Annotated in this window: 47 protein-coding genes (2 of these 47 running past the window's edge); 26 read left to right on the forward strand and 21 right to left on the reverse strand. The window is 66.7% G+C overall.

Annotation, left to right across the window (positions count from 1 at the left end; all coding sequences use genetic code 11):
* The 3 genes from IB255_RS14315 to IB255_RS14325 all read right to left on the reverse strand — a co-directional run.
* A protein-coding gene (locus IB255_RS14315; RefSeq protein ID WP_192210509.1) for a hypothetical protein crosses the window boundary here: on the reverse strand, positions 1–1,460 show its 5' portion. 4 nt of this gene lie to the left of the window's left edge; the window shows 1,460 of its 1,464 coding nt (coding positions 1–1,460); its start codon is at positions 1,458–1,460; its stop codon lies beyond the left edge, outside the window.
* 165 nt (positions 1,461–1,625) lie between these two features.
* The gene (locus IB255_RS14320; protein WP_024766695.1) at positions 1,626–2,732 is read right to left on the reverse strand and encodes a GlxA family transcriptional regulator; all 1,107 of its coding nucleotides are present in this window, start codon (positions 2,730–2,732) and stop codon (positions 1,626–1,628) included.
* Positions 2,733–3,114: 382 nt separating this feature from the next.
* The gene (locus tag IB255_RS14325; RefSeq protein WP_192210510.1) at positions 3,115–4,491 is read right to left on the reverse strand and encodes an L-serine ammonia-lyase; all 1,377 of its coding nucleotides are present in this window, start codon (positions 4,489–4,491) and stop codon (positions 3,115–3,117) included.
* Between the two features lie 335 nt (positions 4,492–4,826).
* Between IB255_RS14325 and IB255_RS14330 the strand changes: the two genes are divergently transcribed.
* The 4 genes from IB255_RS14330 (at position 4,827) to choV (ending at position 9,026) form a co-directional block, all read left to right on the forward strand.
* Positions 4,827–5,765: a choline ABC transporter substrate-binding protein gene (locus IB255_RS14330; RefSeq protein ID WP_192210511.1), complete on the forward strand. Its 939-nt coding sequence runs from the start codon at positions 4,827–4,829 to the stop codon at positions 5,763–5,765.
* A gap of 241 nt (positions 5,766–6,006) precedes the next feature.
* On the forward strand, positions 6,007–6,948 hold the full coding sequence (locus tag IB255_RS14335; protein WP_045213872.1) for a choline ABC transporter substrate-binding protein: 942 nt from the start codon (positions 6,007–6,009) through the stop codon (positions 6,946–6,948).
* A gap of 54 nt (positions 6,949–7,002) precedes the next feature.
* Positions 7,003–7,842: a choline ABC transporter permease subunit gene (gene choW, locus IB255_RS14340; protein WP_081519043.1), complete on the forward strand. Its 840-nt coding sequence runs from the start codon at positions 7,003–7,005 to the stop codon at positions 7,840–7,842.
* A gap of 5 nt (positions 7,843–7,847) precedes the next feature.
* Positions 7,848–9,026, forward strand: a complete 1,179-nt coding sequence (choV, locus tag IB255_RS14345) for a choline ABC transporter ATP-binding protein (protein ID WP_192210512.1) — start codon at positions 7,848–7,850, stop codon at positions 9,024–9,026.
* Positions 9,027–9,278: 252 nt separating this feature from the next.
* Here choV and IB255_RS14350 read toward each other — a convergent pair whose 3' ends face one another.
* The 4 genes from IB255_RS14350 to IB255_RS14365 form a co-directional block, all read right to left on the reverse strand.
* Positions 9,279–10,289, reverse strand: coding sequence for an alpha/beta fold hydrolase (locus IB255_RS14350; RefSeq protein WP_192210513.1), 1,011 nt, complete (start codon positions 10,287–10,289; stop codon positions 9,279–9,281).
* A gap of 134 nt (positions 10,290–10,423) precedes the next feature.
* Complete coding sequence (locus IB255_RS14355) at positions 10,424–11,293, reverse strand: helix-turn-helix transcriptional regulator (RefSeq protein ID WP_192210514.1); 870 nt, start codon at positions 11,291–11,293, stop codon at positions 10,424–10,426.
* Between the two features lie 53 nt (positions 11,294–11,346).
* Entirely contained in the window at positions 11,347–12,765 is a 1,419-nt protein-coding gene (locus IB255_RS14360; protein WP_081519046.1) for an aminotransferase, read from the reverse strand.
* Between the two features lie 92 nt (positions 12,766–12,857).
* Positions 12,858–13,961: a polyamine ABC transporter substrate-binding protein gene (locus IB255_RS14365; RefSeq protein ID WP_081519047.1), complete on the reverse strand. Its 1,104-nt coding sequence runs from the start codon at positions 13,959–13,961 to the stop codon at positions 12,858–12,860.
* Between the two features lie 371 nt (positions 13,962–14,332).
* On the opposite strand from IB255_RS14365, the gene IB255_RS14370 reads away from it, so the two are divergent.
* From IB255_RS14370 to IB255_RS14440, 15 genes are all read left to right on the forward strand, one after another.
* Positions 14,333–14,980, forward strand: a complete 648-nt coding sequence (locus IB255_RS14370; protein WP_081519048.1) for a TetR family transcriptional regulator C-terminal domain-containing protein — start codon at positions 14,333–14,335, stop codon at positions 14,978–14,980.
* Positions 14,981–15,090: 110 nt separating this feature from the next.
* Positions 15,091–15,837, forward strand: coding sequence for a response regulator (locus tag IB255_RS14375; RefSeq protein ID WP_139791607.1), 747 nt, complete (start codon positions 15,091–15,093; stop codon positions 15,835–15,837).
* A gap of 3 nt (positions 15,838–15,840) precedes the next feature.
* Positions 15,841–16,626 carry a substrate-binding periplasmic protein gene (locus IB255_RS14380; protein WP_081519050.1) on the forward strand — a complete coding sequence of 262 codons (786 nt, stop codon included), beginning with the start codon at positions 15,841–15,843 and terminating at the stop codon, positions 16,624–16,626.
* Positions 16,623–18,866: an ATP-binding protein gene (locus IB255_RS14385; protein ID WP_192210515.1), complete on the forward strand. Its 2,244-nt coding sequence runs from the start codon at positions 16,623–16,625 to the stop codon at positions 18,864–18,866. The genes IB255_RS14380 and IB255_RS14385 overlap by 4 nt, the downstream gene beginning before the upstream one ends.
* A 519-nt stretch (positions 18,867–19,385) precedes the next feature.
* Positions 19,386–20,813 (forward strand): amino acid permease, encoded by a 1,428-nt coding sequence (locus IB255_RS14390; RefSeq protein ID WP_192210516.1) that lies wholly within the window; start codon positions 19,386–19,388, stop codon positions 20,811–20,813.
* A 445-nt stretch (positions 20,814–21,258) separates the two neighbouring features.
* Positions 21,259–22,047, forward strand: a complete 789-nt coding sequence (locus IB255_RS14395; protein ID WP_192210517.1) for an enoyl-CoA hydratase/isomerase family protein — start codon at positions 21,259–21,261, stop codon at positions 22,045–22,047.
* 17 nt (positions 22,048–22,064) lie between these two features.
* Positions 22,065–23,225 carry an acyl-CoA dehydrogenase family protein gene (locus IB255_RS14400; protein ID WP_081519054.1) on the forward strand — a complete coding sequence of 387 codons (1,161 nt, stop codon included), beginning with the start codon at positions 22,065–22,067 and terminating at the stop codon, positions 23,223–23,225.
* Between the two features lie 10 nt (positions 23,226–23,235).
* Positions 23,236–25,323 carry an acetate--CoA ligase family protein gene (locus tag IB255_RS14405; RefSeq protein ID WP_192210518.1) on the forward strand — a complete coding sequence of 696 codons (2,088 nt, stop codon included), beginning with the start codon at positions 23,236–23,238 and terminating at the stop codon, positions 25,321–25,323.
* 159 nt (positions 25,324–25,482) lie between these two features.
* Positions 25,483–27,093, forward strand: a complete 1,611-nt coding sequence (locus IB255_RS14410) for a 5-guanidino-2-oxopentanoate decarboxylase (protein ID WP_081519056.1) — start codon at positions 25,483–25,485, stop codon at positions 27,091–27,093.
* Between the two features lie 55 nt (positions 27,094–27,148).
* Complete coding sequence (locus IB255_RS14415) at positions 27,149–28,339, forward strand: pyridoxal phosphate-dependent aminotransferase (RefSeq protein WP_081519057.1); 1,191 nt, start codon at positions 27,149–27,151, stop codon at positions 28,337–28,339.
* On the forward strand, positions 28,332–29,750 hold the full coding sequence (locus tag IB255_RS14420; protein ID WP_081519058.1) for an aldehyde dehydrogenase family protein: 1,419 nt from the start codon (positions 28,332–28,334) through the stop codon (positions 29,748–29,750). Before IB255_RS14415 ends, IB255_RS14420 begins: the two co-directional genes overlap by 8 nt.
* A 72-nt stretch (positions 29,751–29,822) precedes the next feature.
* A complete protein-coding gene (locus IB255_RS14425) occupies positions 29,823–30,527 on the forward strand; it encodes an NAD(P)H-dependent oxidoreductase (protein WP_081519059.1) in 705 nt (234 codons plus the stop codon).
* 357 nt (positions 30,528–30,884) lie between these two features.
* Positions 30,885–31,820 carry a LysR family transcriptional regulator gene (locus IB255_RS14430; protein ID WP_081519060.1) on the forward strand — a complete coding sequence of 312 codons (936 nt, stop codon included), beginning with the start codon at positions 30,885–30,887 and terminating at the stop codon, positions 31,818–31,820.
* A gap of 181 nt (positions 31,821–32,001) precedes the next feature.
* Entirely contained in the window at positions 32,002–32,196 is a 195-nt protein-coding gene (locus tag IB255_RS14435) for a hypothetical protein (protein WP_045213909.1), read from the forward strand.
* Between the two features lie 382 nt (positions 32,197–32,578).
* Positions 32,579–33,580: a hypothetical protein gene (locus IB255_RS14440; protein ID WP_081519061.1), complete on the forward strand. Its 1,002-nt coding sequence runs from the start codon at positions 32,579–32,581 to the stop codon at positions 33,578–33,580.
* Here IB255_RS14440 and IB255_RS14445 read toward each other — a convergent pair.
* Entirely contained in the window at positions 33,562–34,896 is a 1,335-nt protein-coding gene (locus tag IB255_RS14445; protein WP_081519062.1) for a sigma-54-dependent transcriptional regulator, read from the reverse strand. The two genes, IB255_RS14440 and IB255_RS14445, sit on opposite strands and share 19 nt — an antisense overlap.
* Positions 34,893–36,656, reverse strand: a complete 1,764-nt coding sequence (locus IB255_RS14450) for a sensor histidine kinase (RefSeq protein WP_081519063.1) — start codon at positions 36,654–36,656, stop codon at positions 34,893–34,895. Before IB255_RS14450 ends, IB255_RS14445 begins: the two co-directional genes overlap by 4 nt.
* 103 nt (positions 36,657–36,759) lie before the next feature.
* Between IB255_RS14450 and IB255_RS14455 the strand changes: the two genes are divergently transcribed.
* Positions 36,760–37,638: an alpha/beta fold hydrolase gene (locus IB255_RS14455; RefSeq protein WP_081519064.1), complete on the forward strand. Its 879-nt coding sequence runs from the start codon at positions 36,760–36,762 to the stop codon at positions 37,636–37,638.
* Positions 37,635–38,024: a hypothetical protein gene (locus tag IB255_RS14460; protein ID WP_081519065.1), complete on the forward strand. Its 390-nt coding sequence runs from the start codon at positions 37,635–37,637 to the stop codon at positions 38,022–38,024. The genes IB255_RS14455 and IB255_RS14460 overlap by 4 nt, the downstream gene beginning before the upstream one ends.
* Positions 38,025–38,030: 6 nt before the next feature.
* On the opposite strand, the gene IB255_RS14465 is transcribed toward IB255_RS14460, so the two are convergent.
* Positions 38,031–38,522 (reverse strand): DUF3301 domain-containing protein, encoded by a 492-nt coding sequence (locus tag IB255_RS14465; RefSeq protein ID WP_081519066.1) that lies wholly within the window; start codon positions 38,520–38,522, stop codon positions 38,031–38,033.
* Between the two features lie 120 nt (positions 38,523–38,642).
* Between IB255_RS14465 and pdxY the strand changes: the two genes are divergently transcribed.
* Positions 38,643–39,512: a pyridoxal kinase PdxY gene (gene pdxY, locus IB255_RS14470; protein ID WP_081519067.1), complete on the forward strand. Its 870-nt coding sequence runs from the start codon at positions 38,643–38,645 to the stop codon at positions 39,510–39,512.
* Between the two features lie 220 nt (positions 39,513–39,732).
* Here pdxY and IB255_RS14475 read toward each other — a convergent pair whose 3' ends face one another.
* From IB255_RS14475 to IB255_RS14500, 6 genes are all read right to left on the reverse strand, one after another.
* The gene (locus tag IB255_RS14475) at positions 39,733–40,317 is read right to left on the reverse strand and encodes a YqaA family protein (RefSeq protein ID WP_024766834.1); all 585 of its coding nucleotides are present in this window, start codon (positions 40,315–40,317) and stop codon (positions 39,733–39,735) included.
* Between the two features lie 4 nt (positions 40,318–40,321).
* Entirely contained in the window at positions 40,322–42,025 is a 1,704-nt protein-coding gene (ybaL, locus tag IB255_RS14480) for a YbaL family putative K(+) efflux transporter (RefSeq protein ID WP_081519068.1), read from the reverse strand.
* Positions 42,026–42,234: 209 nt separating this feature from the next.
* Entirely contained in the window at positions 42,235–42,714 is a 480-nt protein-coding gene (locus IB255_RS14485) for an acyl-CoA thioesterase (RefSeq protein ID WP_081519069.1), read from the reverse strand.
* 202 nt (positions 42,715–42,916) lie between these two features.
* Positions 42,917–43,675: an SDR family NAD(P)-dependent oxidoreductase gene (locus IB255_RS14490; protein WP_045213936.1), complete on the reverse strand. Its 759-nt coding sequence runs from the start codon at positions 43,673–43,675 to the stop codon at positions 42,917–42,919.
* A gap of 350 nt (positions 43,676–44,025) precedes the next feature.
* Positions 44,026–45,393: a glutamine synthetase family protein gene (locus tag IB255_RS14495; RefSeq protein ID WP_081519070.1), complete on the reverse strand. Its 1,368-nt coding sequence runs from the start codon at positions 45,391–45,393 to the stop codon at positions 44,026–44,028.
* Positions 45,394–45,473: 80 nt separating this feature from the next.
* The gene (locus IB255_RS14500; protein WP_081519071.1) at positions 45,474–46,868 is read right to left on the reverse strand and encodes an aspartate aminotransferase family protein; all 1,395 of its coding nucleotides are present in this window, start codon (positions 46,866–46,868) and stop codon (positions 45,474–45,476) included.
* Positions 46,869–46,995: 127 nt separating this feature from the next.
* Between IB255_RS14500 and IB255_RS14505 the strand changes: the two genes are divergently transcribed.
* Both IB255_RS14505 and IB255_RS14510 read left to right on the forward strand, forming a co-directional pair.
* A complete protein-coding gene (locus IB255_RS14505) occupies positions 46,996–47,784 on the forward strand; it encodes an SDR family NAD(P)-dependent oxidoreductase (RefSeq protein ID WP_081519072.1) in 789 nt (262 codons plus the stop codon).
* 74 nt (positions 47,785–47,858) lie between these two features.
* Entirely contained in the window at positions 47,859–48,524 is a 666-nt protein-coding gene (locus tag IB255_RS14510) for a GntR family transcriptional regulator (RefSeq protein ID WP_081519073.1), read from the forward strand.
* A gap of 8 nt (positions 48,525–48,532) precedes the next feature.
* Here IB255_RS14510 and IB255_RS14515 read toward each other — a convergent pair whose 3' ends face one another.
* The 3 genes from IB255_RS14515 to IB255_RS14525 form a co-directional block, all read right to left on the reverse strand.
* A complete protein-coding gene (locus IB255_RS14515) occupies positions 48,533–48,745 on the reverse strand; it encodes a YgdI/YgdR family lipoprotein (RefSeq protein ID WP_017521498.1) in 213 nt (70 codons plus the stop codon).
* 103 nt (positions 48,746–48,848) lie between these two features.
* Positions 48,849–49,250, reverse strand: a complete 402-nt coding sequence (locus IB255_RS14520) for an SMI1/KNR4 family protein (RefSeq protein ID WP_081519074.1) — start codon at positions 49,248–49,250, stop codon at positions 48,849–48,851.
* A gap of 194 nt (positions 49,251–49,444) precedes the next feature.
* Positions 49,445–50,329, reverse strand: a complete 885-nt coding sequence (locus IB255_RS14525) for a Tim44 domain-containing protein (RefSeq protein WP_138213587.1) — start codon at positions 50,327–50,329, stop codon at positions 49,445–49,447.
* Between the two features lie 259 nt (positions 50,330–50,588).
* Here IB255_RS14525 and IB255_RS14530 point away from each other — a divergent pair, with 259 nt between their 5' ends.
* The gene (locus IB255_RS14530) at positions 50,589–52,349 is read left to right on the forward strand and encodes a cation:proton antiporter (RefSeq protein WP_081519076.1); all 1,761 of its coding nucleotides are present in this window, start codon (positions 50,589–50,591) and stop codon (positions 52,347–52,349) included.
* 75 nt (positions 52,350–52,424) lie between these two features.
* On the opposite strand, the gene uvrD is transcribed toward IB255_RS14530, so the two are convergent.
* Positions 52,425–54,605 (reverse strand): DNA helicase II, encoded by a 2,181-nt coding sequence (gene uvrD, locus IB255_RS14535; protein ID WP_081519077.1) that lies wholly within the window; start codon positions 54,603–54,605, stop codon positions 52,425–52,427.
* A 176-nt stretch (positions 54,606–54,781) separates the two neighbouring features.
* On the opposite strand from uvrD, the gene IB255_RS14540 reads away from it, so the two are divergent.
* Positions 54,782–57,631 (forward strand): EAL domain-containing protein, encoded by a 2,850-nt coding sequence (locus tag IB255_RS14540; RefSeq protein WP_081519078.1) that lies wholly within the window; start codon positions 54,782–54,784, stop codon positions 57,629–57,631.
* On the opposite strand, the gene IB255_RS14545 is transcribed toward IB255_RS14540, so the two are convergent.
* Positions 57,625–57,671, reverse strand: partial view of a nitrous oxide reductase accessory protein NosL gene (locus IB255_RS14545; RefSeq protein ID WP_081519079.1) — the 3' portion only. The gene runs 475 nt beyond the window's last position; only the last 47 of its 522 coding nucleotides appear in the window; its start codon lies beyond the right edge, outside the window — the gene reads right to left on this strand; the stop codon is at positions 57,625–57,627. The two genes, IB255_RS14540 and IB255_RS14545, sit on opposite strands and share 7 nt — an antisense overlap.

Consider the following 57,671-nt stretch of genomic DNA (forward strand, 5'->3'; position numbering starts at 1 on the left):
GGCGGGTCGGCGGCCACTTCCAGTGGGGTGAGCGGGAAGGTGTTGCCGGCCGGTTCTCCCAGCAAGGCCATGTAGTGTCGGCCCTGATCTTCCACCGTGACCTTTCGGCCCGCCTCCAGCGGGAGTGTCGGGCAGAGCACGCGGAGTGGGTTCGTGTCGGGTAGCAGCAGGGCGTGGTGGGGAGCGCTTTCCTGGAATTTGCTGCGCAGGCTGAGGCGGCAGGGGCGTGGTTGTGCGGACAGCCACGCGCCGCGCAGTTCATAGCGGTCGCCGCCGAGCAGGCGGAGGCTTTCCACCTGGGCCAGTTGCCAGGCGCCGCCGGGAGTCAGGAGGAGGCCCAGCAGTTCGCCAACGGCCGGTGGCGGCGAGTCTTCCCAGTGCCCACTGAAGTGTTGCCCGCTCGTGTGGGACTGGTCCAGCGGTAGGGTGGGCGGAAGGCTGGGGACGGGCGTGGGGGGGCTGAACTCGATGTCGCCCTGGTGCGCGACCAGCTCGTCCAGCCCGCCGCGGCCGCTGGCGTGGTGGGACCAGACGTCGCTCTGGTGTTGCTGGCGCTGGAAGTGGCGGGCATCGAGGCTGCTGTCCTCGGTGACGCCGAGGTGGGCGAGCAGGGCCGGGATGCTGCGGCAGACCTGCCAGGGACCCGGGGCCGCGTCTGCCGTGCCCCAGCAGGCGAGCAGATGGGCGTTGAGATCGAAACCCGCGTCGCCGTTGCTGGCCGCAACGAAGCGCTTGAGCATGTCCAGCAGTTCGTCGAGCTTCAGGGCGAGGCCGCTGCTGCTGCTCGCGGCATCCGGATCGCGGAAGGGACGGTCGCTCTCGCGATCAAGCCGCCAGGCGTTGCCCGGCTGTTCCGGCTGGATGTGGACGATGGAGGCGAAGACCTGGGTGGATTCGATCAGCGCCGGCAAGCTCTCTGCGGGGATTTCCAGCGGCCGGGAGCCGGCGATGAGCAGGCAATGCAGGTAGCCCCCCGCGATGGTCTGGCTGCGCGGTTCGAAGGCTTCGCCGTCGCTGATGGGCAGGTGCTGGACTTCCAGCCGCAGGGCGCGCCCGTACAGCTGGTGCAGCAGGTGCCACAGGCCGGGGGGTGCCGGGTGCTGGTTCTGCAGGCAGTTGCAGTGGACTTCCTGGAGGCTGCGCACCATGCGTTGCATCAGCAGGGCGGCGGTCTTGCGCTCGGCGCGGCGGGTCCGTAGCAGGTGCCAGTAGCCACTGAGCAGCCGGCGGTGAAGGGCGAGAATGAGCTTTTGCGCCTTGTCGGCCCGGGCCTGGGCGAGCGCGTCGGTCTGTTCGCCGAGTAGGTCGGCGAGCTGGCGGCTGACGTCGAAGATTTCCGGGCGCAGGCGTTCGAGTTGGCGCAGCAGCTGGATGCCGGTCAGCGTCGATTGGTTCAGTTCGATGGCCGTGCGATACAGCTCCCGCGTACGCCGCGCCAGGTATTCGAGGGCGGTATCCATGTGTCTCGTGGCTCCAAAGCTTGCCGGCTGGGGCCGACCGTTCGGAGACTGCGAGATTCTCGGCGCTTTGCGATTCAGACGAATCTGAATGATGGGGAGCAATGCGTCACAGGAATGAAAAAGGGGAGGCCGGTGGCCTCCCCTTCGTGTTGCTCCAGGGTGTCGTCAGAGCACGCGCACGCTGGCGAAGGTGGATTCGCCCTGGGCCTGGCTGAGCGCGGAGATGGCCGAGGAGTTGGGCATGAGGGCGAGGTCCTGCGGGATGGGCATGACCATGACCGGCTGGCCGATGGGCTGGCCCTGGCGCTCGTCGCGCGGCGGGATGCCGAAGTATTCGCGGTAGCACTTGGAGAAGTGCGGGGTGGAGACGAAGCCGCACACCGAGGCGACTTCGATGATCGACATCGAGGTCTGCTTGAGCAGCTGGCGCGCGCGGATCAGGCGCAGCTTGAGGTAGTAGCGCGACGGCGAGCAGTGCAGGTACTTCTGGAACAGGCGTTCGAGCTGGCGGCGCGAGACGTTGACGTAGACGGCCAGTTCGTCGAGGTCGATGGGCTCCTCGAGGTTGGCTTCCATCAGCGCGACGATTTCCTGCAGCTTGGGCTGGTTGGTGCCGAGCATGTGCTTGAGCGGTACGCGCTGGTGGTCCTGTTCGTTGCGGATGCGCTCGTAGATGAACATTTCGGAGATCGCCGCCGAGAGTTCGCGGCCGTGCTCGCGGCCGATCAGGTGCAGCATCATGTCCATCGGCGCGGTGCCGCCGGAGGAGGTGAAGCGGTTGCGGTCGATGGAGAACAGCCGGGTGCTCATGGCCACGCGGGGGAAGGCTTCCTGCATGGCGGCCAGGCATTCCCAGTGCACCGAGCAGTCGTAGCCGTCGAGCAGGCCGGCGCGGGCCAGTGCCCAGCTGCCGGTGCACACGGCGCCGAGCTTGCGACCCAGGCGCGCCTGGGCCTGGAGGAAGGTGGTGTGTTCGCGGGTGACGCTGCGCTGGATGCCGACGCCGCCGACCACGATCAGCGTGTCCATCTGCGGGGCGCTGTCGCAGGCTGCGTCGGGGGTGATCTGCAGGCCGTCGCTGGCCCAGACCTGGCGGCCGTCGAGGCTCAGGGTGTGCCAGCGGTAGAGTTCGCGTCCGGAGAGCTGGTTGGCCATGCGCAGCGGTTCCACCGCCGAGGCCAGGGAGATCAGGGTGAAGTTGTCCAGCAGCAGGAAGCCGATGGACTGCGGAGCTCGGTTTTGCGGGGGAACTCCGGGGTTGAACGCGTTCATTCAGTCACCTCACGCTAGTCACAGTCGCCTCACGGGAGGCGTTTCTTATGCTTGTTGTTCTGTTCGGGAGTCGGCCTCGGGGTTGGCCCGGGCGGTTCCTCTTTTCTCGCTGCCTATGACAAGGCAAATGCCGTGCCTAGGTTGAATGGGCGTTCAACTAAAAAAGAAAACGGCATGGGAATGCCGTTTTTGCAGGTCCGGAATGCGACGCCTCGAAGGTCGCAAATACGCATGGATCGTGGCCTGGGGTTTTTGGTAGCACTCACCGGTCACGGCGCCGGTGGTGCTGTGCCCGGAACGGTAACGCCCGCTGTCTGGTCGGGACGGGCGTACCGCTTGCGCCATCAGGGGGCGCGCCGGCTCTGGCGTGGTCGATTGAGGGTCAGCACTCGATGATGCTGACGGCCAATCCGCCGCGCGAGGTTTCCTTGTACTTGTCGTGCATGTCGGCGCCGGTGTTGCGCATGGTGCGGATCACCTGGTCGAGGCTGATGAAGTGCTGGCCGTCGCCGCGCAGGGCCATCTGCGCGGCGTTGATGGCCTTCACCGCGGCGATGGCGTTGCGTTCGATGCAGGGCACCTGGACGAGGCCGCCGACCGGGTCGCAGGTGAGGCCCAGGTTGTGTTCCAGGCCGATCTCGGCGGCGTTCTCTACCTGTTCGGGGGAGGCGCCGAGCACTTCGGCAAGGCCCGCCGCTGCCATGGCGCAGGCGGAGCCGACTTCGCCCTGGCAGCCGACTTCGGCGCCGGAGATGGAGGCGTTCTTCTTGCACAGGATGCCGACGGCGGCGGCGGCCAGCAGGTAGTTGGTGACGTCGTCGTCGCTGGCGTCGGGGTTGAAGCGCATGTAGTAGTGCAGCACCGCCGGGATGATGCCGGCCGCGCCGTTGGTGGGCGCGGTGACCATGCGCCCGCCGGCGGCGTTTTCCTCGTTCACGGCGAGGGCGAAGAGGTTGACCCATTCCATGGCGGAGAGGGTCGAGCCGATGACGTTGGGCTTGCCGATTTCCTGCAGGTTGCGGTGCAGGCGCGCGGCGCGGCGCTGCACGTTGAGGCCGCCGGGGAGGATGCCTTCGTGGCGCAGGCCGTTTTCCACGCAGTCGCGCATGGCCTGCCAGATGCTCCTGAGGCCTTCGCGGATGTCGGTTTCGCTGCGCCACATGCGCTCGTTGGCCATCATCAGCTCGGACACGCGCAGGTTGTGGCGGCGGCAGAGCATGAGCAGTTCGGCGGCGCTGGCGAAGTCGTAGGGCAGCACGGTGTTGTCGGTGTCGAGGCTGCCGGAGGCGGCCTGTTCCTCGTCGACCACGAAGCCGCCGCCGATGGAGTAGTAGGTGTCGCTGTGCAGCACGTGGTCGCCTTCGATGGCGGTCAGGCGCATGGCGTTGGGATGGTAGGGCAGGTTTTCTTCGAGCAGGCGCATGTCGCGGACCCAGTCGAAGGGGATCGCCCGGCTGCCGGCCAGCAGCAGTTCGCCGCTGCTGCGCAGCCGCGCCATGCGCGGCTCGATCTGGCTGGGGTCGATGCGGTCCGGCCATTCGTCCATCAGGCCCATGATGACGGCGCGGTCGGTGCCGTGGCCGACGCCGGTGGCGGACAGCGAGCCGTACAGGCGCACCTCCACGCGGCTGGTGCGTTCGAGCATCTGCCGTTCGCGCAGGGCGCCGACGAACAGCGCGGCGGCGCGCATGGGGCCGACCGTGTGCGAACTGGAAGGGCCGATACCGATCTTGAACAGGTCGAACACACTGATTGCCATGCCGGACTCCGGGCGAGCTGCACGTCCATGAGAGAGGGGGGATAGGCACGTCCCTGTGCCCGCGATGCCCGGCCATCATCGACCCAAGTCCGGCGCCGGCTGCGTCCATCGGCGACGCGGCCGTATCCAATAACGCCGCCTGCGCACCCCGTCGGTGCGGGGCGCGAAGCCACCTGTTCCGGGGCCGACGAAAGCTTGCCTCTTTACGACGCGAGCGCCGCGAACCACGACCGGTCGATAGGCGTGGGCGGCTTCGCTGTTCCATGATCCGCCACCGACGAACGGCCGCGTTCGCCCGTATCCACCCCCATTCTCCGCAGTCAGAGGCTGGTCTCATGAAGAGTCTTGTGTCGTCGCTGTTGGCGTTATCCGTGGTACTTCCGGGCGTCGTGCGCGCCGCCGAACCCGAATCCTGCGCCGTGGTGCGCTTCGCCGATGTCGGCTGGACCGACATCACCGTGACCACCGCGGTGACCCGCCTGGTGCTCAGCCACCAGGGCTACCGCACGCAGGTGGTGCGGCTGTCGGTGCCGGACACCTACAAGGCGATGTCGGAGAAGAAGATCGACGTGTTCCTCGGCAACTGGATGCCGAGCATGGCGAACGACATCAAGCCTTTCGCCGACAAGGGCCTGGTGGAAACCGTGGGCGCCAACCTCGAAGGCGCCAAGTACACCCTCGCGGTGCCGCGCTATGCCTATGAGGCGGGCCTGAAGACTTTTGCCGATATCGCAAAATTCAAGGAGCAGCTGGGCGGGCGCATCTACGGTATCGAGCCGGGCAACGACGGCAACCAGCTGATCCAGAAGATGATCAAGGAGAAAGCCTTCGGCCTGGGCGACTTCAAGCTGGTGGAGTCCAGCGAGGCCGACATGCTGGCCTACGTCAAGCGAGCCGGGGCCTTGAAGCAACCCATCGTGTTCCTGGGCTGGGAGCCGCACCCGATGAATACCCGAATCCAAATGAACTATCTGGAGGGAGGGGATTCCTACTTCGGTCCCAACTATGGCGGTGCGACGGTCTTCACCAACGTCAGAGCAGGCTATCTTCAGGAGTGCCCCAATGTCGCGCGGCTGCTGAAGAACCTGAAATTCGACCTGGCGATGGAGAACCAGCTGATGGATGCGGTGCTCAACGAGCGACGCAATCCCCGCCAGGCCGCCAAGAGTTGGCTGAAGGCCAACCCGCAGGTACTCGACGGCTGGCTGCAGGGTGTCGCTCCGAGCGCATCGGGTGCGGCGCCAGGGGGCCAGAAAACCGCCGCCATGGAATGATCCGGGCCTCTGCAAGTCGCTGGAACCGGGCCTTTCCACTGGATGCGACATGGCTGGTGCTGAATACGACTTCGCCTGCACTGGATGCGACCCACCCGGTAGGCGACGAAATTTTCCTGCTCCATGATCGTTTACGAAATGACAACAAAAGGACCTGTACCTGAGGTCCCACCAATAATTTTCAGACCGCCGCGCCCCATGCGCGCAGCGCCGTCGCCCCACCCCGCAGAGGAGTACGCTCATGAAAGGTTGCAAGTCTTTGCTGCTGGCTGCTGTGTCCGTTTGCGCACCGCTGGCGGTTCAGGCCGCTGAACCTGAGTCGTGCGGCACGGTTCGATTCTCCGACGTCGGCTGGACCGATATCACCGTGACCACCGCTACTACCCGTCAGGTGCTCGAGTCGCTTGGCTACACCACCAAGGTGACCATGTTGTCCGTGCCGGTGACCTACAAGTCGCTGGCGAACAAGGATCTCGACGTCTTCCTCGGCAACTGGATGCCGAGCATGGCCAACGACATCAAGCCCTACGCCGACAATGGCTCGGTGGAGACGGTGAAAGCCAACCTCGAGGGCGCCAAGTACACCCTGGCCGTGACCCAGGCCGCTTACGACGGCGGGCTGAAATCCTTCGCGGATATCAGCAAGTACGCCGACAAGCTGGGCAACAAGATCTACGGCATCGAGCCGGGCAACGACGGCAACCGCCTGGTCCAGGGCATGCTGGACAAGAACCAGTTCGACCTGGGCAAGTTCAAGCTGGTGGAGTCCAGCGAGGCGGGCATGCTCTCGCAGGTCGGGCGCGCCGACCGCCGCAACCAGTGGATCGTGTTCCTGGGCTGGGAACCGCATCCGATGAACACCCGCTTCAAGATGAAGTACCTCGAAGGCGGGGACGATGTGTTCGGCCCCAACTACGGCGGCGCGACCATCTACACCAACGTCCGCAAGGGCTACGTCCAGGAATGTTCCAACGTCGGCAAGCTGCTGACCAACCTGACCTTCACCCTGGAAATGGAAAACAAACTCATGGACGCCGTGCTCAACGGGGGCAAGAAGCCCGAAGAGGCGGCAAAAGCCTGGTTGAAGGACCATCCGGAACTGCTCGACGCCTGGCTCGCCGGCGTGACCACCCGTGACGGCAAACCGGCCTTGGCGGCAGCCAAGGTGGCATTCGCTAAGTAAGTGCCGAAAGCATTGCCGTTGGCCGATTCCTCAAGCTTCTGATGGGCCCGCATTATGTTTCTGACTGACCACAAGTTACCGCTGGGCGAGCATATCGCCGCCTTCGTCGACTGGCTCACGCAACATGGCGCGTCGGTGTTCGACAAGATTTCCGACACCCTCGAGTTCCTCATCCACGGCGTCACCAACAGCCTGCTCTGGTTCAACCCGCTGGCGCTGATCGCGCTGCTGGTCTTCCTGGTGTTCTACATCCAGCGCAGCTGGGGGCTTGCCGTATTTGCCCTGGCCTCGCTGCTGCTGATCCTCAACCTGGGGTACTGGCAGGAAACCATGGAGACCCTGGCGCAGGTGATCTTCGCCACGGTGGTGTGCATTGCCGTCGGGGTGCCGCTGGGCATCCTGGCGGCGCACAAGCCCTGGTTCTACACCGGGCTGAGGCCGCTGCTGGATTTGATGCAGACGGTGCCCACCTTCGTCTACCTGATCCCCACCCTGACCCTGTTCGGCCTGGGTGTGGTTCCGGGTCTGATCTCCACGGTGATCTTCGCCATCGCCGCGCCCATCCGCCTCACCTGCCTGGGTATCCAGGATGTGCCGGCGGAGCTGTTGGACGCCGGCAAGGCCTTCGGCTGCTCGCGCTGGCAACTGCTGACGCGCATCGAGCTGCCGCACGCCATGCCAAGCATCGGCGCGGGGATCACCCAATGCATCATGTTGTCGCTGTCGATGGTGGTTATCGCCGCGCTGGTGGGTGCTGATGGCCTCGGCAAGCCGGTGGTCAACGCGCTCAACACGGCGGACATTTCCCTCGGCTTCGAGGCCGGTCTGGCCATCGTCCTGCTCGCCATCCTGCTCGACCGGGTGTGCAAGCAACGTTCGCTGCGGGGGAGGTAAGTACTATGTCGGCGATTCGATTCGAACATGTGGATGTGATTTTCGGCACCCACACCAAGGAAGCGCTCAAGCTGCTGGATCAGGGCCTGGGCCGCGAGGAAATCCTCAAGCGCACCGGCCAGGTGCTGGGTGTCGAGGATGCCTGCCTGGATGTCGAACGCGGCGAAATCTGCGTGATGATGGGCCTGTCGGGCTCGGGCAAGTCCAGCCTGCTGCGTTGCATCAACGGCCTTAACCGGGTCAGCCGCGGCAAGCTGCTGATCGAGCACGAAGGCCAGCAGGTGGATATCGCCAACTGCTCGCCGGCGGTGCTCAAGACCATGCGCACCAAGCGCATCGCCATGGTGTTCCAGAAGTTCGCGCTGATGCCCTGGCTGACCGTGGCCGAGAACATCGGCTTCGGCCTGGAGATGCAGGGCCGCCCGGCCAACGAGCGGAAGAAGGTGATCGACGAGAAGCTCGAACTGGTCGGCCTGTCGCAATGGCGCGACAAGCGCCCGGATTCGCTCTCCGGCGGCATGCAGCAGCGCGTCGGCCTGGCCCGCGCGCTGGCGATGGATGGCGACATCCTGCTGATGGACGAACCCTTCTCCGCGCTGGACCCGCTGATCCGCCAGCAGCTGCAGGATGAACTGCTGGTGCTGCAACGCCAGCTGCACAAGACCATCGTCTTCGTCAGCCACGACCTGGACGAGGCGCTGAAGATCGGTACGCGCATCGCGATCATGAAGGACGGCCGCATCATCCAGCACGGCAAGCCCGAGGAAATCGTGCTCAGCCCGGCGGACGACTATGTGCGCACCTTCGTGGCCCACACCAACCCGCTCAACGTGCTGTGCGGCTCCAGCCTGATGCGTGGCCTGGACCAGTGCCGCCGCCAGGCCGACGAGGTGTGCTTCGACCAGGGCCGCGACTGCTGGCTGGGCCTGACCGAGTCGAACCAGATCAAGACCGCTCGCCAGGGCAGCAACATCATCGACCTGCAGCAATGGCGCCCGGGTGACCCGGTGGAGAAGCTCAAGCACGAGCCGACCCTGGTGGACGTCAACATCCGCATGCGCGACGCGCTGCAGATCCGCTACCAGACCGGCCACAAGCTGGTGCTGCAGGAGCAGAGCCGCGTCGTCGGCGTGCTCGGCGACAGCGAGCTGTACCACGCGCTGCTGGGCAAGAACCTGGGCTGATTGCCCGCCTGAATGAAAAACGCCGGCTCCCTGGGAAGGGAGCCGGCGTTTTTGTTGGGGCTGGCGACGGTGTTCACCTGTAGGAGCGCCCCATGGGCGCGATCGCGGGCATGGCCCGCTCCTACAAGTCCGCGCGGGAGCGCTTTTGTAGGATGGGTGGAGCGCAGCGATACCCATGCTGATGGCGGGGCGAATCGATGGGTATCGCTTCGCTCCACGCCATCCTACGGTTCAACCAACCCGGCACATCGATCAGTGCTTGAGGTCCGCCAATCCCTTGAGCAGCGCCTCGTGGAAGCGCTTCGGGTCCTGGATCTGCGGGGCGTGGCCCATGTCGTCGAATTCCACCAGGGTGGCGTTGGGGATGGCCTTGGCGGTGGCCTTGCCCAGTTCGGCGTAGTTGCCCAGCTTGGGTTTCAGCTCGGCCGGGGCCAGGTCCTTGCCGATGGCGGTGTTGTCCCTGGTGCCGATCAGCAGCAGGGTCGGCATCTTCAGCTGGCCGAACTCGTAGACCACCGGCTGGGTGAAGATCATGTCGTAGAGCAGCGCGGAGTTCCACGCCACGCGCTCGTGGCCGGCGCCGTTGAACAGGCCGGCGAGCATGTTCACCCACTTGTCGTACTCGGGTTTCCACTGGCCGGCGTAGTAGGTCGCCTGCTCGTACTGGCGGATGCCTTCGGCGCTGGTCTTCAGCTCGCGCTCGTACCACTGGTCCGGGGTGCGGTAGGGCACGCCCAGGGCTTTCCAGTCTTCCAGGCCGATGGGGTTGACCATGGCCAGCTGCTCGACCTGCTGCGGATACATCAGCGCGTAGCGGGTGGCGAGCATGCCGCCGGTGGAGTGGCCGAGCAGGGTGATCTTGCCGACCTTCAGGTGCTCGAGCAGGGCGTGGGTGTTGGTCGCCAGTTGCTGGAAGCTGTACTGGTAGCGCTCGGGCTTGGTGGACTTGCAGAAGCCGATCTGGTCCGGTGCCACCACGCGGTAGCCGGCGTCGCTCAAGGCGGCGATGGTGGTTTCCCAGGTGCCGGCGCAGAAGTTCTTGCCGTGCAGCAGCACCACGGTGCGGCCGTTGGGCTGCTTCTTGGGCTTCACGTCGATGTAGGCCATGTGCATGTGGTGGCCCTGGGACGCGAAGCTGTAGTGACCGACCGGGTAGGAGTAGTTGAAGCGCTCCAGTTCCGGGCCGTAGGTGGGTTTGGATTCGGCGGCGTGCAGCGGCAGGGCGGCGGCCAACAGCAAGGCGGGTAGCCAGCGGCGGGGCATCGGGAAGCTCTCCTGGTGGTGGGGCACGGGTCAGACAGCGGGAAAGGCCATAGGTTGGCAGATTTCCGGGCGCGCCGCCGCATCGGTTGGTATCGAAATCCGTACGGTCGTGAGCTTGGCGGGAGTCGCAGGTGTCAGGCCGCGCTCACGCCGCCGGTGAGCCAGTCGATGAACAGCGAGAACAGCTCCGCCTGGGAGTTGATCGCCAGCTTGGTGTAGAGGTGCTTGCGGTGCATGCGCACGGTTTCCGGCGAGATATCCAGCACCCGCGCGCTGGATTTCACCGAGTGGCCGCGCAACAGCAGGTGGGCGATTTCCCGTTCGCGCTCGGTAAGCAGGTCGGCGCCGAAGTTCATGAAGGCCGCGCGGATGTGCCGGTTCAGTGGCGCCTGGTCGTCCGGCGCACTGACTTTCACGCCGCGCCCGGCCAGCAGCAGGTCCAGCCCGCCATTGCGCTCGAACTGGCGGAACAGCTCGCGCACCAGCGGCAGGGCGGTGGCCAGCAGGTCCAGCTGGGTTTCGCTGAAGCGTGCGCCGCTCTCGCCCTGGTACAGGCACAGCGAAACCTTGCGCGTCTCGCCCAGGTCGATGATGAAGTGACAGTCCTCGGTGCAGCCGAACTTGAGGTAGTAGGTCTTGTAGTACTCGCTGGCGAAGAAGTCGTCCGGGGCGATGTCGGCCAGCGGGTAGAAGCCTTCGGTGAGGCCGTCTTCCATGGCCAGGCAGAAGGGGTCGAGCAGGTAGCCGCGGGCGTAGTAGCGGTCGACCAGGGCCTCGTGGTGGTCCGGGTGGACGCCGCGCTGGTACAGCGGTTGCGGCGGCTGGCCGCGCTGTTCCAGGCCGAGCATCACCGACTCCACCGGCACCAGGCAGCCCAGGGCGTCGGCCAGGCGTTCGACGAAGACGACTTCGCCGACGCTGGCCAGGGCGCGCGCCAGCCCCGCATGCCAGGCATGCAGGGCCGGTGCGTCGGAGGTTTCGCTCAGCGCCTGGGATTCGCTCATGTCCGGCAGTCTAAAGGGCTGCCGGGGTGTAGGCAAAATCCTCGGATCGATCATCAGTGCCCCGCGTAATCACCGCTGCGCTTGAGGTCTTCGGCGGCCTCGAGGATCGACTCGCGCAGGGTGTCGACGATCTCGTCGACCTGCTCGCGGGTGATGGTCAGCGGCGGCGACATCACGTTCAGGTGCACGATCGGCCGCACCAGCAGCCCCTTGGCCTGGGCGCGCAGGTGGATCTTCTCGCCGATGTTCAGCTCCTCGGGGAAGAGCACCTTGCTGCGCTTGTCGGCGACGAACTCGACGCAGGCCATCAGCTTCTGGCAACGCACGCTGCCCACCAGCGGCAGCTCGGCCAGTTCCTGCAGACGCTGCTCCAGGTAGCCACCGACGTCCTTCACGTGCTCCAGCAGATTCTCGCGCTCGATGATCTCGATGTTCTTCAGTGCCGAGACGCAGCTCACCGGGTGCCCGCTGTAGGTGAAACCGTGGGCGAAGCAGCGGCCCTTGTCGGCCTCGCCGATCACCTTCCAGATGCGGTCGGAGAAGATGCACGCGCCCAGCGGCAGGTAGCCGGAGGTCAGGCCCTTGGCGGTGGTGATGATGTCCGGCTGCATGCCGAACACGTCCTCGGAGGCGAAGAAGGCGCCGAGGCGGCCGAAGGAAGTCACCACCTCGTCGGCGACGTAGAGCACGTCGTACTTCTGGCAGACCTGCCACATGCGCTGGTGGTAGCCCTTGGGCGGGATGATCACGCCGCCCGAGCCCATGATCGGCTCGGCGAAGAAGGCGGCGACCTTGTCCTGGCCCAGCTCGAGGATCTTGTCTTCGAATTCCTTCACCAGGAATTCGAGGAAGTCGCCCTCGGTCATCCCTTCCGGCGCGCGGTAGGGGTTGGGGCAGGAGATGTGGTGGATGACGTCCTTGAGGAAGTCGAATTCGGCCGGGTGGTCGGCGACCTTGCCGCCCAGCGACATGGTGAGGAAGGTCGAGCCGTGGTAGGCGTTGACGCGGCTGATGATGTGCTTCTTCTCATGCTTGCCGCGGCAGTTCTGGTAGTACTGGATCAGGCGGTAGGCGGTGTCCACGGCGGTGGAGCCGCCAGTGGTGAGGAACACGTGGTCGAGGTCGCCCGGCGCCAGTTCGGCGAGTTTCTCGCAGAGCTGGATGGCGGTGACGTTGGCCATGTCGCAGAAGGGGTTGGAGTAGGCCAGCTTGCGTACCTGCTCGGCGATGGCGTCGGCCATTTCCGCGCGGCCCAGGCCGATGTTCGTGCACCACATGCCGCCCACGGCGTCCAGATAGCGATTGCCCTTGGTGTCGTAGATGTAGGCGCCCTCGCCGGCGGCGATGTTCAGCGCACCGTTGACCCGGTGATCGTCGAACACGTGATAGCCGTGCATGTAGTGGGCTTTGTCGGCGGCGACCAGCTGCTCGTCGTTGAACTGGGCGAAGAAGGCTGGGGTTGGGGTGGTCATCTGCTTTACCTCGGTATTCCGGTTATTCGTCCTGGGGAGAGCCTTCTCCCCGTGCCCCGGCGCTCAGGCCGGGGCGTGTGGTTGGCGATCCATCAGGTCCCGGTCTTCACCGCGTTCCAGGTACGGGTGATCAGGCGGGTCGCCTTGGGGGTCTGCACTTTCTGGGTGAACAGGCGGGCGCGGGTCTCGGCGTCGGGGTAGATCGCCGGGTCGTTGCGCACTTCGGCGGCCAGCAGCGGGGTGGCGGCGGCGTTGCTGGAGGCGTAGCGGATGTAGTCGGCGACGCCGGCGGCCACCTTGGGCTGCAGCATGTATTCGATGAACTTGTGGGCGTTTGCCACGTGTGGCGCGTCGGCCGGGATGTAGAAGTCGTCGAACCAGATCAGCGAGCCTTCCTTGGGCACGAAGTAGCCCAGCTTGACCTTGGCGCCGGCTTCGTCGGCGCGGGCCTGGGCGGTGGCGTAGTCGCCGGACCAGGTCATCGCCATGCACTGGTCGCCGTTGGCCAGGCCGTTCAGGTAGCTGGTGGAGTCGAACTTGCGGATGTACGGGCGGATCGATTGCAGCAGGTCCTGGGCGGCCTTGAGGTCCTCGGGCAGCGCGCTGTTGGGGTCACGCTTGAGGTAGGCCAGGGCCAGCGGGATCACGTCGGTGGGGGAGTCGATGATGGTCACCCCGCAATCGGCGAATTTCGACACGATCTTCGGATCGAACAGCATCGCCAGCGAGCCGATGGGGGCGTCGGGCATGCGCTGCTTGATCTTGTCGATGTTGTAGGTGATGCCGTTGCTGCCCCAGGTGTAGGGCGCCGAGTACTGCACGCCCGGATCGTAGTGGTCCAGGTGCTTGAGCACGTCCGCATCAAGGTTGTTCCAGCTGGGCAGCTTGGACTTGTCCAGCGGCTGGAAGACGCCCGCCTTGAGCAGCGGCGGCACCAGGGCGGCGTTGAGCACCACCAGGTCGTAGCCCGAGCGGCCGGGCAGCAGTTTGCCCTGCACGGTCTCGTAGGAATCGAAGGTGTCGTAGACCACCTTGATCCCGGTTTCCTTCTCGAAATCGGCGATGGTGTGTTCGCCGATGTAGTCGGTCCAGTTATACAGCCGCAGCGTCTTCGCGCCTTCGGCATCCTCCCCGTGACCCAGTGCCGGCAAGGTCGCCAGCGCCGCGCTGAGTACTGCTGCGAGCGTTTTCTGCATGTCAGTCCCACCTTTGATTTTGTTATGGATTGGAGATATCGCGGATGAAGCCACTCTCGACCAGGGCCGGTTCCCCGGCCATTCCCCGAACGGGTAGGTAAGGGTCTGTTGGCGTTTCGACGCGAGCCGCGTTGCCGCGAAAAATCACGCCATGCGTCGTTGCGGGACTAGGCAAGGGAATGACCATTGCTGGCGTCCCGCGTCTAGCCTGGCGTGATTTTTCGCGCAACCCGAAGGGACGACTAACGGCTCGCATCGACCTTTGTGAGCGCGCATCGTCGCGGCCGTGGCAAAACGTCAACAGCGCCCTGGCGCTGGCGTCCAATCGAACAATCGTTCAGATTGGCCACCTGAAACCTTAGGAGCCAGGCATGAACGAGGAAGTCCGCTTTACCCGACTGGAGCCGGAGCAGCGCAAGGCGCTGCTGATCGAGGCCACCCTCGCGTGCCTGAAACGCCATGGCTTCCAGGGAGCATCCATACGCAAGATCTGCGCCGAGGCCGGGGTCTCGGTGGGGCTGATCAACCACCACTATTCGGGCAAGGACGAGTTGGTGGCCGAGGCCTACCTGACCGTTACCGGGCGGGTCATGCAGCTGCTGCGCGAGGCCATTGCCGAGGCGGCGCCGGATGCCCGCGCACGGCTGTCGGCGTTCTTTCGCGCGTCGTTTTCCGCCGAGCTGCTCGACCCGCAACTGCTGGATGCCTGGCTGGCGTTCTGGGGCGCGGTGAAGACGGCCGAGGAAATCAACAAGGCGCACGATCATTCCTACGGCGAGTACCGCGCGCTGCTGACGCAGGCGCTGAACGAACTGGCAAAGGAGCAGGAGTGGGCTGATTTCGACGCGGAACTGGCCGCGATTGCCCTCAGCGCCTTGCTCGACGGGTTGTGGCTGGAGTCCGGTCTGAACCCCAATACCTTCACCCCGGAACAGGGCGTGCAGATCTGCGAAGCCTGGGTGGATGGCCTCCAGTACGGTGGCCGGCAGCGCTTCTGTCGGGCGTCGGGAGTCTGTTGATCGATTGTTCAGCGGGCGGTAACCTGCCGCCATCTGCAGGACAGTTCCTACAGCTCTACCTCCACGCATAACAAGAACGGCCCCGTCACGAGCGGCGGCCTCAGCAGGGTATTGCGATGACTTCCCGTGTACTGATCGTCGACGACGATCCGGTGATTCGCGAGCTCCTCCAGGCCTACCTCGGCGAGGAAGGCTATGACGTGCTTTGCGCCGGCGCCGCCGAACAGGCCGAGGCGTACCTGGCCGAAGCCGAGCAGGCCGGCCAGCCCATCGACCTGGTGATGCTCGACATCCGCCTGCCGGGCAAGGACGGTCTGACCCTGACCCGCGAGCTGCGCGTGCGTTCGGAGGTCGGCATCATCCTGATCACCGGGCGCAACGATGACATCGACCGCATCGTTGGCCTGGAATGCGGCGCCGATGACTACGTGATCAAGCCGCTGAACCCCCGCGAGCTGGTGTCCCGCGCAAAGAACCTGATCCGCCGCGTGCGCCACGCCCGCCAGCCCGCCGCCATTTCGGTGTCCGCCAGCCGGCAGAACCACAAGCGCTTCGCCCACTGGACACTGGACCCGGACCGCCGCCGCCTGATGGACCGCGACGGCAGCGAAACCCCGCTGACCCACGGCGAGTTCCAGCTGCTCTGCGTGTTCCTGCGCAACACCGGTCACACCCTGAGCCGCGACCAGCTGATGGACCAGATCCGCAACCGCGAATGGCTGCCCAACGACCGCTCCATCGACGTGCTGGTCGGTCGCCTGCGCCGCAAGCTGCGCGATGATCCGGCCGAGCCCGAACTGATCATCACCATCCACGGCGCCGGCTACCTGTTCACCGCCACGCCTGCCGACGCCTGAGTCATGCGCTGGCTGGCCCTACTGTGCCTGGCGCTTCCCTTGCTGATGGTGGGTGGCGTTGCCCACGCCGCCCAACCCCTCCGCTACTGCGACTACCCCGTCTACCCACCCATTTCCTGGACTGATGGCCATGAAGTTCGCGGGCTGGCGCCGCAGACCGTGCGCAGTGTGCTTGGCGGCTTGGGCTACGAGGTGAAGACCGTGGTGCTGGGCAACTGGAAGCGTTGCCTGCTGGACGCCGCCGAAGGCCGCGTCGACGTGGTGCTCGCCTACCAGACGCCACAACGCGACGACGGCCTGCTGTTCTCCCGCGTGCCGGTGCTGCGCGAGGAGGTGGCGATCTTCTACAACCGCCGCAAACCGGTACGATTCGACCAGCTCGGCGACCTCGCCAGTTACCGTGGCGGGCTGCTGTTCGGCGAAAGCTACGGGCCGGAGTTCGACCGTTTCGTCGCCGAGCACGGCAATGTCGAATGGGTCTCCGACAGCCGGCAGAACTTCGGCAAGCTGATCCGCCAGCGCATCGACTTCATCGCCCACGAGCGGCGCACCGGCACGCTGTTCGTCGAGCAGTTGGCCGGCGGCCAGGACATTGCCGCGCTGCCCCGGCCGCTGACCGTGGATTACCTGCGCATCGCCGTCTCCCGCCATTCGCCGCTGGCGGCGCGGATGGACGAGATCGACGCGCTGCTGAAGCAGCGCGTGGACGACGGCAGCGTCGCCCGCTGGCTGCAGCAGAGCGAGCACGACTACCGCGCCATGCTCGCCGGCGACGGGGTGCCGCGATGAAGCTGCCCGGCGGCCTGGCCCGGCGCCTGCTGCTGCGGGTGCTGCTGTTCAGCCTGTGCTTCACCGTGCTGGCCAGCGCGGTGCAGCTGTACTTCGAATACCGCCGCGAGATGCGCGACATCGACACCCGGCTGGAGCTGATCCGCGTCGGCTATCTGGCCAGCTTCGAACGCAGCCTTTGGGACCTCAACCAGGAGCAGCTCAACGTGCAGCTGCACGGCCTGGCCGACTTCCCCGACATCGCCCAGGTGCGCTTGCGCAGCGCCGACTTCAACCTGGTGCAGGACGCCGACGAGAAACGCGGGCCGTTTCGCGTCGAGCACTACGCGCTGGCCTTCCAGCCGCCGGATGGCGAGCGCCGCGCCTTGGGCGAGCTGGAAATCAGCATCGACCTCGGCGCCGTCTACCTGCGCCTGCTCCACGGCGGGCTGACCAGCCTGCTGTGGATGGGCGTGTTCCTCTGCGGCCTGGCGGTGGCGCTGAGCTGGCTGTTCCACAGCCTGGTCACTCGCCACCTGCGCGCCATGGCCGACTTCGTCCGTGGGCTCACCGGCGGCGACCTGGGCACCGAGTTGGCGCTGGCCAAGAAACGCTCAGGTGAAGAGGACGAGATCGACACCGTCGCCGATGCCCTCGATGGTTTGCGTCGTGCCCTGCGTGCCGAACTGCGCCGGCGCGAGGCCGACCGCGAGGCGCTGCAGAGCAAGCGCGACGAGCTGCAGCGCCGGGTCGAGCGGCGCACCGCCAGCCTGCGCCGCGCCAAGGAGGAGGCCGAGGCCGCCAACCGCGCCAAGAGTCGCTTCCTCGCCACCATGAGCCACGAGATCCGCACGCCGCTCAACGGCATCCTCGGCATGGCCGAGCTGCTGCGCGCCGCGCCTTTGGGCGAGCAGGACCGGCGCCGCCTGCAGGCGCTGTCCACCGCTGGCGAAGGGCTGCTGGCGATCCTCAACGAGGTGCTGCACTTCGCCAAGCTGGAAGACGGCGCCAGCCAGCCCGAGCCGGTGGACTTCTCCCTGCGCCGCCTGCTCGATGACGTGGTGACCCTGCTGGAGCCGCGCGCCGAGGACAACGGCAGCTGCCTGCGCCTGCGCATCGAACCCCAGGTGCAGGACGGCTGCCGCGGCGCCGAGCAGTTCCTGCGTCAGGTGCTGAGCAACCTGCTGGCCAACGCGGTGAAGTTCACCGAAGAGGGCGAGGTATTGCTGGAGGTGGCCGTGCTCGAAGGCGGAGACGCCGGGCAGCGCCTGCGCTTCAGCGTGACCGACGACGGCATCGGCATCTCCGCCGAGCAGCAGGAGAAAATCTTCCAGCGTTTCACCCAGGCCAGCGACGAGGTGGCGCGGCGCTATGGCGGCACCGGGCTGGGGTTGGCGATCAGCAAGCGGCTGGTGGAAGCCATGGGCGGCGAGATCGGCGTGGAGAGCCTGGAAGGCGAGGGCAGCACCTTCTGGTTCGAGATCATGCTGGCGCCGGGCGTGGTGCCGCGCTCCGACGTGGCCATCGAGCAGGCGCCGGTCCTGGATGTGCTGGTGGTGGAAGACGTCGCTCTCAACCGCGAAGTCGCCCAGGCTTTGCTGGAGCGTGATGGCCACCGCGTGCTGCTCGCAGATGACGCCGAGCCCGCGCTGGCGCTCACCGCCGCGCGGCGCTTCGACCTGATCCTGCTGGACATGCACCTGCCGGGGATGACCGGCCTCGACCTGTGCCGGGCGATCCGCGCGCAGTCCGGTGGGCTCAACGCAACCACGCCGATCCATGCTTTCACCGCCAGCGTGCAGCCGGGCATGGTCCGCCGCTATTTCGAGGCCGGCATGCAGGGCGTGCTGGGCAAGCCGCTGCGCCTGGACGACCTGCGCCGCGCGCTGTCCGGCGTGGCCTGGGAGCTGCTGCCCGCGGCTGTGGATAACGGCCCGCTGGACCTCCAGGTTCTGGATACCCACCGTCGCCTGCTGGGCGAGCACAAGCTGAACGAACTGCTCGCCAGCCTGTGGAAGCTGCTCGATGAGCAATGGCCGCTGCTGCTGGATGCCTTGCGGCAGGACGATGCGGTGGAGGCAGCCAGCCTTGCGCACCGGTTGGCGGGCAGTTGCCGGTCCATGGGCTTGCGCGGGTTGGGGAATTGCCTGGCTGAGCTGGAAGCTGCGGCGCTGGTGGGGTCGCTTTCTGGCGATTGGGTGGTGCGCTTGGAGCAGGAGAGGGCGGTTGCCGCTGAACTCCTGAAGAGCTGGCCGACGTAGGGCGCATGACCTGGAACAGGTTATCCGCCGTTGGCTGCGGCGGATAACGCTGGCGCGTTATGCGCCCTGCGGAACTCAAGAGCGTCAGGTTCAGCTCTGGCGTGGCAGGCCGGCCCTCACCCCAACCCTCTCCCAGGGGGAGAGGGGGCCGTTCGGCGTAGGGGGATGTCACGAATTCTGCCGGCGAGCGCCGTTATTTAAGCTCGCTCGGACAGTCCCCTCTCCCTTCGGAGCGGGGCGCGCAGCCAGGGTTAGGGTGAGGGAGATCCTGGGCACCGAAGTCGCCGGGAGCGCCAAACCCTGTAGGAACGCTCATGAGGCCCCGCCCCACGCGGCCTGCACAAAATCCTTACATCTTTCTACAACTTCGATCCAGGCGAACAACCCCGTCTTACATCGCCTTCCAATAATCCGGTGGCATCCGTGCCCGAGCCACGGCCTCTGATTGATTGGAGATAACAATAATGATCCAACGTAGAGTTCCGCTCAGCCGCGCCCGCCGTTATCTGGAGGTGCGCCATGTCTGAGACCCATCACGCCGGTAGCGGCGAGAAGATCCATCTCACCCGCGCGCTGAAGAGCCGCCATATCTTCATGCTGTCCCTGGGCGGCGTCATCGGCACCGGCCTGTTCATGGGCTCGGGCGTCACCATCAGTTCCGGCGGCCCGATGGGCGCCATCCTCGCCTACCTGGTCGCGGGCCTGCTGATGTACCTGGTGATGGTCTGCCTGGGCGAGCTGTCGGTGCAGATGCCCGTCTCCGGCTCCTTCCAGGCCCACGCCACACGCTTCATCGGCCCGGCCACCGGGTTCATGATCGGCTGGGTCTACTGGATGAGCTGGGCCTCCACCGTCGGCCTGGAATTCACCGCCGCCGGCATGCTGATGACCCGCTGGTTCCCCGAGGTGCCGATCTGGCTCTGGTCGGGGTTCTTCGTGGTCGTGCTGTTCTCCCTCAACGCCCTGGCCACCCGCGCCTTCGGCGAGGCCGAATACTGGTTCTCCGGGATCAAGGTCGCAGCCATCCTCGGCTTCATCGTGGTCGGCCTGCTGGTGATCTTCGGCGCCATCCCGCTGAACGATGGCGCGGCCGCGCCGGGGCTGTCCAACCTGGTCAGCGATGGCCTGTTCCCCAACGGCCTGTCCGCCGTGTTCGCGGTGATGATGACGGTGGTCTACGCCTTCCAGGGCTGCGAGATCATGGGCGTCGCCGCTGGCGAGACCGACCAGCCGGAGAAGAGCATCCCGCGCGCCGTGCGCAACGTGGTGTTCCGCGTGCTGATCTTCTATGTGCTGGCGATTGCCGTGCTCTCCTGCATCGTGCCCTGGAAGCAGGCCGGGCTGATGGAAAGCCCCTTCGTGCAGGTGTTCGACATGGTCGGCATCCCCTACGCCGCCGACATCATGAACTTCGTGATCCTCACCGCGATCCTGTCGGTGGGTAACTCCGGCCTGTACGCCTCCACGCGCATCCTCTGGGCCATGTCCAAGACCGGCATGGCGCCGCGCAAGCTGTCCAGGCTCAGCGCCCGTGGCGTGCCGCTCTATGCGCTGCTGATCAGCCTGGCGTTTGCGCTGCTCTCGCTGCTCACCAGCGTGGTCGCCGCCGATACCCTGTTCATGGTGCTGATGGCGGTGAGCGGCATGGCTGGCACCGTCACCTGGATCGTCATCGCCTACGCCCAGTACCGCTTCCGCCGCGAGCACATGGCCAAGGGCGGCACCGTGGCCGACCTGAAGTACGCCGCTCCGCTGTTCCCGCTGATCCCGCTGGCGTGCATCGCGATCTGCTGCTCGCTGTTCGTGTTCCTCGCCATGGACCCGACCCAGCGTCCGTCGCTGTACTGGGGCTTCGGCTTCATGGCGGCCTGCTACCTCGCCTACTTCCTGCTCAAGCGTAAGCGCGGGCAGGTGCTGAGCGATGAGGCGGTACCGAGCCTCGGCTGAGGCTTCGCCCGTTCGGCTGAAGCCCCGCAGCGCGGGGCTTTTGGCTTTACGTAGGGCGGATAACGCGCCAGCGTTATCCGCCCTACGAGCTGCGGGGCTTTTGCTTTGGCTTAGCGGTTCTTCGCAGGAGCGAGCTTGCTCGCGAACCCGTTCAGCTCCAGAGCCGCCGGCTGATCGTTTCGCGAGCAAGGGCTAGGCGCCCCCCTCGGTCCTACAGGTACTCCACCAGCCCCATCTCTTGCTGAACGATTGTTCGAAGTTGTAACAAACCCGCCGCGACTTCCCTGCAAAACCCCTCAGCCCCCGCGCCGCGCGGCCTTCCCGTCGATTGGCGGAGCGTTACAAGCCACCCATTCGGGTGGATTGCCGTCTTACTGAACACTTGTTTAGTATTGGCTCCAACGCTTCATCCGCCTCAGCAAACGACTACAAGAACGAGGGCAGCATGACTCAGCCATCCCCGCTCAGCCGGGTCCAGGACGGTATCGCCTGGATCACCCTGAACCGCCCCGAGCAGCGCAACGCGCTCGACGTCCCCACGCTCAAGAACCTGCTGGCCCTGCTCGACGCCTATGAAGTCGACGAGGCCGTGCGCGTCATCGTGCTCAGTGGCGAAGGCCGCAGCTTCTGCGCCGGCGCCGACCTCGCCGAATGGGCCGAGGCCGAAGCCCGTGGCGAACTGGAAACCTACGGCTGGACCGAAACCGCGCACGCCCTGATGCGCCGCCTGCACGGCCTGGACAAGCCGACCATCGCCGCCGTCAACGGCACCGCCGTCGGCGCCGGGATGGACCTGACCCTGTGCTGCGACTTCCGCATCGCCGGCGCCTCCGCGCGCTTCAAGGCCGGCTACACCGGCATGGCCTACTGCCCGGACGCCGGCGCCAGCTGGCACCTGCCGCGCCTGATCGGCAGCGAAGCAGCCAAGCGCCTGCTGTTCCTCGACGAACTGTGGAACGCCGAGCGCGCGTTGCAGGCCGGCCTGGTCGGCGAAGTGGTCGCCGACGATCAGCTGCAGGCCCAGGTCGGCGACTTCGCCGCGCGCCTGGCTGCCGGCCCGACCTTCGCCTTCGCCCAGACCAAGCGCCTGATGCGCGACGGTGCCGCCCGCACCCTGGCCCAGCAACTGGAGGCCGAACAGGCCGCCGGGTTGCTCTGCGGCCGCAGTGAAGATGCCGCCGAGGCGCTGCGCGCCGTGGCCGAGAAACGCTCCCCCCAATTCAAAGGCCGCTGACGGCTGCAGGTGATGTGATGGACTTCCAACTGACCCAGGAACAGGAAATGCTCGTCGAGGCGGTCAAGGCTTTCGTCGAGAAAGAGCTGCTGCCCTACGAGGAAGAAGTGGACCGCGCCGACGCGGTGTCCCCGGAACTGGCCGCGAAGATTCGCGGCAAGGCCCTGGCGGCAGGCTTCTACGCCTTCAACATGCCCGAGGAAGTCGGCGGTGGCGGCCTGGACTACCTGTCCCAGGCGCTGGTCGAGCGCGAGTTGTCCAAGGTGTCCTGGGCGCTGCACGTGTTCGTCGCGCGGCCCTCGAAGATCCTCATGGCGTGCAAGGGCGAGCAGATCCAGGACTACCTGCTGCCGGTGGTACAGGGCGAGAAGATCGACTGCTTCGCCCTCACTGAACCGGGCGCCGGCTCCGACGCCAACTCGATCAAGACCCGCGCCGTGCGTGATGGCGAGGACTTCGTGATCAACGGCTCCAAGCACTTCATCAGCCACGCCGGCCATGCCGACTTCGCCATCGTCTTCGCGGTCACCGACACCTTCGAGCGCAATGGCAAGAAGCGCAACGCCGTGACCGCCTTCCTGGTGGACAAGGGCACCGTCGGCATGACCGTGCGCCGTGGCCCGAAATGCGTGAGCAACAAGGGTTACCACACCTACGAAATCTTCTTCGACGACTGCCGCGTGCCGGCTTCCAAGGTCCTCGGCGAAGTCGACAAGGGCTGGGAAGTGGCCAACGCCTGGCTCACCGCCGGCCGCGTGATGGTCGCCGCCAACTGTGTTGGCCAGGCCCAGCGCGCGCTGGACCTGGCACTGCAGTGGTCGGCCGACCGCAAGCAGTTCGGCGCCGCCATCGGCAGCTACCAGGGCATCTCCTTCAAGCTCGCCGACATGGCCACGCAGATTCGTGCTGCCGAGCTGATGACCCTGCACACCGCCTGGAAGATGGACCGCGGCAGCATGACCGACGGCGAGGCCGGCATGGCCAAGCTGTTCGCCAGCGAGGTGCTGGGCAAGGTCGCCGACGAGACCGTGCAGATCTTTGGCGGCATGGGCCTGATGGACGAAGGTCCGGTGGAACGCATCTGGCGCAACGCGCGCATCGAGCGCATCTGGGAAGGCACCTCGGAAATCCAGCGCCACATCATTTCCCGCGAACTGCTGCGTCCGCTGCTGCGTTGAGGCCCGTGCGATGAAACGCGAAAACCTCCAGCGCCTGCTGGCGCCCCGGCACCTGGCCTTCATTGGCGGTCGCAGCATGGCGCGCGCGCTCAAGCGCTGCGCCGAAGGCGGCTTCGCCGGCCCGATGTGGCTGGTCAACCCGCAATACGACGAACTCGAAGGCGTGCCCTGTGTACGCAGCATTGCCGAGCTGCCCGAAGGGCCGGATGCGGTGTTCGTCGCCACCAACCGTGACCTGACCCTGCAGGCCGTCGCCGAACTGGCTGCGAAGGATGCCGGCGGCGCCATCTGCTACGCGTCCGGCTTCGCCGAGACCGGCGCCGAGGGCGAAGCCCTGCAGCGCCGCCTGCTCGCCAGCGCCGGCGACATGGCCCTGCTCGGCCCCAACTGCTACGGCCTGCTCGACTACCTGCACGGCTCCGCGCTGTGGCCGGTGGCCCACGGCGGGCACCTGGTGGAGAAGGGCGTGGCGGTGCTGACCCAGAGCGGCAACTTCGCCTACAACCTGTCCATGAGCGACCGCTCGCTGCCCATCGCCTACATGGCCTCGGTGGGCAATCAGGCGCAACTGGGAGTGGCCGAACTGATGGACGTGCTGCTCGATGAGCCGCGCGTCACCGCCATCGGCCTGCACCTGGAAGGCTTGAAGAACGTCCCCGGCTTTGCCCGCGCGGCCTTCAAGGCGCTGCAGAAAGGCATCCCGGTGATCGCCCTGAAGACCGGCGTTTCCGAGATCGGCGCCGAACTCGCGCTCAGCCACACCAGCTCCCTGGCCGGCTCCGACGCGCTGTACGACGCGCTGTTCGACCGCCTCGGGGTGATCCGCGTCAGCGGCCCGGTGAGCTTCATCGAAACCCTCAAGGCGGCCGCCTGCGGCAACCTGCCGGCCGGCCCCAGCCTCGCCGCGCTGGCCTGCTCCGGTGGTGATGCCGGGCTGATCGCCGACTACGCCGAGCGCAACGGTCTGAGCCTGCCCAAGCTGGTTGACGCGCAGCGCGCCGAACTGGCCCAGGTATTGCCGGACTACGCCAACATCGCCAACCCGCTGGACTTCACCACCGCCATCTGGGGCGATGGCCCGGCGCTCGACCGTATGCTCGACAGCGCCCTGCAGACCCCGGCCGATGCCGCCCTGCTGGTGCTGGACTACCCCGGCGAGGATACCGGCGAGCGCCCGCAGTGCGACCTGCTGCTGGAGCTGTACTGCGCGGCATTGAAGCGCCACGACAAGGTCGGCTTCATCGCCTCCGCGCTGCCCGAGCTGCTGCCCAGACATGCCCGCGAACTGCTGCATTCCCACGGCGTCGCCGCGCTGCAAGGCGTGGAAGACGGCCTCGCCGCCTGGGGGCGCATCGCTCACTACCGGCAACGCCGCGAAGCGCTGCTGGCCCGTGGCGAAGCCGCGCTGGTACCGCTCTGCCCGCAGGCGCTGGACAGCGAAGGCCGGTTGCTGGACGAGTGGCAATCCAAGCAGGCGCTGAAACCCTTCGGCCTGCCGCTGCCGCGCGCCGCCCTGAGCACGCCGACCCAGGCCCGCGAAGCGGCCGCCGATGTCGGCTTCCCGCTGGCCTTGAAAGTGGTCAGCGCGCAACTGCCGCACAAGACCGAGGCCGGCGGCGTGGCACTCAACCTGCGCAACGAGGCGGCGCTGGAAGCCGCGCTGTTCGACATGCGCGAGAACATCGCCCGCCACGCCCCCGGCGTGCCCTTCGACCAGGTGCTGCTGGAGCGCATGGCCAATCCGCCACTGGCCGAGCTGATCGTCGGCATCAAGCGCGAGAACGGCTTCGGCCTGGCGCTGGTGCTGGGGGCCGGCGGCATCCTCGTCGAGCTGCTCAAGGACAGCCGCAGCCTGCTGCTGCCGACCACCGACGCGGCGATCCGCGACGCCCTGCTGGGCCTGCGCAGCGCGCCGCTGCTCACCGGCTTCCGCGGTCGCCCGGCGGTGAACCTGGAGGCGCTGGTGGAGGCCATACGCGCCGTTGCCGACTACGCCTGCGAGCACGTGGACAACCTGCTGGAACTGGACGTGAACCCGCTGCTGGCGGACGCCGATGGCGCCGTGGCGGTGGATGCGCTGATCCGCACCGCTGAGTGATCGGCAGCAGGACCTGAAGGAAGAACACGAACGCTCCCTCTCCCGCAAGCGGGAGAGGGAGCAAAAGCGGCGCACGCCGGACACTCGGCGTTGGCCCCAACGAGTAGGGCGAGTAACCGCTTGCGGTTATCCGCCGAAGAACAGTTCGGGAGATCGTTCATGCAAAACGACAAGACCCTCACCGGCGGCCAGGCCCTGGTACGCCTGCTGGCCAACTACGGCGTCGATACCGTGTTCGGCATTCCCGGTGTGCACACCCTGGAGCTCTACCGTGGCCTGCCCGGCAGCGGCATCCGCCATGTGCTGACCCGCCATGAACAGGGCGCCGGCTTCATGGCCGACGGCTATGCGCGCGTCAGCGGCAAGCCGGGTGTGGCCTTCATCATCACCGGCCCGGGGGTGACCAACGCCGCCACCGCCATCGGCCAGGCCTACGCCGACTCGATCCCGATGCTGGTGATTTCCAGCGTCAACCACACCGCGAGCCTGGGCAAGGGCTGGGGCTGCCTGCACGAGACCCAGGACCAGCGCGCCATGACCGCGCCGATCACCGCTTTTTCCGCCGTCGCCCTGAGCGCCGAAGACCTGCCCGAGCTGATCGCCCGCGCCTACGCCGTGTTCGACAGCGAGCGCCCGCGCCCGGTGCACATCTCCGTGCCGCTGGATGTGCTGGCCAACCCGGTCGCCCGCGACTGGACCCACGAAGTGGTGCGCCGCGCCGGCCGTGGCCAGCCCAGCAGCGAAGCGCTCAAGCAGGCTGTGGATAAGCTCCAGGCTGCAAAGCGCCCGATGATCATCGCCGGCGGCGGCGCGCTGCATGCCGCCGACGCCCTGGCCGCGCTCAGCGAGCGCCTGGCCGCGCCGCTGTTTACCAGCGTCGCCGGCAAGGGCCTGCTGGCGCCGGAAGCGCCGCTCGCCGCGGGTGCGACCCTGTGCACCCAGGCTGGTTGGGACATGATCGCCGAGGCCGATGTGGTCCTGGCCATCGGCACCGAAATGGCCGACACCGACTTCTGGCGCGATCGCCTGCCGGTCACCGGCGAGGTGATCCGCGTCGACGTCGATTCGCGCAAGTTCAACGACTTCTACCCGAGCGCTGTGGCGCTGCTGGGCGATTCGAAGGCCACCGCCGAGGCGCTGCTCGCCGCGCTGCCGAGCGCGAGCCGGGATGCGGCGAAAGCGCAGTCGCGCATCGCCGAACTGCGTGCGCAGATCGACGGCGGCCACGCGCCGCTGCAACTTATCCACAAGTCGATCCTGGAACGCATCGCCAAGGTCCTGCCGGACAACGCCTTCATCGCCAGCGACATGACCCAGCTGGCCTACACCGCCAACTACCTCTACCCGAGCAAGGCACCGCGCGGCTGGCTGCACCCCACCGGCTACGGCACCCTCGGCTACGGCGTGCCTGCCGGTATCGGCGCCAAGTTCGGCGCGCCGGAGCGTCCCGGCCTGGTGCTGGTCGGCGACGGCGGCTTCCTCTACACCGCGCAGGAACTGGCCACCGCCACCGAGGAGCTGGACAGCCCGCTGGTGGTGCTGCTGTGGAACAACGATGCGCTGGGGCAGATCCGCGACGACATGATCGGCCTGGACATCGAGCCCATCGGCGTCCTGCCACGCAACCCGGACTTCGCCCTGCTCGGCCGCGCCTACGGTTGCGAGATGCGCCAGCCGCAGAGCCTGGACGAACTGGAGCACGACCTGCGCACCGGCTTCGCCCATCCGGGCGTCACCCTGATCGAGCTGAAACACGCCTGCGCCCAGTAGGACCCGTTGCACCCGCCGGAGCCCACGGGCTCCGGTACCTTGAAGGAAGCACAGCATGCGCTACTCGAACTTCACCCAACGCATCGCCGGCGACGGCGCCGCTGCCTGGGACATCCACTACCGCGCCCTGGCGCGCATGGAGCAGGGCGACGACATCCTGCTGCTGTCGGTGGGCGACCCGGACTTCGACACCCCGGTGCCCATCGTGCAGTCGGCCATCGACAGCCTGCTGGCCGGCAACACCCACTACGCCGACGTGCGCGGCAAGCGCTCGCTGCGCGAAGCCATCGCCCGCCGCCACAGCCAGCGCAGCGGCCAGGCCGTCACCAGTGATGACGTGGTCGTGCTGGCCGGCGCCCAGTGCGCGCTGTATGCCGTGGCGCAGTGCGTGCTCAATCCGGGCGACGAGGTGATCGTCGCCGAGCCGATGTACGTCACCTACGAAGCGGTGTTCGGTGCCTGCGGTGCCAAGGTCATCCCGGTGTCGGTGCGCTCCGAGCACGGCTTCCGTGTGCAGGCCGAGGACGTCGCCGCACTGGTCACCCCGCGCACCCGCGCGCTGGCGATCAACAGCCCGCACAACCCGTCCGGTGCCAGTCTGCCGCGCGCCACCTGGGAAGCGCTGGCCGAGCTGTGCATCAGCAACGACCTGTGGATGATTTCCGACGAGGTCTACAGCGAGCTGCTGTTCGATGGCGAGCACATCAGCCCCGCCAGCCTGCCGGGCATGGCCGGGCGCACCGCGACCCTCAACAGCCTGTCGAAATCCCACGCCATGACCGGCTGGCGCGTGGGCTGGGTGGTCGGCCCGCAGGAGCTCTGCGCGCACCTGGAAAACCTTGCCCTGTGCATGCTCTATGGCTCGCCGGACTTCATCCAGGACGCCGCCTGCACTGCGCTGGAAGCCAAACTGCCGGAACTGGAAGCCATGCGCGAGGCCTACCGCCAACGTCGCGACCTGGTGCTCGACTGCCTCGCCGATTGCGTCGGCGTGCGCGCCCTGCGCCCGGACGGCGGCATGTTCGTGATGGTCGATATCCGCGCCACCGGGCTCTCAGCCCAGGACTTCTCCGATCTGCTGCTGGACCGCCACGGCGTCTCCGTGCTGGCCGGCGAAGCCTTCGGCCCCAGTGCCGCCGGGCACATCCGCCTCGGCCTGGTGCTCGGCGCCGAACCGCTGCGCGAAGCCTGCCGCCGCATTGCCCTGTGCGCCGCCGAACTGCTGAAGGAAAAACGCTATGCGTGAGCGTACACAGCTCTACATCGACGGCGCCTGGGTGGCACCGCAGGGGCAGGGCTTGGCCGAGGTGCAGAACCCGGCCACCGAGGAATCCGTCGGCCGCGTGCCGCTGGGTGGCGAAGGCGACGTGAACCGCGCGGTGGACGCCGCCCGCCGGGCCTTCCCGGCGTGGTCGCAGACCCCGTCCCAGGTGCGCGCCGGCTATATCCGCGCGCTTGCCGAGCAACTGAAGAACCGCGCCGACGAAATGGCCGCGCTGATCACCGCCGAGCTGGGCATGCCCATCCAGTGGTGCCGCATGGTGCAGGTCGACGGGCCCATCGAGGGTCTGGAAAGCTACGCCGCGATGGCCGCGCACATGGACGAAGTGCGCGAGGTTGGCAACTCGCTGGTGGTGAAGGAAGCGGTGGGCGTCTGCGCTTTCATCAACCCCTGGAACTACCCGCTGCACCAGCTGATCGGCAAGCTCGCCCCGGCGCTCGCCGCCGGCTGCACCGTGGTGGTCAAGCCGAGTCAGGACACTCCGCTGCACGCCTTCCTGCTGGCCGACATGATCCACGCCATCGGCCTGCCGACCGGCGTGTTCAACCTGGTCAGCGGCCCCGGCTCCAAGGTCGGCGAAGCCCTGGCGCGGCACCCGGACGTGGACATGGTGTCCTTCACCGGCTCCACCGGTGCGGGCGTCAAGGTCTCCGAAGCCGCGGCGCCGACGGTCAAGCGCGTGTGCCTGGAGCTGGGCGGCAAGTCGCCGTTCCTGATCACCGCCGATGCTGACCTGGCCACCGCCGTGCGCCACGGCGTGCAGGACGTGATGATCAACTCCGGGCAGACCTGCACCGCGCTGACGCGCATGCTGCTGCCGGCCCATCGCTATGCCGAAGCTGTGGAAATCGCCCGCGCCGAAACCCTCGCGCTGAAGATGGGCGACCCGCTGGATGCCGACAGCTTCCTCGGCCCGATGTGCTCGGGCGGCCAGCGTCGCACCGTGCTCGATTACATCCGCGTCGGCCAGGAAGAGGGCGCGCAGCTGGTCTGTGGCGGCGCCGAGCGTCCGGCTCATCTGGAGCGCGGGCACTATGTGCAGCCGACGATCTTCGCCGGCGTGAACAACCAGATGCGCATCGCCCGCGAAGAAATCTTCGGCCCGGTGCTGTGCCTGATTCCCTACGCCGACGAGGCCGAGGCGATCGCCATCGCCAACGATTCGCCGTTCGGCCTGTCCAGCGCCGTCTGGGCGGGCGACCGCGAAGATGGCCTGCGACTCGCCCGGCAGATGCGCGCCGGCCAATGCTTCGTCAACGGCGGTGCCTTCAACTACCGGGCGCCGTTCGGTGGCTACAAGCAGTCCGGCAACGGCCGCGAATGGGGTGAGCAGGGACTGCACGAGTTCGTCGAGCTCAAGGCCATCCAGCTTTAAACAGACCCCCTCTCCCTCCGGGAGAGGGCTGGGGTGAGGGCTGTGCCGCTCACCGACTTGTCAGGAATCCACATGAACGTACTGATCGTCCACGCCCACAACGAACCGCAATCCTTCAGCACCGCGCTGTACCAGCTCGCCGAGGAAACCCTGCGCGGCCAGGGCCACGAGGTGCAGGTCTCCGACCTGTACGCGATGAACTGGAACCCGGTGGCCAGCGCCGCCGACTTCGGCGCCCGCGCCAACCCCGAATATCTGGTCTATGCGCTGGAGCAGCGTGAAGGCGCCAAGGCCAGGACCATCGCCGCTGACATCCAGGCCGAGCTGGACAAGCTGCTCTGGGCCGATCTGGTGATCTTCAACTTCCCGATCTACTGGTTCTCCGCGCCGGCCATCCTCAAGGGCTGGTTCGACCGCGTGCTGGTCTCGGGCATCTGCTACGGCGGCAAGCGCTTCTACGACCAGGGCGGCCTGGCCGGCAAGAAGGCGCTGGTGAGCGTGACCCTCGGCGGGCGCGACCATATGTTCGGCGACGGCGCCATCCACGGCCCGCTGGAAGACATGCTGCGGCCGATCCTGCGTGGCACCCTGGCCTACACCGGCATGAGCGTGCTGCCACCCTTCGTGGCCTGGCATGTGCCCTACATCAGCAACGAGGCGCGCCAGGACTTCCTGCGCCAGTACCAGGATCGCCTGCAGAACCTGGAGAGCGACCAGCCGCTGGAGTTCGTGCGCCTGGAGCAGTTCGACGAGCGTCTGTACCCGCTGCCGCGCTGAGGCTTCCTCGGTTGGGCCGCGGATTCACCCTGTAGGAGCGGGCCATGCCCGCGATCGCGCGCATGGCGCGCTCCTGCAGACATGAAAAAGGGCGGTCATCCGAAGATGACCGCCCCTGGAGAAAGAGTCAGTCGCTGCAGCCAGGTATGCGCGGGGGAGAGGGCCGTCGATTGGTGTATCGGCGGCCGTACGATGAGCCTGGTATGCCCAACGTTGCTGCAGCGACTTGTCCGGCACTATACGTGGTAACAATCGGCAAAAAACGACCCTATACTGCGATTCAGTTTTGCGGCGCGGACAACAATGGTTGTCGTCTCCTACAGGCGCCTACGACGAGATCAACAGGCAGGGGGAAGCATGGACGTACTTCACGCGATGCGGGCATTCGTCCGGGTGGTGGATGCCGGCAGTTTCACCGCCGCCGCCAACGCCCTGGGGTTATCCACAGCCCAGGTCTCGCGGGTGGTCTCCGACCTCGAAGCCCAGCTCGAAGCGCGCCTGCTGCACCGCACGACAAGACGCCTGGCGCTGACCGAAACCGGTGAGCGCTACCTGCTGCGCTGCCGGGAAATCCTCGCCGACGTCGATGAAGCCCAGGCCGAAGCCAGCGGCGCGCATCTCAATCCCCGTGGCCGCCTGCGCGTGCACTCGCTCACCGGGCTGGGCCAGCAGCACCTGATCCCGCTGATCTCGCGCTACTGCGAGTCCTTCCCCGAGGTTTACATCGAGCTGACCCTGGCCCAGCGCCAGCCGGACATCCTCGAGGAAGGCCAGGACGTGGTGATCACCCGCGACCGCGAGCTGCCCGACTCCGAGTTCGTCGCCCAGACCCTGGGCACCATCTACAGCGTGCTCTGCGCCAGCCCCGAGTACCTCAAGCGGCGCGGCACCCCGACCAGCGTCGCCGACCTGCACCAGCACCAGTGCCTGCGCCTGCAGGACCCGACCTTCCCCGAAGGCTGGGCCTTCGAGGAGGGCAACGAGGAAAGCGTGATCCGCCCGCGCGACACCTTCATGGTCAACGTCGCCGAGGCGCTGACCGGCGCCGCCGCCGCCGGCATGGGCATCTGCCTGCTGCCCAGCTACGTCGCCGCACCCGCGCTGCGCCGGCGTTCGCTGGTACGCGTACTGCCCCGGCACAGCCTGCATGTGCGGCAGATCTACGCGCTGTACCCGTCGCGGCGCTTCCTCGACGCGAAGATCCGCACCTGGGTCGAATTCCTCAAGGCGGAGCTGCCGCGGGTATTCGAGGAAGACGAAGCAGCGCTCAACGATCCCGTCAACTGGGCATAAGGCAAAGGGCTAGCGTGGCGGATCGCCGCAGCCGCTCTATACCGGCGTTCTCGGACGATCGGCACGGATTGTTGCTTTTTAGGCAATGCTTTGTTGGTTAGCTAGCTATTTTTCGAGGGACTGTTGCGCCGTAACCTTTCATCAACCCCGACCAATCGGGTGTTCAGAAAGGATCACCGTCATGTCCCGTTCGCTTTATGTTGCTGCCCTGCTGTCCGTCTGCTCGCTGTCCTTCACTCAGCTGAGCTTCGCCGAAGAATCGCGCCTGATGACCGACAAGATGGTCAAGGCCAACGAAGCAGTGATTGCCCAGCAGCAGGCCCAGTCCGCCGAGCAGACCGCCAAGGCCGCCGCTGGCAGCAACGCCGATTCCTGATCGGCCGCTTCCCCCGGGAGGCTCGGTGCGTGAGCCGGGCTTCTCAACACCTTGCGCCGCATAAGACATGCGGCGTTTTTTTTGCCTGCGTTTTCACAGCAGCCAGCTGACTGTTACAGATTCTGAAACAGTCTTTCGCGGCCAGTGACCTGTATTCCTGTCTATTTGGTCAATATAATTGACCCAACAGCGCGGCTTTCCAGCCCCGCCGTTACCGGCCTCACCGCCGGCAAGCTTCCCGACGTCGATTCTTGATTGCTCCAGATCGATGTCCGTCTCAAGGCCGCTCACGTCAGCGGCCTTTTTTTTGTCTGGCGCAATGCCTTGGCAAGGCTGCCGTACTTCTGTTGGAATTCGCGCGGATCGACAAGGACGCCGCCCGATGAATCACAACCCCTTCTCCACGCCACACGCTGAACTCACTTCACCGCAGCTCACGCTGGCCCACGCTAGCCACCAGACTTACCTGTTCATCGCTGCACAGATCGTCGCGACCATCTGCTTGCTCGGCGTCAATCTGGGCCTGCAATGGTTCACCGCTGGCGACGGCTTCCACGAACGGATGACGCGCTACCTTCCGGTAATGATCTCCACCCTGCTTGGCGGAATGCTCGCCTACGTCGCCGGCGTGCTTTTGCTGGTGCAGCAGCAGCGTGAACGTCATGCCATTGGGCGTTTCCGCCCGCTGCCCGGATTGCTGCTGGCGTACGGATTTGCCTACCTGGTGTGCAGCCTGGCGATGACCAGCGGGATAGGTTTTGTTGGCCAGGTCTTCTACGAATGGGTTCGGGAGCAGGGCAACCGGCAGTTGTGGATCGTGCTTTATGCACAGCTTGCCGCGTTGGCGAGCCTGTTGCTGACCTGTGTGTTGCCGCTATGGCTGATACTGCGGCTGGCACGTGGTCGTGCGCTGCCGCTCGCCCCGGGTGCCGGCACAGCGGTTGCCCGCTGGCAGGTGGCTCTGGGCATGGCGCTGTGCGTCGCCGCGGTGGTCTACCGGCTGTCTTCCTCGCTGGCTGCGAGCATGATGACGACCTACAGCGACGGCAACGCCTGGCAGCCACTGTTCCAGCTGATCAATTGCGCAGTGCCCTTTGCCATCGTCATGGTGGCGGTGCACACGCGTCTGCCGCCGCAGTTGTCACGCTTCGGCACTGGTCGGGTGCTGATCGCGTCGCTGGTCTTGCTGCTGCTCTGGCTCGGGCTCCTGGTGCTGTGTGCGCTGGTGCTGGTTTTTGTGCTCGCCGACGCGCTGGACAGCCGATATCTGCCGTTAGCGCCGATGGGTTTTGCTGCGCTGCTGCTGTCGTTGTTGTGGCCATTGAGCCGGCTGTGCGTGCGATGGTTTTTCGCCGACGAGCTGGCTCAATCCTCGCCCAAATAATCCCCGCGGCTCAGCCCGTGGCGCTGCATCTTCTCGTTGAGGGTGCGGCGCGGCAGGCCGAGCAGTTCCATCACCGCCTTGATGTCGCCCTTGCACTGGCCCAGCGCCTGGCGGATGCACTCTGCCTCGTAGGCTTCCATGCGTTCGAACAGGCCGTTGCCGGCGGGCTCGATCGGCAGCTCGGCGCGGTCCAGGCCGAGCACGTGGCGCTCGGCGGCGTTAGCCAGTTCGCGCACGTTGCCCGGCCAGTCGTGGGCGAGCAGGCGCGCCAGTTCGCTGGCGGAGAGCGGCGCGGCTTCGCGGCCGAATTTCTCGCTGGCCAGCATGGCGTAGTGCTCGAACAGCAGCGGGATGTCCTCGCGGCGTTCGCGCAGCGGCGGCAGGCGCAGCTCGGCGACGTTCAGGCGGTACACCAGGTCCTCGCGGAAGCGCCCGGCGCGGGCTTCCTCAAGCAGGTCCGGCTTGGTCGCGGCGATCACCCGCAGGTCCACCTTGATGCTCTGGTTCGAGCCAAGGCGTTCCAGCTGCTGCTCCTGTAGCACGCGCAGCAGCTTCACCTGCTGGGCCAGTGGCATGCTCTCGATCTCGTCGAGGAACAGGCTGCCGCCGTCGGAGTGCTCCAGCTTGCCGATGCGCTTGCCCTGGGCGCCGGTGAAGGCGCCGCTTTCGTGGCCGAACAGTTCGGTCTCGAACAGCTGCTCGGGGATCGCCGCGCAGTTCAGCGCGACGAAGGGTTTGCCGGCGCGCGGGCCGAAGTCGTGCAGGCAGCGCGCGACCAGCTCCTTACCGCTGCCGGTGTCGCCGCGGATCAGCACGTTCACCGGCGTACCGGCCAGCGCCATGATCTGCCGGCGCAGGGTTTCCATGGGCCGCGAGACGCCCAGCAGGCGCGATTCGATCTGGTCCTTGAGCGCCGCCTGTTCACGCAGCTGGCGGTTCTCCTGCACCAGCCGGCGTTTCTCCAGGGCGCGGCGCAGGCTGTCGAGCAGGCGTTCGGGGGTGAAGGGCTTCTCGATGAAGTCGTAGGCGCCCTGGCGCATCGCCTGCACCGCCATGGGCACGTCGCCGTGGCCGGTGACCATGATCACCGGCAGGTCGCGGTCGATCTGCTGCAGGCGCTCGAGCAGGGCCAGGCCGTCGGTACCGGGCATGCGCACATCGCTGATGACCACGCCGGGCAGCTCGCGGGAGACGCTTCTCAGGCACTCGTCGGCGCTGCTGCACAGGCGCACTTCGAAGCCGGAAAGTTGCAGCCACTGCTGCACGGCGTCGCGGATGGCGGCTTCGTCGTCGACGAAGAGGATGGTCTCGCTCATGGTCTTCTTTCTTCGCTGGCGGCCGGCAGGCTCAGGCGGAACAGCGCGCCGCCGGTGGGCTGGTTGGCGGCGTCGAGGCGCCCGCCAAGTTCGTGGACGATGCCATAGGATACCGCCAGCCCCAGGCCCAGTCCTTCGCCCACCGGCTTGGTGGTGAAGAAGGGGTCGAAGACGCTGGCCAGATGGGCTTCGTCGATGCCGGGGCCGTTGTCGGCGACTTCCAGGCACCAGTGCTCGCCGTCGCGGCGCAGGGTCAGGCGGATCTGCGGCGGGGCGGTATTGGCCACCGCATCGAGGGCGTTGCGGATCAGGTTGACCAGCACCTGCTCCAGGCGGATCGCATCGCCCAGCACCCAGGCGGGCAGGTCGAGGTCCTGGCTGATCTCCACGCCTTCGCTGCGGATGCGCACCGCCAGCAGCTGCAACGCCTGCTCGATCACGTGGCCCAGTTCGATGCGCTCGCGCAGGCCGCCGGGCGTCTTGCGGGCGAAGGTCTTCAGGTGGCCGGTGAGTGCGGCCATGCGCTCGAGCAGCTCATCGACCCGCACCAGCGCGGCGCGGGCGTCGTCCTGGCGGCCGGCGTCGAGCAGCAGGCGCACGCTGGCCAGCTGCATGCGCTGGGCGGTGAGCGGCTGGTTGATCTCGTGGGCCAGCGCGGCGGACATCTGCCCCAGCGCGGCCAGCTTGGCGGCCTGCACCAGGCCGTCCTGGGCGGTGCGCAGGGCGGCGGTGCGCTGCTCGACCAGGCGCTCCAGCTCTTCCTGGTTGCGCTGGCGCAGGCGCGCCAGGCGGCGGCGCTGTTGCAGCCAGAGCACGAGGAACACCAGCGCCAGCCAGACGCCGGCGGCGGCCAGCCGCGCGCTGGTGACGTCGGACTGCACGCCATGGGGATTGCGCAGCAGGTGCAGGGTCCACTCGTCTTCCGGCAGGCCGACCGATTGCCAGAGGTAGTCGCCGCTGATGTCCTGGCCGTCGACACGGACCATGCGCGCGTGCTCGCCGAGGGTTTCCAGCGTCCGGTGCGGCAGCGCGCTGAGCGGCTGCTTGTGGTACTGGCGGGTGTCGGCCATCTCGGCGCGGGCCACGGCGTCCAGCGGCATCAGCTCGCGGTAGCGCCAGCGCGGGTGGTTGGCGAGGAACACCACGCCCTTGCTGTCGCTCACCAGCACCACGTCCGGGGTCTGGCTCCACTGCCGCTCCAGGTCGGGGAATTCCAGCTTGACCACGATGGCGCCGAGGAAGGTGCCGTCGTCGTCGCGCAGGGCATTGGACAGGAAGTAGCCGGGAATTCCGCTGGTCACGCCGACCGCATAGAAGCGCCCCGCGCCCTGGGCGATGGTCTGGCGGAAGTAGGGGCGGAAGCCGTAGTTGTGGCCGACGTAGCTGACCGGCAGGTTCCAGTTGCTTGCAGCCACGGCAAGGCCGGTGTGGTCCAGCAGCTCCAAAGTGGAGGAGCGCGCCGCGCCGTTGATTTCCTGCAGCTTGAGGTTGAGCCGGTGCTGCAGCTCGCCGGTCACCGGGCCGCGCATGGCCGCGCGCAGCTCCGGGTCCAGCGCGAGCACGGCGGGAATGCTGCGGAAGCGCTCGATCAGGGTGTGCAGGGAGTTGGCATAGAGACCGAGCTGTTCATGGGCCGCTTCCGCCTCGGCGAGCAGCGCGCGGTGCCGCGCCTTCTCGCCGGCCCAGAACACCGACAACACCAGCCCGGCCAGCAGGAGCAGGCAGATCAGCAGCAGGCGAAGGGGGCGGGTAGGCGACATGTTCGACGGGGTTCGACCAACGGTTGGCGACAATAGCACGGCCGCGAGCTGGTCCGGCGCCCCGCCGCCTCGCTACACTGCCGCATCCCGATGGAGAGCTTCGATGCAGTTGTCGTCCTGGACCCACGAAGGGTCCGCCGGTTTCACCCTGCGCGGCTGGCGCAGCGAGCCCAGTGGCAAGCCGCTGCTGCACTTCCTGCATGGCAATGGCTTCTGCGGCCGTGCCTACGAGCCGATGCTGAAAGTCCTGGCGCAGGATTTCGACCTCTGGCTGTGCGACGTGCAGGGCCATGGCGACAGTGACCACGGCGGACGCTTCCACGGCTGGAACCGCAATGCCGAGATGGCGGTGGAAGCCTTCCAGGCCGGCAGCAAAGTATTCGGTGACGTGCCGCATTACGCCGCCGGGCACAGCTTTGGCGGCGTGCTCACCAGCCTGATCCTCGGCCGTCATCCCGAGCTGTTCCGCCGTGCGGTGCTGCTCGACCCGGTGCTGTTCACCCCGGCGATGATCGGCGTGATGGCGCTCTCCGAAGTGCTCGGCCTGCACAAGCGCCGCACCATGGTGCAGAAGGCGCGCTCGCGGCGCAGCCAGTGGCCGGACCGCGAGGCGGCCTACGCCGGCCTGCACGGCCGCGGCATCTTCAAGGGCTGGACCGACGAAGCGCTCTGGGCCTATGTGGAGAACGCCATGAAGCGCACCGAGGCGGGCGTTGAGCTGAAATGCCGGCCCAGCCGCGAGGCGGAAATCTTCAGCTCCTTCCCCAAGCGCCTGTGGCCATCGCTGACCAAGGTGGTGACGCCGACCCAGGTGCTGTTCGGCGAGCGCACATACCCGTTCGTGCCCAAGTCCGTGGCGCGTTGGTGCGCGACGAACACGGTGGTGAGTGGCCAGTGTGTCGATGGCGGCCACTGCTTCATGCAGGAATTCCCCGAAGACAGCGCCGCTCGCGTGTCGCGCTTCCTGCTGGGCCACGAATGAACGACCCGGCCCGCGAGTCCGTCTGGCTGGCGCTGTCCGAGCTATGGCTGGATACCGAGCCGAGCGAGACGGACATCAACTACATTGCCCGCACCCTGGCGGTCAGCGATTTTCCCCTGGGCGAGCTGGAAGCCATCTATCGCCTGGAGGTGGTCCCGGTGGTCTACCCCAACGCCCTGGCGACCGCGGGCGAGTGGACCGGCTTCGATCCCGACTGGCTGTTCGAGAAATGCCGGCGCAATCAGCAACGCCGCGCGTTCTTCCTCTATCGCTGGCGTTGCCGACTGCTGAGCAGGACGGTGGGTGCGCTGATGAACGCGCCATTGCAGCAGGTGCTGGCGCGAGTCGTCGAATTGCGTGAGCTGACAGAAGACAAAACGAGCTGAAGTCGCTCAGTCGCCGACCTTCTTGTCCTGATGCGCGCGGCGCCATTCGTCCAGGCGCACGACTTCGGCCCTGGGGCGCGGCGGCGGCGGGGTGTCGTCGAACACGGCGTCGACGATATCCTCATCGACCGGCGCGGCGGCGGGGTGGAAGGTGGCGACCGGCGATACCGGCATGCGCGGTTCGGGTTCCATGCGGAAGGGCGCCAGCTCGATGCGGCCCAGGTGCTGGCCGAACATGGCGATGCGACCGGCGTAGCGTTCCTGCCCGGTGGCGGTGAACTCGAAGGCGTATTCGCGGGCCAGGCGCAGGTTGCCGCGGCCGTCGCGCTGGAAGCGGAAGCGCTGCAGGGCCATGGCGTCATCGAGCAGCTCCACGCCCTCGCGCGCGCAGTGCTGCTTGGCCAGCGCCAGCGCACGCTCGCGGATGCCATGAGCACGCCACCACCAGGCGGCGCCCGCGACAACCAGCATGAAGATGAAAAGATTGCCCAGGTCCACTTCGGCTTCCTCGGAATCGGCGCACCAGCTTACTCACTCCGCCGTCGGGCGGCGAGGGGCGGATGTTCACAGCGTGTGAATTGCGCCCCATACTGCCCCATTCTGTAGCAGGACACCGTTATGCCGCGCACTCCCCACGTTCTCGCCATCCAGTCCCACGTCGTCTTCGGCCACGCCGGCAACAGCGCTGCCGAGTTTCCCATGCGCCGCGTCGGGGTGAACGTCTGGCCGCTGAACACCGTGCAGTTCTCCAACCATACCCAGTATGGCCACTGGACGGGGCAGGTGCTGCCGCCGGAGCAGATTCCCGCGCTGGTGGATGGCATCGCCGCCATCGGCGAGCTGGGCAACTGCGACGCGGTGCTCTCGGGCTACCTGGGCAGCGCGGCGCAGGGCCGTTCGATCCTCGAAGTGGTGCGCCGCATCCGCGAGGTCAACCCGCGCGCCGTGTACCTGTGCGACCCGGTGATGGGCCACCCGGAAAAGGGTTGCATCGTCGCCCCGGAGGTCAGCGAGTTCCTGCTCCACGAAGCCGCCGCCGTGGCCGACTACCTGTGCCCGAACCAGCTGGAACTGGACAGCTTCTGCGATCGCCAGCCGACCTCTCTGGAAGACTGCGCGGCAATGGCTCGTGGCCTGCTGGTGCGCGGCCCGAAGGCGATCCTGGTGAAGCACCTGAATTACCCGGGCAAGCCGGCGGACGCTTTCGAGATGCTGCTGGTGACCCTGGACGAGACCTGGCACCTGCGCCGCCCGCTGCTGGCCTTCCCGCGCCAACCGGTGGGCGTGGGCGACCTGACCTCCGGGTTGTTCCTCGCCCGCCTGCTGCTGGGCGATGACCTGCGCACTGCCTTCGAATTCTGCGCCGCCGCCGTGCATGAAGTGCTGCTGGAGACCCAGGCCTGCGGCAGCTACGAACTGGAACTGGTGCGCGCCCAGGACCGCATTGCCCATCCGCGGGTGAAGTTCGAGGCGGTGAAGCTGGGGTGATTTGAGCGGGGCGCTTTGGGGGAGTCCGGCGTTGGGCCTTCCCCTCACCCTAACCCTCTCCCGGAGGGAGAGGGGACTGTCCTGAGCGGGTGGGCACGTCGAAGCTCAGCCGGCTGACTCTGAGATATCCATAGCACACCGAACGGCCCCCTCTCCCTGTGGGAGAGGGCTGGGGTGAGGGCTAGCTCGCGCGCCGGAACTTGTACGAGCGGGCTCAGCCTCAGAGCATGTACTTGCCCAGCAGCAACCCGCCCACCACCATCGCCGTGAGCAGGCCGAACGCCAGCCCGAGGCGTTTCTCGATGGCTTCGCGCAGCGCAGGTCCTGCCCAGAACAGCAGGGCGCAGGTGGCGGCGAAGCGCAGGGTGCGCGCCACCACGCTGAGGGCGATGAACAACACCAGGTCCAGTTGGGTGACGCCGCTGGTCAGGGTGATCAGCTTGTAGGGCAGCGGGGTGAAGCCGCCGCCCAGCAGCACCATCAGCCAGCCGAGTTCGTTGTAGCGCTCGGCGACCTCGGCGAAGTTCTCCTGCAGGCCGTAGAAGGCCAGGATCGCCTGGCCCACCGTCTCGAACAGCAGCAGGCCGATGAAGTAGCCGGCGATGCCGCCCAGCACCGAGCTGACGATGCAGATCGCCGCATAGCGCCAGGCCTTGGCCCGGTTGGCGAGGACCATGGGCACCAGCAGTGCGTCCGGCGGGATGGGGAAGAACGAACTCTCGGCGAAGGTCACCCCGCCCAGCGCCAGCTCCGCCCGCGGATGCCCCGCCAGGCGCATGGTCCAGTCGTAGAGCCGGCGCAGCATGGCGTCAGGCCGACTGCGGCAGGTGGTCGTCACTGGCCGCCGGCGTGGCGCCCTCGCGTTCGACCCGCTCGACCATCCCACGGGCAATTTCGCGCTCGCCCATGATCACCAGGCTGGCGCCGTTCTGCTCCAGGTAGTCCACCTCGGCGTCGAAGTGGGCGCGGGCGATGATGTCCAGGTTCGGGTTGATCGCCCGCGCGTGGCTGGAAATCGTCCCGGCCTCGAAGCCGTTGGGGATGGCGATCAGCAGCCAGCGCGCCGAGGTGATGTTGGCCTGGGTCAGGACATCCGGGTTGGCGGCGTTGCCGACCACCACGCAGAGACCGTGCTCGCGCAGTTCGGCGGCCTTCTCGCGCTTGTCCTCGATGACCACCAGCGGAATCCTGTCCTTGCGCAGGCGCTCGCTGACCAGCGCGCCGACGCGGCCGTGGCCGATGAGGATCGCATGGTTCTGCTCCAGCACCGGCGGCGGCAGGTCCGGCGCCTCTACCTGGACCACACCCGGCTCGGCTTCGGCCTTCTGCTCCTGCCGCGCCTGCAGACGGTCGATGGCGATGAACAGCAGCGGGTTGACCAGGATCGACAGGATCGCGCCGGCCAGCACCAGGTCGCGGCCGGCTTCGGGCAGCAGGTTCAGGGTCACGCCGAGGCCGACCAGAATGAAGGAGAACTCGCCGATCTGCGCCAGGCTCGCGGCGATGGTCAGCGCGGTGCTGTTGGGGTGCCCGAACATGCGCACGATGACGTAGGCCGCCACCGACTTGCCGAAGACGATGACCAGGAAGGTCGCCAGCACCGGCAGCGGCTCGTGGATCAGGATCGCCGGGTTGAACAGCATGCCGACGGAGACGAAGAACAGCACGGCGAAGGCGTCGCGCAGCGGCAGCGAGTTCTCGGCGGCCTCGTGGCTCAGCTCGGACTCGTTGAGGATCATCCCGGCGAAGAAGGCGCCCAGGGCGAAGGACACGCCGAAGATCACCGCCGAGCCGTAGGCGATGCCCAGGGCGATGGCCAGCACTGCCAGGGTGAACAGTTCGCGCGAGCCGGTCTTGGCCACGCGCTCCAGCACCCAGGGTACGAAGCGGCGACCGCCAAGGATCATCACCGCGACAAAAGCGGCGACCTTGCCCAGGGTCAGCAGGATCGGCATCAGCAGGCCGCCGTCACCGCCGTCTGAGGTGCCGCCCAGCGAACCGGCCAGCGCCGGCAGCAGCACGAGTGTGAGGACCATGGCGAGGTCTTCGACGATCAGCCAGCCGATGGCGATGCGCCCGCGCTTGGTGTCGATCAGCTGGCGCTGCTCCAGCGCCCGCAGCAGCACGACGGTACTGGCCACCGACAGGGCGAGGCCGAAGACCAGGCCGCCGCCGAAGTTCCAGCCCATCATCCAGGCCAGACCCAGGCCGAGCAGGGTGGCGACGCCGATCTGCACCACCGCACCGGGGATGGCGATGGCTTTGACCGACAGCAGGTCTTTCAGCGAGAAGTGCAGGCCGACGCCGAACATCAGCAGGATCACGCCCAGTTCGGCGATCTCCGTGGACAGCGCCTGGTCGGCGACATAACCGGGGGTGAAGGGGCCGGCCAGCACCCCGGCGAGCAGGTAGCCCACCAGCGGCGAGATGCGCAGGCGGTTGGCCAGGGCGCCGAGGACGAAGGCCAGCACGAAGCCGACGGCGAGGGTGGTCAGTAGCGGGGTGTGATGCATGGTCTGGGCTCCGGGCACTCAGGGAGCGACCGGACTGCGCATCAGCACCGGGTCGCTCGACGGTGGGTCACGGGGGCAAACCCGCGTATGAAAAGTCTAGGCGTAGTAATCGATTCCTACCTTGCTTTCACGCAAGGGTAACCTGTTGACGCATTGGGAAATTTCCGCGACACGAGGGATTTCTTTTCAGGAAATGTCGTGAACGTCCGTCATTCGTGGCGAAGCTCGGCGTAGCGCTGTTCCAGCTCCTGGCGAATCTGCCGACGCTGCTGGGCCTGGGCGAAACGACGTTTCTCGTCCTTGGTCTGCGGCACCAGTTGCGGCACCTCGATGGTCTTGCGGTCATCGTCCAGCGCCACCATGGTGAAGAAGCAGCTGTTGGTGTGGCGCACGGATTTCTCGCGGATGTTCTCGGTGACCACTTTCACGCCGATCTCCATGGAGGTGCGGCCGGTGTAGTTCACCGAGGCGAGGAAGGTGACCAGTTCGCCGACATGGATCGGCTGGCGGAAGATCACCTGGTCCACCGACAGGGTCACCACGTAATAGCCGGCGTAGCGGCTGGCGCAGGCGTAGGCGACTTCGTCGAGGTACTTGAGCAGGGTGCCTCCGTGGACATTGCCGGAGAAGTTGGCCATGTCGGGGGTCATCAGGACGGTCATGCTGAGCTGGTGGTTGCCAGGTTCCATGGAATTCTCTTCGGAATTGTCTTGGGAAAAGGAAAGGGCCTAACTCTGGACAACCAAAGCGCGGCAGGCGACACAGTTTTTTCTATACCGCCGATTGGCGTCCGGCACCAGTGGGCCATTTACCAATGGCATGTCTGTCGTTCGATCAACGCCCCAAACGAAAACGGGCGACCCCTGGCCGCCCGTCCGTCTATCTGCCGGCTCAGCGCCCGGCGGAGAGGCCGAAGTCGATGGCCAGGTCCGCGCCGGTGATGGCTTCGGATTCCGGTTTGCACAGGTACCAGACCAGCTCGGCGACTTCCTCGGGGCGGATGAAGCGCGACGCCTTGCCCTGTGGGTAATCCTTCAGCAAGGCGCGCTTGTAGCTGTCCGGGTTGCCCTGGCCATAGCGCTCGGCCTGGTAGTCGAGCATCGGCGTGGCGATATCCGCCGGGGAGATGGCGTTGACCCGCACGCCGGACTCGGCCAGTTCCAGCGCCAGGGTACGGGTGAGCATGGTCAGCGCCGCCTTGCTCGCGCAGTACGCCGCGGAGCCGCGATAGGCCTGGCGGCCGGAGTCGCTGGAGATGTTGACGATGCAGCCGTGGTTTTCCTTGAGATACGGCGTCGCCGCCTGGCACATGTAGAAGGCGGCCTTGAGGTTCACGCCCATGACCAGGTCGAAGTCGTCCTCGTTGAAGTCTTCCACCGGGCCTTCGCGCCAGACGCCGGCGGCGTTCACCAGGGCGTCGAGGCGGCCGGTGCGGGCGAGGATGTCGGAAACCAGGCTGTGGCAGTTGTCGGCGCGTCGCAGGTCGCCGACGGCGGTGGCGTCCAGTGGAACCTGGGCGTTGAGCGCATGCAGGCCGGCTTTGTCCACGTCGGTTGCGGCGATGCGCCAGTGGCTTTGGGCGAAACGTTTGGCGATGGCTTTTCCGAGGCCACCGGCAGCGCCGGTGATCAGTACGACAGGAGTGCTCATTGTCTACGGGTTCTCCCTGCCTGAGAGAGGACGGCGGCCGGCAGGCAGTACCGGCGGCGCCGCTTTGACCACGGGGCGCATCTGCGCCCCGTGCAATTACAGACCAAGAAAAGACCAGATTCTTCAGTCTGACAGGGTAAATTTTTCGTAAGGCTGTCGTGTGTCAGTGGGGAGGGTTGAGTTGGTCGTGTCCCCGGCAAGTTCAAAGGCCCCTCACCCTAACCCTCTCCCGGAGGGAGAGGGGACTGAATGGTGCAGGATGAAACTGCGCAATCAGCCGGCACGGACGGCCCCCTCTCCCTGAGGGAGAGGGCTGGGGTGAGGGGGAAGCCCTGGCACCGAGCGACCATTCACGCGTGATGCAGGTACCAGCGCCAGTCCTGCTCGCCGACCTCGCCCATGAACTGGCGGTACTCCTCCCACTTGATCGCCAGGAACACCTTGAGGAATTCCTCGCCCAGCGCCTCGCGGGCCCAGGTGGAGGCTTCCAGTGCGCGCAGCGCGGTGAGCCAGTCGGTGGGGAGGAACTCGGTGGCCTGCTCGTAGCCGTTGCCGACGATGGGCGCGCCCGGATCGATCTGCTCGCGGATGCCTTCGTGGATGGCCGCGAGGATCGCCGCTGCCGCCAGGTACGGGTTGGCGTCGGCGCCGCAGATGCGGTGCTCGATGTGCCGGCTTTTCGCCGGACCGCCAGGTACGCGGAACGACACGGTGCGGTTGTTCACGCCCCAGCTCTTGGCCAGCGGCGCGTAGCTGTTGGCCTGGAAGCGGCGGAAGGAGTTGGCGTTGGGGCAGAAGATTGCCAGCGAATCCAGCAGGCGGGCCATCATGCCGCCGATGGAGTGGCGCAGCAGTTCGGTGCCGTGAATGTCTTCGCTGGCATAGAGGTTGTTGCCCTGCTCGTCGGCGAGGCTGACGTGCAGGTGCATGCCGGAGCCGGCGCGGTCGCCGAACGGCTTGGCCATGAAGCAGGCCTGCAACCCGTGCTTGTTCGCCACGCCCTTCACCAGGCGCTTGTAGCGCACGCCTTCGTCGATAGCCTGCATGACGTCGAAGCGGTGCTCCAGGGTCAGCTCGACCTGGCCCGGCGCGTACTCGGAGATTGCCGTGCGCACCGGCAGGCCCTGGACTTCGCAGGCGGCGTAAAGGTCGTCGAGGAACGGCTGCAGCTGCTCCAGTTCATAGACGCCATAGACCTGCGGCGCTTCCGGGCGGATTCCGTTCATCTGCACCGCCGGCTGCGGACGGCCATGGGCGTCGCGCTGCTTGTCCAGCAGGTAGAACTCCAGCTCCACCGCCATCACCGGGTGCAAACCGTCGGCCTTCAGCCGGTCGACCACGCGGGACAGCGCCTGGCGCGGGTCGGCCGGGGTGGCAGGCAGGCCTTGGGTCGGGTGCATGCTCACCTGCAACTGGCCGGTGGGGCTGGTGCGCCAGGGTTGCAGGGTCAGGCTGCCGGGCAGGGGGTAGGTCCAGCAGTCGGCGTCGGCCACTTCCCAGACCAGTCCGGTGCCTTCGACGTCTTCGCCCTGCACGGTCAGCGCGAGGATCGAGCTGGGCAGCGGGCGGCCGTTGTCGTAGATCGCCAGCAGCTCGTCGCGGTGCAGCAGCTTGCCGCGCGGGATGCCGTTGGAGTCGATGATGAAGAGTTCGATGCTGCGCACGTCCGGGTGGGCGGCGAGGAAGGCTTCGGCTTCCTGTCGATCGGCGAATTGCATGGTGGTCCTCGGTGGCGCTCGGCGCCGGATTGTTCTTTTGGCAGGAGCGAACCACGTCCGCTCCTGCAGGTGGCAGGCGATCAGGCCTCGCGCGCGCCGGGGATCGCCAGCAACTCGGTGATGCCGGCATCGAGGGTCTCGATCAGGCGATCCACGTCGGCGGCGGTGGTGTCCGGGCAGCACAGGGTCATGTTGTGGAACGGCGTGATCAGGATGCCGCGGTTGATCAGGTACAGGTGCAGGGCCATCTGCAGCTCGTCGTGGAAGGCCGCTTCGGCCTCGGCGCCGGTGCGCGGGGAGACGGGGCAGAACTGGAACTCGCTGCGTGCGCCCAGCTCGGTCACCGACCACTTCAGGCCGTGCTTGGCGATCAGTCGGCGGAAGCCATCGGCCAGGCGCTTGGCCAGCGGCAGCATGTGGTCATAGGCCGCCTGGGTCATCACCTGTTCCAGGTTGGCGCGCATGCAGTGCATGGCCAGGGCATTGGCCGAGAGCGTGGTGCCCATGCCGCTGTGGCCGTGGCCATGGCTGTCTTCCTGGGCACTCTTGCGCGACGCGGCCATGCGTTCGGCCATCTCCGCGCTGCAGCCGAAGATGCCGCAGGGGACGCCGCCGGCGATCGGCTTGCCGACCACGAAGAAGTCCGGGTCGAGGTTCCACAGCTTCGTGCAGCCACCGATGTTGGTGGAGATGGTGTGGGTTTCGTCGATGATCAGCAGCGCGCCGTACTGGCGGGTCAGCTCGCGGCACTTCTGCATGAAGCCCGGGTCGGGCAGGACCATGCCGATGTTGGTCATCGCCGGCTCGCACAGCAGGGCGCAGACGTCACCCTGGGCCAGCGCGGCTTCCAGCGCCTCGACGTCGTTGAAGGGGATGGAGCGGCTGTGCTGGGTCAGGTCGTAGGCCTGGCCGACCAGGCCGGAGCGGTGCACGGTCTCGCCGTCGCGGTAGCGCACCATCACATCGTCGACGGTGCCGTGGTAGCAGCCATCGAACACCAGCAGGGTCTTGCGCTTGGTCACCGCACGGGCCCAGCGCAGCACGTAGCGGTTGGAGTCGGTGGCGGTGGCGGTCACCTGCCAGTAGGGCAGGCCGAAGCGCGCGGCGAGCAGTTCGCCGCAGACCACGGCGTCCTCGCCGGGCAACATGGTGGTCAGGCCGCGTGCGCCTTGTTCGGCGAGGGCGCGGGCGATCGGCGCCGGCGAATGGCCGAACATGCTGCCGGTATCGCCCAGGCAGAAGTCCACGTAGTCATGGCCGTCCACATCGTAGAAGCGGGCGCCCTGGGCGCGTTCGACGAACAGCGGGCAGGGCGTGGACCAGTCCGCCATCCAGTGCATCGGCACACCGGCGTACAGCGACTTGTGCGCACGCTCGGCAAGGGCGACGGACTTGGGATTCTGTTCCAGGAAGCGCTGGCGCTCGCGGGCGGTGAAGAGATCCACGGCCTGTTGGGCGATTCCGCTGGCGGTCATGTTGCACACCTCGTTTGTTATTTCGCACATATTCCATTTGTGATCACAAAAATGTCAATACAGCGCGTCGGCTGCCTGATAATCTGCCCTGTAACGAATTCTGTGATCACAGATCAAGAAGATGCCCATGAAAGATGTCACGAATGAGTCCGCCTGGGCTGGCCAGGTCGCCCTGATCAGCGGTGCCGGCAGCGAGTCCGGCATCGGCTTCGCCAGTGCCCGCCGGCTGGCGCGCAACGGCGTGAAGCTGCTGCTCACAGCCAGCAGCGAGCGCGTTCTGCTGCGTGCGCAGGAGCTTTGCGCCGAGGGCTTCGAAGCCCGCGCGCTGCCCGCCGACCTGACCCGCGAAGGCGACGTCCGCGCCCTGGCCGAGTGGGCGCAGGGGCAATGGGGAAGCGTAGACGTGCTGGTGAACAACGCCGGCATGGCCATGCAGGGCAGCCCGGAACCCTTCGCCGAACTGGCGGCGATGGACCTGGCGACCTGGAACCTGTCGCTGGCGCGCAACCTGACCAGCGCCTTCCTGCTCACCCGCGCGCTGCTGCCGGGGATGCTGGAGCGCGGCTACGGGCGCATCGTCAATGTCAGCTCCACCACCGGCGTGCGTGCCAGCAATCCGGGCGAATCGGCCTACAGCGCGGCCAAGGCCGGGATGCTCGGCATGAGCATGGGGCTGGCGCTGGAAGTGGCGCGTCGCGGGGTGACGGTGAACAGCGTGGCGCCGGGCTGGATCGCCACCGGCTCCAGCAGCGAGGAAGAAATCCAGGCCGGACGGCGCACGCCGCTCGGCCGTTCCGGGCGACCGGAAGAGGTGGCGGCCGCCATCGCCTTCCTGGCCTCGCCCGAAGCCAGCTACATCACCGGCGAAGTGCTGGTGGTGGATGGCGGCAACTGTCTGATCGAGAACAAGGGATAAGCGAGATGAAGCACGACTGCAGCCTGACCTTCGCCCAACTGCCGGCGCCGCCGGCCGGCCGGGAGTGAATCACGATGGCCGACAACCTTCAGGAACAGCTGTACCAGAACCTGCGCCAGGCCTTGCTGAGCGGGCGCTTCCAACCCGGCGAGCGGCTCAAGATCCGCGACCTGGCCGATGAGTGGGGCACCAGCCCGATGCCGGTGCGCGCGGCCCTGCAACGGCTGGTGGCCGAGGGCGCTCTGGAGGGCGAGCCGCAGCGCTCGCTACGGGTGCCGGTGATGACCCGCGAGCGCTACCTGCAGATCCTGCAGGTGCGGCAATCCCTGGAGGGGCTGGCGGTGGAAGACGCGGCCAGGCACCTGAAGCCCGCCGACATGGCGGTACTGCGCGATTGCACCGAGCGCATGGAAATCGCGCTGAACGCCCGCGACGTCCACGGCTACCTGGAGGCCAACAGCCGGTTCCACCTGACGCTCTACCGTGCCTGCGGCAATCCCACGCTGCTGCGCATGATCGAGGCGCTGTGGCTGCAGGTCGGGCCCTTCTTCAACCGGTTGTTCACCGAGGCCGACCTGTCGCTGCGCCTGAACGACTTCCACGAAGACACCCTGCAGGCGCTGGAGCGTGGCGATGGCGCAGGCGCGCGCAAAGCCATCGAACAGGACCTGGGCTACTGCGGCCAGTACCTGCTCAACCTGCTTGAGCTGGAAAGCGGGGGAAGGCTCGGGGCGCGCTAGGGCGCCCTTCACGGGGTCTTGATGAAGCGGACGTTGTCCTTCTTGATCAGGATCGTCTCGCCGTTGAGCTGTTCGAATTCGTAGTAGTCATTGTATTTGTCGTAGTCGGAGTGATCCTTCACCAGGATTTCGCTGCCATCCTGCAGCGTCACCACGGCCTTGTCGGCGCATCCGGCGAGGCCGAGCAGCAACAGGCAGGTGAACAAGGCTTTCAACTTCATAGTTTCTCCACGGGGCATCGTACCCGCCCGGGCAGCAAGGGCTGGAGGTACGCTGGGTTGCCTGTGTGACCATGGAAGTTTCAGGAAATTCCGACACCGGGCTTCAAGTATCGAGCCATACGTCGCGTGCCCAGGTCCAGACGGAGTCCCAGGTTTCCTCGGTGAGCTCGCCGTCGGCCCAGAGGATCACCTCGCCGTCCTCGGCGACCGCGTAGTAGTCGTCACCATCGGCGCAGAGCGGAATCAGCTCGCGCGGCAGGCCGCTGGCCCAGGCTACGGCGGCCACTTCCGGCAGGTAGGTGTGGGACTGCGGATCGGCCACGGTGACCGGCTCCAGGCGCCCGTAGATCACATCGCTGACCAGCAGGAGGAACTCACGGAATTCCGACGGAATGCCGATCAGCAGGGCTTCTTCGATCTCCACGAGCAGTTCTTCGTCGGGCAGTTCCAGCGGTACCGGAACCGGCTCGTTCGCTTCACGCAGTTTCTCGATCACATCTTCCACAGGCGGGGCCTCTTTGAATTCGACGAATGGCGCGCTTTATACAGTAGTAGCCGGCCATTCGCGCAAGACCACTGTGCCGGTGCCGTCCGGACGAGCGGCGGGCCCGCGGGGAGTGCCGCGCCGGATTGCCGAGGCGGGCGACGGAAACGAAAAAGCCCGGCAATCGCCGGGCTTTTTCAGTGTTGCGCGCAGGATCAGTTCTGACGGATACCCGCCACCAGCCAGGGCTGGTTCTCGCCCTGCGGGCGCTCCATGCGCCAGCTTTCGCTGAAGGGCTCGCCCTGGTCGAAGCGCGAGGACTTCGACACGCCGCTGAAGGTCAGGGTGGCGATGGTCTTCTCGGCCTGGTCGTCCACGCCCTCGAGCTGCACGTCGAGGTTGTCGATGTAGGTGGACTGGTAGCCCTCGCCCAGGTCAGCACGCTCCTGCTTGAGGAACTGCAGCATCTGCGGGGTGACGAACTCGGCGATCTTGTCCATCTCGTTGGCGTCCCAGTGCTGCTGCAGGGACATGAAGTGCTCGCGGGCGGCGGCGACGAAACGGGTCTCGTCGAACCAGCTCGGCGCGTTGATCACCGGGCGGCTGTCCATCACCGGACGGGACGCACCACCGAAGATCGACGGCGGGGCGGCCGGCATTTCACGCTGCATCGGCGCATGTCCACCGGCCATGGCGGGCTGGTTGCCCTGCTGCTGGCGGCGACGGGAGGCGATGAAGCGGAAGGCGATGAAGGCGATCAGCGCGATGATCAGGATGTCGAGGAACTGCATGCCCTGGAAGCCGTCGCCCATGAACATGGAGGCGAGCAGGCCACCGGCGGCGAGGCCGGCCAGCGGGCCGAGCCAGCGCGAAGCGCCGCTCTTGGCGGCGGCGCCGGCAGCGCCTGCGGCAGCACCGGTTGCGGCAGGACCTGCGGCAGTCGGGGAATTCGGCGCGGCATTGGGTTGCGCCTGGCGGGTCTGGTGGCTTGGCGCCGAGCCCATGCTCTTGCCACCACCGAAACGCTTGGCGGCGTTGACGTCGAGGCTGAGCGTCACGGCGACACAGAAAGCCATGGCAAGGCTGAGAAAGCGCTTCATGGTTGTCATTCTCTTGGTTGGTATACGACGCACGTCATGTTGCCGGTGGGTGCCCTTGAGGGCCAGCCGGATTTTGTTTCGTGCTGTTGCCCTGCGTGGGCTCGCCCCCTGATATGGGGTCTGATGAATCCCTTTCCAAATCAGTCTGTTACTGATTCTTTCAGAGCCGCCTGTCGGAGGACTCGGATGGTAGGCTTCGCTGAGCGAGGCCGTCAGCCGCGCGATCCCCCTGACCAGCCCGCCGCGAGGACCGCCGACCATGCATGCCATCGACTTCATCCAGGACCTCGCGGTGATCATGCTGATCGCCGGTTTCGTCACCATTCTCTGCCACCGCTTCAAGCAGCCGGTGGTGCTGGGCTACATCATCGCCGGGGTGATCATCGGCCCGCACACCCCGCCGTTCGCCCTGGTGCACGATGAGGAAACGATCAAGACCCTCGCCGAGCTGGGGGTGATCTTCCTGATGTTCTGCCTGGGACTGGAGTTTTCCCTGCGCAAGCTGTTCCAGGTCGGCGCCACGGCGTTCATCGCCGCGTTCCTGGAAATCACCCTGATGATCTGGGCCGGCTTCGAGATCGGCCGCCTGTTCGACTGGAGCACCATGGATTCGCTGTTCCTCGGCGCGATCCTGGCGATGTCCTCCACCACCATCATCATCAAGGTCCTGGGCGACCTGAAGATGAAGAACGAGCGCTTCGCCCAGCTGATCTTCGGCGTGCTGATCATCGAGGACATCCTCGGCATCGGCATTATCGCGCTGTTCTCCGGCATCGCCGTAAGCGGCACGGTGGAGGCCGATCAGGTGTTTTCCACGGTCGGCAAGCTCAGCCTGTTCATGGTCGTCGCGCTGGTCGTCGGCATCCTGCTGGTGCCGCGTCTGCTGGCCTACGTGGCGAAGTTCGAAAGCAACGAGATGCTGCTGGTGACGGTGCTGGGCCTGTGCTTCGGCTTCTGCCTGCTGGTGGTGAAGCTGGAGTACAGCATGATCCTGGGCGCCTTCCTGATCGGCGCGATCATGGCCGAGTCGCGCCAGCTGATCCAGATCGAACGCCTGATGGAGCCGGTGCGCGACATGTTCAGCGCGATCTTCTTCGTCGCCATCGGCCTGACCATCGACCCCAAGGTACTGGTGGACTACGCCGCGCCGATCCTGGTGATCACCCTGGTGGTGGTTGCCGGCAAGCTGGTGTCCTGCGGTGCTGGCGCCTTCATCGCCGGCAACGACGGGCGCACCTCGATGCGCGTGGGCATGGGCCTTTCGCAGATCGGCGAGTTCTCCTTCATCATCGCCGCGCTGGGCATGAGCCTGGGCGTGACCAGCGACTTCCTCTATCCGGTGGTGGTCGGCGTGTCGGCCATCACCACGCTGCTGACGCCCTACCTGATCCGCTCGGCCGACCCGCTGGCGCTGTACCTGGGCCGCAGCCTGCCATCGCCCATGGTGCGCGTGTTCAGCCTGTACGGTGAATGGCTGCGCAGCATCAAGCCACGCGGCGACAAGGCGATCCTCGCCGGGATGATCCGCCGCATCCTGCTGCAGGTCGGGGTCAACCTGACCCTGGTGATCGCGATCTTCTTCGGCCTGGCGTTCTTCGCCGATCGCCTGTCGCAGTGGCTGGCTCAGTTCGTCGAGCACGAGGCGCTGCACAAGGCGCTGATCTGGGGTGCCGCGCTGCTGCTGTCACTGCCGTTCCTGATCGCCGCCTACCGCAAGCTCAAGGCGCTGGCGATGCTGCTGGCGGAGATGGGCGTGAAGGCGGAGAGCGCCGGGCGCCACACGGCCCGCGTGCGCCGGGTGATTTCCGAGCTGATCCCGCTGCTGTCGCTGGGCGGCATGATGCTGCTGCTGGCGGCGCTCAGTTCGAGCATCCTGCCGCCGGGCGAGCTGCTGGTGGTGGTGGCGCTGATCGCAGCCCTGGTGATCGCGGTGTTCTGGCGCTGGTTCATCCGCGTGCATTCGCGGATGCAGGTGGCGCTGATCGAGACGTTCGAGCAGAACGGCGGCGGGCATCACTGAGGCCTCGCCATTCCCTGCAGGAGCGGGCCATGCCCGCGATCGCGCCCATGGGGCGCCCCTACAGGTTGGCCGTGATCAGATCGCTTCCAGCTTCGCGTAACCCATCATCAGCCACTTGCTGCCCTCGCTGTCGAAGTTCACCTGCACCCGTGCCTGGGCGCCGGAGCCTTCGAAGTTGAGGATCACGCCGTCGCCGAACAGCGGGTGGCGCACGGACTGGCCCAGGCTGAAGGGGGTGTCCGGTACGCTGGCGCCGCTGAACAGGTTGCCGCTGCGCTGGTTGCCCGACAGCGGACGGCTCACCGAGTTGGACAGGCGCACTTCCTGGATCAGGCTCGGCGGGATTTCGCGCACGAAGCGCGAGACCTTGTTGTAGGTCTCGCTGCCGTACAGGCGGCGGGTTTCCGCGTAGGTCATGACCAGGCGGTGCATGGCGCGGGTGATGCCGACGTAGGCCAGGCGGCGCTCTTCTTCCAGGCGACCGGGCTCTTCCAGGCTCATCTTGTGCGGGAACAGGCCTTCTTCCACGCCGGCGAGGAACACCAGCGGGAATTCCAGGCCCTTGGCGCTGTGCAGCGTCATCAGCTGCACGCTGTCCTCGAAGGCATCGGCCTGGGTGTCGCCGGACTCCAGCGCGGTGTGGTCGAGGAAGGCCACCAGCGGCGGGGTGTCCTCGTCGTCCGGGGTCTCGAAGGCGCGGGCGGCGCTGACCAGTTCTTCCAGGTTTTCCACCCGGGCCTGGCCTTTCTCGCCCTTCTCTTCCTTGTGGTAGGTGATCAGGCCGGACTGCTCGATGACGATCTGGGTCATCTGGTGCAGCGGCAGGCCCTCGACCTTCACCGCCAGCAGGTCGACGGTTTCCAGGAACACATTGAGCGCACTGGCGGCGCGGCCGGCCACGGCCTTGGCGGCGATCACGTCGTTGATCGCACGCCACATCGAGGTGCCGTTGTGGCGTGCGGCGTTGCGGATCGCCTCGACGGTCTTCTCGCCGATGCCGCGTGGCGGCACGTTGATCACCCGCTCCAGCGCGGCGTCGTCGTCGCGCAGGCGGATCAGGCGCAGGTAGGCCAGGGCGTTCTTGATCTCGGCACGCTCGAAGAAGCGCTGGCCGCCGTAGATGCGGTAGGGAATCTTCTCGCGCAGCAGCGCCTCTTCCAGCACGCGGGACTGGGCGTTGGAGCGGTAGAGGATGGCGATGTCGCTGCGCTTGAGGCCGTCCTTGCGCAGGGCGTCCTCGATGGTCTCGACGATGTAGCGCGCCTCGTCGTGCTCGTTGAAGCCCGAGTACAGGGTGATCGGGTCGCCGTCGACGCCGTCGGTCCACAGCTCCTTGCCCAGGCGTCCGCTGTTGTTGGCGATCAGCGCGTTGGCGGCCTTGAGGATGGTGCCGGTGGAGCGGTAGTTCTGCTCCAGGCGGATGTCCTCGGTGCCGGCGAAGTCATCGCCGAACTGCTGGATGTTCTCGATCTTCGCGCCGCGCCAACCGTAGATCGACTGGTCGTCGTCGCCCACCACCATCAGGCTCTCGCCGCCCTTGCCGAGGAAGCGCAGCCAGGCGTACTGCACAGCGTTGGTGTCCTGGAACTCGTCCACCAGGATGTGGCGGAAGCGCCGCTGGTAGTGCTCCAGCAGACTCGGGCGGTCGCGCCAGAGGTCCAGCGAGCGCAGCAGCAGCTCGGCGAAGTCGACGACGCCGGCGCGGGCGCAGGCCTCTTCGTAGGCCTGGTAGACGCTGACCATGGTCGCCAGGTACAGGTCGCCGCCGGCCTGGATGTTCTGCGGGCGGTTGCCCTCGTCCTTCTGGCCGTTGATGAACCACTGCGCCTGGCGCGGCGGCCAGCGCTGCTCGTCGAGGCCCAGCTCGCGCACCACGCGCTTGACCAGACGCAGCTGGTCGTCGCTGTCGAGGATCTGGAAGTTCTCCGGCAACCCGGCTTCCTGCCAGTGCGCGCGCAGTAGGCGGTGCGCCAGGCCATGGAAGGTGCCGACCCACATGCCGGCCGGGTTGATCCCCAGCAGCTGCTCGATCCGCGCGCGCATCTCGGCGGCGGCCTTGTTGGTGAAGGTCACGGCCAGGATGCTGTGCGGCGAGGCGTTCTCGACCTGGATCAGCCAGGCGATACGGTGCACCAGCACGCGGGTCTTGCCGGACCCGGCGCCAGCGAGCACGCGCTGGCGCCCCAGCGGCGCGGCCACGGCCTGGCGCTGCGGGTCATTGAGGGAGTTGAGCAGGTAGGAGATGTCATCGTTCATGGGGCGGCATTCTACCGACGGGCGGTTTTCCCCGGCAAACCCGCCCGCCGTCCGGCGTCTTCCCGACGAAAGTTGGGCGGGCACGCAGCCAATTGCCATCATCCTGCTTGGGTGGGGCTACCTCCTCGGGTATGCTCCGCCGACGCCTAGGCCTGACACCTACAAGAAAAACGCCTATGACCGCTTATGTAGAGCCTTCGGCGATCCCGGTGAGCCATGCCGAGATCCGCCAGCAGTACGCTCACGAAATTGCCGTCGAACGCACGCGCCTGCTCTATCAGGGCTCGCGGGTGCCGACCCTGCTCATGCTGCTCAACGGCCTGGCCTGCGCTGGCTTGCTGTGGGATTACGTGAAGCCGGGCCTGCTCGCCGGCTGGCTGGTGTGGCTGGTGCTGCTGGCCGTGCTGCGCCTGATCCAGGTATCCGCCTTCAACGCCGCTTCCGCCGAGCGCCAAGCCAGCCCGCACTGGCAGCGCACCTTCCTGTTCGGCGCCGGTGCGTCGGGGCTGACCCTCGCCTTCGCCGCCATCGCCCTGGTGCCGCCGGACGCCTTCCTCCAGCAATCCCTGGTCTTCGGCCTGATCGCCGCGGCCATTCTCTCCGCCAGCGTCGCCTACGCGGTCAGCCTGCCGGCCTTCCTCACCTTTGCCTTGCCCTGCCTGTTCCCCTCCATTGCCTATTTATTGATCAGCGATAACCCGCTGCAGCAAGGCTGGGGCGTGCTCGGGGTGATCCTGCTGGCCGCGCTGCTGGTGGTGGCCTGGCAGATCCACCGGGTGGTGCATGTCGGCCTGCTGCGACGTTTCCAGGCCCAGGCGCTGGTGGCGCACCTGGAGCGCGCCAAGGCGCAGACCGAGGCGCTGAACCAGGACCTGGAGCGCGAAGTCGAGCAGCGTCGTCGCGCCGAACGTGAACTCTGCCGCGCCCGCGATGCCCTGCAGGAGCGGGTCGAGGCGGGCAGCGCCCAGCTCAGTCATACCGAGGCGCGCCTGGCTCTGGCACTGGAAGCCAGCGAGCTGGGCCTGTGGGACTGGAACCTGCTGACCGACGAAGTGCACCACTCGCACCTGGAAGAAATCTTCGGGCTGACCCAGGCGGCGGTGAAGAGCGTACGCAACGACCTGCGCCCGCGCCTGCACCCCGATGACCTGCCGCTGCTGCGCCGCGCGCTGGTCGAGCACCTCAAGGGCCGCACCGACGGCTACCGCATCGAATACCGCGTGCGCCACGCCGCGGGCCACTGGGTCTGGGTGGAAGACCGTGGTCGGGTGATGGAGCGCGACGGCCGCGGGCAGGTCACGCGGATGGTCGGCACCCGCGCCGACATCTCCACGCGCAAGCTGCGCGAGGAAGAACAACGCCTGGCCGCCACGGTGTTCGAGGCCGCCAGCGAAGGCATCATCATCCTCGACCCGGATTACCGGCTGATCGCCCTCAACGAAGCCTTCACCCGCCTCACCGGCTACCGCCGCGAAGAAGTGCTGGGGCACAACGTCGCGCGCCTGATGGGATCGTCGGAGGCGCTGCGGCGCTACCAGTCGATCCGTACCGAACTGGAGCGCCAGGGCACCTGGCAGGGCGAGCTGATCGAGACGCGCAAGAACGGCGAGCTGTACCCGCAGTGGCTGCAACTGAACGTGGTGCGCGACGGCCGCGGGCAGGTCGCCCATGTGGTCGGCTTCTTCGCCGACCTCACCGCCCGCCGCGACGCCGAGGAGCGCCTGCGCTACCTGTCGCACTACGACGAACTCACCGGGCTGGCCAACCGCACGCTGTTCAAGGAGCGCCTGCACGAGGCCAGCCAGCGCGCGCGCCAGGAAGGCCGCACGGCGGCGCTGCTGCTGATCGACCTGGACCGCTTCAAGTTGCTCAACGACAGCCTCGGCCACGAAGTCGCCGACCAGTTGCTGCGGCAGATGTCGCGGCGCATGACCCAGACCGTGCCCGAGGCCGACACCATCGCCCGGCTTTCCGGCGACGAGTTCGCCGTACTGATCGACTCCTACGCCAGCCTCGCCGCGCTGGCGCGGCTGTCCAGCCGCCTGCTGGCCAAGCTGCGCACGCCGATGACCGTGGGCGGCCACGAACTGGTGATCAGCGCCTCGGTGGGCATCAGCCTGCTGCCGGAAAACGCCTGGGAAATCTCCGCGCTGATGAGCCAGGCGAACATGGCCATGCAGCACGCCAAGCACCTGGGCGGGAACACCTTCCAGTTCTTCACCGACAACCTGCAGGCCTGCACCCTGGAGCGCCTGCAGCTGGAAACCCGCCTGCGCAAGGCCATCGACGAAGGCCAACTGGACGTTCACTACCAGCCCAAGCTGAACCTCGCCAACGAGCGCCTGGACAGCGCCGAGGCGCTGGTGCGCTGGCGCCACCCGGAGATGGGCATGGTACCGCCCAGCGATTTCATCGGTCTGGCCGAGGAAACCGGGCTGATCGGTGCCATCGGCGAGTTCGTCCTGCGCCGCGCCTGCCGGCAGGCGCGCGCCTGGCAGCTCCAGGGCCGCGAGTTGCGGGTGTCGGTCAACCTCTCGGTACACCAGTTGCGCACCGGCAACCTGGTCGACCTGGTGCGCACCGTGCTGGAGGATACCGGCCTGCCGTCCCACCTGCTGGAGCTGGAGCTCACCGAAAGCCAGCTGCTGGACAACGTCGAGAGCGTCACCACGACCTTCCAGCAACTGCGCGAGATGGGCGTGAAGCTGGCCATCGACGACTTCGGTACCGGTTACTCCTCGCTCAGCTACCTGAAACGCTTCCCGGTGGACTACGTGAAGATCGACCAGACCTTCATCCGCGACCTGTCCGAGCGCGGCGAAGACGCGGCCATCACCCGCGCGATCATCGCCATGGCGCACAGCCTGGAACTGAAGGTGGTGGCCGAAGGCGTCGAGCAGGCCGAGCAGCTGCGCTTCCTGCGCGCCCATGGTTGCGACGAGATTCAGGGCTACCTGATCAGCCAGCCGGTGCCGGCGGATGCCTGCCTGGCGCTGCTGGAGAGAAGCGACCGGCTGGGTCAGTGATGCTGGTGGTCGCCTGAAACACCCTGCAGCACGCTCTGGT

Origin of the sequence: Pseudomonas sp. PDM22 (assembly GCF_014851965.1) — a bacterium.
GTDB lineage: Bacteria > Pseudomonadota > Gammaproteobacteria > Pseudomonadales > Pseudomonadaceae > Pseudomonas.

Coding starts and splice junctions, on each gene's coding strand:
- IB255_RS14320 (WP_024766695.1), bottom strand. CDS start 2,732: ATGAACGCGTTCAACCCCGGAGTTCCCCCGCAAAACCGAGCTCCGCAG.
- IB255_RS14325 (WP_192210510.1), bottom strand. CDS start 4,491: ATGGCAATCAGTGTGTTCGACCTGTTCAAGATCGGTATCGGCCCTTCC.
- IB255_RS14330 (WP_192210511.1), top strand. CDS start 4,827: ATGAAGAGTCTTGTGTCGTCGCTGTTGGCGTTATCCGTGGTACTTCCG.
- IB255_RS14335 (WP_045213872.1), top strand. CDS start 6,007: ATGAAAGGTTGCAAGTCTTTGCTGCTGGCTGCTGTGTCCGTTTGCGCA.
- choW (WP_081519043.1), top strand. CDS start 7,003: ATGTTTCTGACTGACCACAAGTTACCGCTGGGCGAGCATATCGCCGCC.
- choV (WP_192210512.1), top strand. CDS start 7,848: ATGTCGGCGATTCGATTCGAACATGTGGATGTGATTTTCGGCACCCAC.
- IB255_RS14350 (WP_192210513.1), bottom strand. CDS start 10,289: ATGCCCCGCCGCTGGCTACCCGCCTTGCTGTTGGCCGCCGCCCTGCCG.
- IB255_RS14355 (WP_192210514.1), bottom strand. CDS start 11,293: ATGAGCGAATCCCAGGCGCTGAGCGAAACCTCCGACGCACCGGCCCTG.
- IB255_RS14360 (WP_081519046.1), bottom strand. CDS start 12,765: ATGACCACCCCAACCCCAGCCTTCTTCGCCCAGTTCAACGACGAGCAG.
- IB255_RS14365 (WP_081519047.1), bottom strand. CDS start 13,961: ATGCAGAAAACGCTCGCAGCAGTACTCAGCGCGGCGCTGGCGACCTTG.
- IB255_RS14370 (WP_081519048.1), top strand. CDS start 14,333: ATGAACGAGGAAGTCCGCTTTACCCGACTGGAGCCGGAGCAGCGCAAG.
- IB255_RS14380 (WP_081519050.1), top strand. CDS start 15,841: ATGCGCTGGCTGGCCCTACTGTGCCTGGCGCTTCCCTTGCTGATGGTG.
- IB255_RS14385 (WP_192210515.1), top strand. CDS start 16,623: ATGAAGCTGCCCGGCGGCCTGGCCCGGCGCCTGCTGCTGCGGGTGCTG.
- IB255_RS14390 (WP_192210516.1), top strand. CDS start 19,386: ATGTCTGAGACCCATCACGCCGGTAGCGGCGAGAAGATCCATCTCACC.
- IB255_RS14395 (WP_192210517.1), top strand. CDS start 21,259: ATGACTCAGCCATCCCCGCTCAGCCGGGTCCAGGACGGTATCGCCTGG.
- IB255_RS14400 (WP_081519054.1), top strand. CDS start 22,065: ATGGACTTCCAACTGACCCAGGAACAGGAAATGCTCGTCGAGGCGGTC.
- IB255_RS14405 (WP_192210518.1), top strand. CDS start 23,236: ATGAAACGCGAAAACCTCCAGCGCCTGCTGGCGCCCCGGCACCTGGCC.
- IB255_RS14410 (WP_081519056.1), top strand. CDS start 25,483: ATGCAAAACGACAAGACCCTCACCGGCGGCCAGGCCCTGGTACGCCTG.
- IB255_RS14415 (WP_081519057.1), top strand. CDS start 27,149: ATGCGCTACTCGAACTTCACCCAACGCATCGCCGGCGACGGCGCCGCT.
- IB255_RS14420 (WP_081519058.1), top strand. CDS start 28,332: ATGCGTGAGCGTACACAGCTCTACATCGACGGCGCCTGGGTGGCACCG.
- IB255_RS14425 (WP_081519059.1), top strand. CDS start 29,823: ATGAACGTACTGATCGTCCACGCCCACAACGAACCGCAATCCTTCAGC.
- IB255_RS14430 (WP_081519060.1), top strand. CDS start 30,885: ATGGACGTACTTCACGCGATGCGGGCATTCGTCCGGGTGGTGGATGCC.
- IB255_RS14435 (WP_045213909.1), top strand. CDS start 32,002: ATGTCCCGTTCGCTTTATGTTGCTGCCCTGCTGTCCGTCTGCTCGCTG.
- IB255_RS14440 (WP_081519061.1), top strand. CDS start 32,579: ATGAATCACAACCCCTTCTCCACGCCACACGCTGAACTCACTTCACCG.
- IB255_RS14445 (WP_081519062.1), bottom strand. CDS start 34,896: ATGAGCGAGACCATCCTCTTCGTCGACGACGAAGCCGCCATCCGCGAC.
- IB255_RS14450 (WP_081519063.1), bottom strand. CDS start 36,656: ATGTCGCCTACCCGCCCCCTTCGCCTGCTGCTGATCTGCCTGCTCCTG.
- IB255_RS14455 (WP_081519064.1), top strand. CDS start 36,760: ATGCAGTTGTCGTCCTGGACCCACGAAGGGTCCGCCGGTTTCACCCTG.
- IB255_RS14460 (WP_081519065.1), top strand. CDS start 37,635: ATGAACGACCCGGCCCGCGAGTCCGTCTGGCTGGCGCTGTCCGAGCTA.
- pdxY (WP_081519067.1), top strand. CDS start 38,643: ATGCCGCGCACTCCCCACGTTCTCGCCATCCAGTCCCACGTCGTCTTC.
- IB255_RS14475 (WP_024766834.1), bottom strand. CDS start 40,317: ATGCTGCGCCGGCTCTACGACTGGACCATGCGCCTGGCGGGGCATCCG.
- ybaL (WP_081519068.1), bottom strand. CDS start 42,025: ATGCATCACACCCCGCTACTGACCACCCTCGCCGTCGGCTTCGTGCTG.
- IB255_RS14485 (WP_081519069.1), bottom strand. CDS start 42,714: ATGGAACCTGGCAACCACCAGCTCAGCATGACCGTCCTGATGACCCCC.
- IB255_RS14490 (WP_045213936.1), bottom strand. CDS start 43,675: ATGAGCACTCCTGTCGTACTGATCACCGGCGCTGCCGGTGGCCTCGGA.
- IB255_RS14495 (WP_081519070.1), bottom strand. CDS start 45,393: ATGCAATTCGCCGATCGACAGGAAGCCGAAGCCTTCCTCGCCGCCCAC.
- IB255_RS14500 (WP_081519071.1), bottom strand. CDS start 46,868: ATGACCGCCAGCGGAATCGCCCAACAGGCCGTGGATCTCTTCACCGCC.
- IB255_RS14505 (WP_081519072.1), top strand. CDS start 46,996: ATGAAAGATGTCACGAATGAGTCCGCCTGGGCTGGCCAGGTCGCCCTG.
- IB255_RS14510 (WP_081519073.1), top strand. CDS start 47,859: ATGGCCGACAACCTTCAGGAACAGCTGTACCAGAACCTGCGCCAGGCC.
- IB255_RS14515 (WP_017521498.1), bottom strand. CDS start 48,745: ATGAAGTTGAAAGCCTTGTTCACCTGCCTGTTGCTGCTCGGCCTCGCC.
- IB255_RS14525 (WP_138213587.1), bottom strand. CDS start 50,329: ATGAAGCGCTTTCTCAGCCTTGCCATGGCTTTCTGTGTCGCCGTGACG.
- IB255_RS14530 (WP_081519076.1), top strand. CDS start 50,589: ATGCATGCCATCGACTTCATCCAGGACCTCGCGGTGATCATGCTGATC.
- uvrD (WP_081519077.1), bottom strand. CDS start 54,605: ATGAACGATGACATCTCCTACCTGCTCAACTCCCTCAATGACCCGCAG.
- IB255_RS14540 (WP_081519078.1), top strand. CDS start 54,782: ATGACCGCTTATGTAGAGCCTTCGGCGATCCCGGTGAGCCATGCCGAG.